At 57.4% G+C, this 51,486-nt stretch carries 80 protein-coding genes and 1 tRNA gene (1 of these 81 only partly in view); 51 read left to right on the forward strand and 30 right to left on the reverse strand.

Annotation, left to right across the window (positions count from 1 at the left end; all coding sequences use genetic code 11):
• From acnA to CPH17_RS00015, 3 genes are all read left to right on the forward strand, one after another.
• Positions 1-1,908, forward strand: a 1,908-nt coding sequence (acnA, locus tag CPH17_RS00005) for an aconitate hydratase AcnA (RefSeq protein ID WP_096297649.1), incomplete at its 5' end; no start/stop codon positions are given.
• 16 nt (positions 1,909-1,924) lie between these two features.
• A complete protein-coding gene (gene prpF / locus CPH17_RS00010) occupies positions 1,925-3,109 on the forward strand; it encodes a 2-methylaconitate cis-trans isomerase PrpF (protein WP_074395913.1) in 1,185 nt (394 codons plus the stop codon).
• A gap of 11 nt (positions 3,110-3,120) precedes the next feature.
• Positions 3,121-4,608 carry a bifunctional 2-methylcitrate dehydratase/aconitate hydratase gene (locus CPH17_RS00015; protein WP_074395914.1) on the forward strand — a complete coding sequence of 496 codons (1,488 nt, stop codon included), beginning with the start codon at positions 3,121-3,123 and terminating at the stop codon, positions 4,606-4,608.
• Positions 4,609-4,662: 54 nt separating this feature from the next.
• Here the strand turns inward: CPH17_RS00015 and CPH17_RS00020 are convergent, their stop codons facing one another.
• Positions 4,663-4,947, reverse strand: a complete 285-nt coding sequence (locus CPH17_RS00020; RefSeq protein ID WP_074395915.1) for a ComEA family DNA-binding protein — start codon at positions 4,945-4,947, stop codon at positions 4,663-4,665.
• A 200-nt stretch (positions 4,948-5,147) separates the two neighbouring features.
• Here CPH17_RS00020 and pyrF point away from each other — a divergent pair, with 200 nt between their 5' ends.
• Complete coding sequence (gene pyrF / locus CPH17_RS00025) at positions 5,148-5,855, forward strand: orotidine-5'-phosphate decarboxylase (protein WP_074395916.1); 708 nt, start codon at positions 5,148-5,150, stop codon at positions 5,853-5,855.
• 24 nt (positions 5,856-5,879) lie between these two features.
• Here pyrF and lapB read toward each other — a convergent pair whose 3' ends face one another.
• From lapB to CPH17_RS00040, 3 genes are all read right to left on the reverse strand, one after another.
• Positions 5,880-7,076 carry a lipopolysaccharide assembly protein LapB gene (lapB, locus tag CPH17_RS00030; protein WP_074395917.1) on the reverse strand — a complete coding sequence of 399 codons (1,197 nt, stop codon included), beginning with the start codon at positions 7,074-7,076 and terminating at the stop codon, positions 5,880-5,882.
• Positions 7,077-7,382, reverse strand: coding sequence for a lipopolysaccharide assembly protein LapA domain-containing protein (locus CPH17_RS00035; RefSeq protein WP_074395918.1), 306 nt, complete (start codon positions 7,380-7,382; stop codon positions 7,077-7,079).
• Positions 7,383-7,507: 125 nt separating this feature from the next.
• Positions 7,508-7,804: an integration host factor subunit beta gene (locus CPH17_RS00040; RefSeq protein ID WP_074395919.1), complete on the reverse strand. Its 297-nt coding sequence runs from the start codon at positions 7,802-7,804 to the stop codon at positions 7,508-7,510.
• A 208-nt stretch (positions 7,805-8,012) separates the two neighbouring features.
• Between CPH17_RS00040 and CPH17_RS00045 the strand changes: the two genes are divergently transcribed.
• Entirely contained in the window at positions 8,013-8,306 is a 294-nt protein-coding gene (locus CPH17_RS00045) for an FAD assembly factor SdhE (protein WP_096297652.1), read from the forward strand.
• A complete protein-coding gene (locus CPH17_RS00050; RefSeq protein WP_231898054.1) occupies positions 8,266-8,664 on the forward strand; it encodes a hypothetical protein in 399 nt (132 codons plus the stop codon). The genes CPH17_RS00045 and CPH17_RS00050 overlap by 41 nt, the downstream gene beginning before the upstream one ends.
• 24 nt (positions 8,665-8,688) lie before the next feature.
• On the opposite strand, the gene nadB is transcribed toward CPH17_RS00050, so the two are convergent.
• The 24 genes from nadB to CPH17_RS00155 all read right to left on the reverse strand — a co-directional run bounded on the left by nadB (position 8,689) and on the right by CPH17_RS00155 (position 21,702).
• Positions 8,689-10,269, reverse strand: coding sequence for an L-aspartate oxidase (gene nadB / locus CPH17_RS00055; protein WP_096297654.1), 1,581 nt, complete (start codon positions 10,267-10,269; stop codon positions 8,689-8,691).
• Between the two features lie 284 nt (positions 10,270-10,553).
• On the reverse strand, positions 10,554-10,808 hold the full coding sequence (locus tag CPH17_RS00060) for a hypothetical protein (protein ID WP_096297656.1): 255 nt from the start codon (positions 10,806-10,808) through the stop codon (positions 10,554-10,556).
• Between the two features lie 14 nt (positions 10,809-10,822).
• Positions 10,823-11,377, reverse strand: a complete 555-nt coding sequence (locus CPH17_RS00065; protein WP_157742922.1) for an HNH endonuclease — start codon at positions 11,375-11,377, stop codon at positions 10,823-10,825.
• A 245-nt stretch (positions 11,378-11,622) separates the two neighbouring features.
• On the reverse strand, positions 11,623-11,886 hold the full coding sequence (locus tag CPH17_RS00075; protein ID WP_096297662.1) for a hypothetical protein: 264 nt from the start codon (positions 11,884-11,886) through the stop codon (positions 11,623-11,625).
• Complete coding sequence (locus tag CPH17_RS20455; RefSeq protein WP_441316779.1) at positions 11,883-11,984, reverse strand: DUF7694 domain-containing protein; 102 nt, start codon at positions 11,982-11,984, stop codon at positions 11,883-11,885. Before CPH17_RS20455 ends, CPH17_RS00075 begins: the two co-directional genes overlap by 4 nt.
• Before the next feature lie 242 nt (positions 11,985-12,226).
• Positions 12,227-12,349, reverse strand: coding sequence for a hypothetical protein (locus tag CPH17_RS20340; RefSeq protein ID WP_269457716.1), 123 nt, complete (start codon positions 12,347-12,349; stop codon positions 12,227-12,229).
• Position 12,350: 1 nt separating this feature from the next.
• On the reverse strand, positions 12,351-13,292 hold the full coding sequence (locus tag CPH17_RS00085) for a hypothetical protein (protein ID WP_157742923.1): 942 nt from the start codon (positions 13,290-13,292) through the stop codon (positions 12,351-12,353).
• Complete coding sequence (locus tag CPH17_RS00090) at positions 13,289-13,498, reverse strand: hypothetical protein (protein ID WP_096297668.1); 210 nt, start codon at positions 13,496-13,498, stop codon at positions 13,289-13,291. Before CPH17_RS00090 ends, CPH17_RS00085 begins: the two co-directional genes overlap by 4 nt.
• The gene (locus CPH17_RS00095; RefSeq protein ID WP_096297670.1) at positions 13,492-13,731 is read right to left on the reverse strand and encodes a hypothetical protein; all 240 of its coding nucleotides are present in this window, start codon (positions 13,729-13,731) and stop codon (positions 13,492-13,494) included. Before CPH17_RS00095 ends, CPH17_RS00090 begins: the two co-directional genes overlap by 7 nt.
• Positions 13,728-14,978 carry a DNA cytosine methyltransferase gene (locus CPH17_RS00100; RefSeq protein ID WP_096297672.1) on the reverse strand — a complete coding sequence of 417 codons (1,251 nt, stop codon included), beginning with the start codon at positions 14,976-14,978 and terminating at the stop codon, positions 13,728-13,730. The genes CPH17_RS00095 and CPH17_RS00100 overlap by 4 nt, the downstream gene beginning before the upstream one ends.
• A 39-nt stretch (positions 14,979-15,017) precedes the next feature.
• A complete protein-coding gene (locus CPH17_RS00105; RefSeq protein WP_197703502.1) occupies positions 15,018-15,332 on the reverse strand; it encodes a hypothetical protein in 315 nt (104 codons plus the stop codon).
• A gap of 38 nt (positions 15,333-15,370) precedes the next feature.
• Positions 15,371-15,751 carry a hypothetical protein gene (locus tag CPH17_RS00110; RefSeq protein ID WP_096297676.1) on the reverse strand — a complete coding sequence of 127 codons (381 nt, stop codon included), beginning with the start codon at positions 15,749-15,751 and terminating at the stop codon, positions 15,371-15,373.
• Between the two features lie 48 nt (positions 15,752-15,799).
• A complete protein-coding gene (locus tag CPH17_RS00115) occupies positions 15,800-16,378 on the reverse strand; it encodes a 3'-5' exonuclease (protein ID WP_096297678.1) in 579 nt (192 codons plus the stop codon).
• A 50-nt stretch (positions 16,379-16,428) separates the two neighbouring features.
• Complete coding sequence (locus tag CPH17_RS00120) at positions 16,429-17,430, reverse strand: hypothetical protein (protein ID WP_096297680.1); 1,002 nt, start codon at positions 17,428-17,430, stop codon at positions 16,429-16,431.
• The gene (locus CPH17_RS00125) at positions 17,423-18,208 is read right to left on the reverse strand and encodes a Rad52/Rad22 family DNA repair protein (protein WP_096297682.1); all 786 of its coding nucleotides are present in this window, start codon (positions 18,206-18,208) and stop codon (positions 17,423-17,425) included. Before CPH17_RS00125 ends, CPH17_RS00120 begins: the two co-directional genes overlap by 8 nt.
• Positions 18,209-18,284: 76 nt before the next feature.
• Positions 18,285-18,683: a hypothetical protein gene (locus CPH17_RS00130; protein WP_096297685.1), complete on the reverse strand. Its 399-nt coding sequence runs from the start codon at positions 18,681-18,683 to the stop codon at positions 18,285-18,287.
• Positions 18,680-18,964, reverse strand: a complete 285-nt coding sequence (locus tag CPH17_RS00135) for a hypothetical protein (RefSeq protein ID WP_096297687.1) — start codon at positions 18,962-18,964, stop codon at positions 18,680-18,682. The genes CPH17_RS00130 and CPH17_RS00135 overlap by 4 nt, the downstream gene beginning before the upstream one ends.
• The gene (locus CPH17_RS00140) at positions 18,961-19,242 is read right to left on the reverse strand and encodes a hypothetical protein (protein ID WP_096297689.1); all 282 of its coding nucleotides are present in this window, start codon (positions 19,240-19,242) and stop codon (positions 18,961-18,963) included. Before CPH17_RS00140 ends, CPH17_RS00135 begins: the two co-directional genes overlap by 4 nt.
• A gap of 2 nt (positions 19,243-19,244) precedes the next feature.
• Positions 19,245-19,478, reverse strand: a complete 234-nt coding sequence (locus CPH17_RS00145) for a hypothetical protein (protein WP_096297691.1) — start codon at positions 19,476-19,478, stop codon at positions 19,245-19,247.
• Complete coding sequence (locus tag CPH17_RS19825) at positions 19,459-19,626, reverse strand: hypothetical protein (protein ID WP_157742924.1); 168 nt, start codon at positions 19,624-19,626, stop codon at positions 19,459-19,461. The genes CPH17_RS00145 and CPH17_RS19825 overlap by 20 nt, the downstream gene beginning before the upstream one ends.
• A complete protein-coding gene (locus tag CPH17_RS19830; RefSeq protein ID WP_157742925.1) occupies positions 19,623-19,775 on the reverse strand; it encodes a hypothetical protein in 153 nt (50 codons plus the stop codon). The genes CPH17_RS19825 and CPH17_RS19830 overlap by 4 nt, the downstream gene beginning before the upstream one ends.
• A 315-nt stretch (positions 19,776-20,090) precedes the next feature.
• Entirely contained in the window at positions 20,091-20,258 is a 168-nt protein-coding gene (locus CPH17_RS19835) for a hypothetical protein (RefSeq protein WP_157742926.1), read from the reverse strand.
• 22 nt (positions 20,259-20,280) lie between these two features.
• Positions 20,281-20,505, reverse strand: coding sequence for a hypothetical protein (locus CPH17_RS00150; RefSeq protein WP_096297693.1), 225 nt, complete (start codon positions 20,503-20,505; stop codon positions 20,281-20,283).
• 426 nt (positions 20,506-20,931) lie between these two features.
• The gene (locus CPH17_RS00155; RefSeq protein ID WP_172898677.1) at positions 20,932-21,702 is read right to left on the reverse strand and encodes a LexA family protein; all 771 of its coding nucleotides are present in this window, start codon (positions 21,700-21,702) and stop codon (positions 20,932-20,934) included.
• A 10-nt stretch (positions 21,703-21,712) separates the two neighbouring features.
• On the opposite strand from CPH17_RS00155, the gene CPH17_RS00160 reads away from it, so the two are divergent.
• The 18 genes from CPH17_RS00160 (at position 21,713) to CPH17_RS00245 (ending at position 30,395) form a co-directional block, all read left to right on the forward strand.
• Positions 21,713-21,922 (forward strand): transcriptional regulator, encoded by a 210-nt coding sequence (locus CPH17_RS00160; RefSeq protein ID WP_197703503.1) that lies wholly within the window; start codon positions 21,713-21,715, stop codon positions 21,920-21,922.
• A gap of 65 nt (positions 21,923-21,987) precedes the next feature.
• Positions 21,988-22,449 (forward strand): phage regulatory CII family protein, encoded by a 462-nt coding sequence (locus CPH17_RS00165; RefSeq protein WP_096297699.1) that lies wholly within the window; start codon positions 21,988-21,990, stop codon positions 22,447-22,449.
• Positions 22,450-22,516: 67 nt separating this feature from the next.
• Positions 22,517-23,485, forward strand: a complete 969-nt coding sequence (locus CPH17_RS00170; protein ID WP_096297701.1) for a hypothetical protein — start codon at positions 22,517-22,519, stop codon at positions 23,483-23,485.
• Positions 23,482-24,390: a ParB N-terminal domain-containing protein gene (locus tag CPH17_RS00175; RefSeq protein ID WP_157742927.1), complete on the forward strand. Its 909-nt coding sequence runs from the start codon at positions 23,482-23,484 to the stop codon at positions 24,388-24,390. The genes CPH17_RS00170 and CPH17_RS00175 overlap by 4 nt, the downstream gene beginning before the upstream one ends.
• 2 nt (positions 24,391-24,392) lie before the next feature.
• Positions 24,393-25,349, forward strand: a complete 957-nt coding sequence (locus tag CPH17_RS00180; RefSeq protein WP_096297705.1) for a phage replication protein — start codon at positions 24,393-24,395, stop codon at positions 25,347-25,349.
• Positions 25,349-26,089: a hypothetical protein gene (locus CPH17_RS00185; RefSeq protein WP_096297706.1), complete on the forward strand. Its 741-nt coding sequence runs from the start codon at positions 25,349-25,351 to the stop codon at positions 26,087-26,089. Before CPH17_RS00180 ends, CPH17_RS00185 begins: the two co-directional genes overlap by 1 nt.
• 97 nt (positions 26,090-26,186) lie before the next feature.
• Positions 26,187-26,483, forward strand: a complete 297-nt coding sequence (locus CPH17_RS00190; protein WP_157742928.1) for a hypothetical protein — start codon at positions 26,187-26,189, stop codon at positions 26,481-26,483.
• Positions 26,476-26,943, forward strand: a complete 468-nt coding sequence (locus CPH17_RS00195) for a recombination protein NinB (protein ID WP_096297710.1) — start codon at positions 26,476-26,478, stop codon at positions 26,941-26,943. Before CPH17_RS00190 ends, CPH17_RS00195 begins: the two co-directional genes overlap by 8 nt.
• A complete protein-coding gene (locus CPH17_RS00200) occupies positions 26,940-27,362 on the forward strand; it encodes a DUF968 domain-containing protein (protein ID WP_096297712.1) in 423 nt (140 codons plus the stop codon). The genes CPH17_RS00195 and CPH17_RS00200 overlap by 4 nt, the downstream gene beginning before the upstream one ends.
• Positions 27,359-27,562 carry a hypothetical protein gene (locus CPH17_RS00205; RefSeq protein ID WP_096297714.1) on the forward strand — a complete coding sequence of 68 codons (204 nt, stop codon included), beginning with the start codon at positions 27,359-27,361 and terminating at the stop codon, positions 27,560-27,562. Before CPH17_RS00200 ends, CPH17_RS00205 begins: the two co-directional genes overlap by 4 nt.
• A complete protein-coding gene (locus CPH17_RS00210) occupies positions 27,559-27,771 on the forward strand; it encodes a hypothetical protein (RefSeq protein ID WP_096297716.1) in 213 nt (70 codons plus the stop codon). Before CPH17_RS00205 ends, CPH17_RS00210 begins: the two co-directional genes overlap by 4 nt.
• A gap of 2 nt (positions 27,772-27,773) precedes the next feature.
• Positions 27,774-27,989, forward strand: coding sequence for a hypothetical protein (locus CPH17_RS00215; protein WP_096297718.1), 216 nt, complete (start codon positions 27,774-27,776; stop codon positions 27,987-27,989).
• Positions 27,989-28,372, forward strand: a complete 384-nt coding sequence (locus CPH17_RS00220) for a hypothetical protein (protein ID WP_096297720.1) — start codon at positions 27,989-27,991, stop codon at positions 28,370-28,372. Before CPH17_RS00215 ends, CPH17_RS00220 begins: the two co-directional genes overlap by 1 nt.
• A gap of 330 nt (positions 28,373-28,702) precedes the next feature.
• A complete protein-coding gene (locus CPH17_RS00225) occupies positions 28,703-29,002 on the forward strand; it encodes a hypothetical protein (protein WP_096297722.1) in 300 nt (99 codons plus the stop codon).
• Positions 29,003-29,022: 20 nt separating this feature from the next.
• Positions 29,023-29,637 carry a hypothetical protein gene (locus tag CPH17_RS00230; RefSeq protein ID WP_172898678.1) on the forward strand — a complete coding sequence of 205 codons (615 nt, stop codon included), beginning with the start codon at positions 29,023-29,025 and terminating at the stop codon, positions 29,635-29,637.
• A gap of 98 nt (positions 29,638-29,735) precedes the next feature.
• Positions 29,736-29,999 carry a hypothetical protein gene (locus CPH17_RS00235; protein ID WP_096297724.1) on the forward strand — a complete coding sequence of 88 codons (264 nt, stop codon included), beginning with the start codon at positions 29,736-29,738 and terminating at the stop codon, positions 29,997-29,999.
• Entirely contained in the window at positions 30,000-30,200 is a 201-nt protein-coding gene (locus tag CPH17_RS00240; protein ID WP_096297726.1) for a YdaS family helix-turn-helix protein, read from the forward strand.
• Positions 30,201-30,320: 120 nt separating this feature from the next.
• Positions 30,321-30,395 (forward strand) — tRNA-Met (locus CPH17_RS00245).
• 27 nt (positions 30,396-30,422) lie between these two features.
• On the opposite strand, the gene CPH17_RS00250 is transcribed toward CPH17_RS00245, so the two are convergent.
• A complete protein-coding gene (locus tag CPH17_RS00250) occupies positions 30,423-30,956 on the reverse strand; it encodes an NUMOD4 motif-containing HNH endonuclease (RefSeq protein ID WP_172898679.1) in 534 nt (177 codons plus the stop codon).
• Positions 30,957-30,999: 43 nt separating this feature from the next.
• Here CPH17_RS00250 and CPH17_RS00255 point away from each other — a divergent pair, with 43 nt between their 5' ends.
• The 21 genes from CPH17_RS00255 (at position 31,000) to avd (ending at position 45,616) form a co-directional block, all read left to right on the forward strand.
• A complete protein-coding gene (locus tag CPH17_RS00255) occupies positions 31,000-31,626 on the forward strand; it encodes a glycoside hydrolase family 108 protein (protein ID WP_096297730.1) in 627 nt (208 codons plus the stop codon).
• A complete protein-coding gene (locus CPH17_RS00260; RefSeq protein WP_096297732.1) occupies positions 31,626-31,946 on the forward strand; it encodes a phage holin family protein in 321 nt (106 codons plus the stop codon). The genes CPH17_RS00255 and CPH17_RS00260 overlap by 1 nt, the downstream gene beginning before the upstream one ends.
• Entirely contained in the window at positions 31,943-32,149 is a 207-nt protein-coding gene (locus tag CPH17_RS00265) for a DUF7940 domain-containing protein (protein WP_096297734.1), read from the forward strand. The genes CPH17_RS00260 and CPH17_RS00265 overlap by 4 nt, the downstream gene beginning before the upstream one ends.
• A complete protein-coding gene (locus CPH17_RS00270) occupies positions 32,142-32,414 on the forward strand; it encodes a hypothetical protein (protein ID WP_096297736.1) in 273 nt (90 codons plus the stop codon). The genes CPH17_RS00265 and CPH17_RS00270 overlap by 8 nt, the downstream gene beginning before the upstream one ends.
• Positions 32,359-32,613 (forward strand): hypothetical protein, encoded by a 255-nt coding sequence (locus CPH17_RS19840; RefSeq protein ID WP_157742929.1) that lies wholly within the window; start codon positions 32,359-32,361, stop codon positions 32,611-32,613. The genes CPH17_RS00270 and CPH17_RS19840 overlap by 56 nt, the downstream gene beginning before the upstream one ends.
• Before the next feature lie 78 nt (positions 32,614-32,691).
• A complete protein-coding gene (locus tag CPH17_RS00275) occupies positions 32,692-32,886 on the forward strand; it encodes a hypothetical protein (protein ID WP_096297738.1) in 195 nt (64 codons plus the stop codon).
• A 23-nt stretch (positions 32,887-32,909) separates the two neighbouring features.
• A complete protein-coding gene (locus tag CPH17_RS00280; protein ID WP_096297740.1) occupies positions 32,910-33,092 on the forward strand; it encodes a hypothetical protein in 183 nt (60 codons plus the stop codon).
• A 142-nt stretch (positions 33,093-33,234) separates the two neighbouring features.
• The gene (locus tag CPH17_RS00285; RefSeq protein WP_096297742.1) at positions 33,235-33,813 is read left to right on the forward strand and encodes a hypothetical protein; all 579 of its coding nucleotides are present in this window, start codon (positions 33,235-33,237) and stop codon (positions 33,811-33,813) included.
• Positions 33,794-35,401 (forward strand): terminase, encoded by a 1,608-nt coding sequence (locus CPH17_RS00290; RefSeq protein ID WP_197703504.1) that lies wholly within the window; start codon positions 33,794-33,796, stop codon positions 35,399-35,401. Before CPH17_RS00285 ends, CPH17_RS00290 begins: the two co-directional genes overlap by 20 nt.
• Before the next feature lie 23 nt (positions 35,402-35,424).
• The gene (locus tag CPH17_RS00295) at positions 35,425-35,874 is read left to right on the forward strand and encodes a hypothetical protein (RefSeq protein WP_096297744.1); all 450 of its coding nucleotides are present in this window, start codon (positions 35,425-35,427) and stop codon (positions 35,872-35,874) included.
• Positions 35,867-38,125: a portal protein gene (locus CPH17_RS00300; RefSeq protein ID WP_096297746.1), complete on the forward strand. Its 2,259-nt coding sequence runs from the start codon at positions 35,867-35,869 to the stop codon at positions 38,123-38,125. The genes CPH17_RS00295 and CPH17_RS00300 overlap by 8 nt, the downstream gene beginning before the upstream one ends.
• Positions 38,126-38,376: 251 nt before the next feature.
• A complete protein-coding gene (locus tag CPH17_RS00305; protein WP_096297748.1) occupies positions 38,377-39,336 on the forward strand; it encodes a hypothetical protein in 960 nt (319 codons plus the stop codon).
• A 51-nt stretch (positions 39,337-39,387) separates the two neighbouring features.
• A complete protein-coding gene (locus tag CPH17_RS00310) occupies positions 39,388-40,332 on the forward strand; it encodes a phage major capsid protein (RefSeq protein WP_157742930.1) in 945 nt (314 codons plus the stop codon).
• A gap of 57 nt (positions 40,333-40,389) precedes the next feature.
• Positions 40,390-40,731 carry a hypothetical protein gene (locus CPH17_RS00315; protein ID WP_096297750.1) on the forward strand — a complete coding sequence of 114 codons (342 nt, stop codon included), beginning with the start codon at positions 40,390-40,392 and terminating at the stop codon, positions 40,729-40,731.
• A 3-nt stretch (positions 40,732-40,734) separates the two neighbouring features.
• On the forward strand, positions 40,735-41,385 hold the full coding sequence (locus CPH17_RS00320; RefSeq protein WP_096297752.1) for a phage adaptor protein: 651 nt from the start codon (positions 40,735-40,737) through the stop codon (positions 41,383-41,385).
• Positions 41,375-41,929 (forward strand): hypothetical protein, encoded by a 555-nt coding sequence (locus CPH17_RS00325; protein WP_096297754.1) that lies wholly within the window; start codon positions 41,375-41,377, stop codon positions 41,927-41,929. Before CPH17_RS00320 ends, CPH17_RS00325 begins: the two co-directional genes overlap by 11 nt.
• A 32-nt stretch (positions 41,930-41,961) precedes the next feature.
• Positions 41,962-42,387: a phage tail fiber protein gene (locus tag CPH17_RS00330; RefSeq protein WP_157742931.1), complete on the forward strand. Its 426-nt coding sequence runs from the start codon at positions 41,962-41,964 to the stop codon at positions 42,385-42,387.
• Positions 42,388-42,399: 12 nt separating this feature from the next.
• Complete coding sequence (locus CPH17_RS00335) at positions 42,400-43,596, forward strand: hypothetical protein (protein WP_096297758.1); 1,197 nt, start codon at positions 42,400-42,402, stop codon at positions 43,594-43,596.
• Positions 43,596-43,892 (forward strand): phage fiber-tail adaptor protein, encoded by a 297-nt coding sequence (locus CPH17_RS00340; protein WP_096297760.1) that lies wholly within the window; start codon positions 43,596-43,598, stop codon positions 43,890-43,892. The genes CPH17_RS00335 and CPH17_RS00340 overlap by 1 nt, the downstream gene beginning before the upstream one ends.
• On the forward strand, positions 43,892-45,253 hold the full coding sequence (locus CPH17_RS00345) for a phage major tropism determinant (protein ID WP_096297762.1): 1,362 nt from the start codon (positions 43,892-43,894) through the stop codon (positions 45,251-45,253). Before CPH17_RS00340 ends, CPH17_RS00345 begins: the two co-directional genes overlap by 1 nt.
• A gap of 9 nt (positions 45,254-45,262) precedes the next feature.
• The gene (gene avd / locus CPH17_RS00350) at positions 45,263-45,616 is read left to right on the forward strand and encodes a diversity-generating retroelement protein Avd (RefSeq protein WP_096297764.1); all 354 of its coding nucleotides are present in this window, start codon (positions 45,263-45,265) and stop codon (positions 45,614-45,616) included.
• A gap of 381 nt (positions 45,617-45,997) precedes the next feature.
• Here the strand turns inward: avd and CPH17_RS19845 are convergent, their stop codons facing one another.
• A complete protein-coding gene (locus CPH17_RS19845) occupies positions 45,998-46,579 on the reverse strand; it encodes an HNH endonuclease (RefSeq protein ID WP_157742932.1) in 582 nt (193 codons plus the stop codon).
• A 71-nt stretch (positions 46,580-46,650) separates the two neighbouring features.
• Between CPH17_RS19845 and CPH17_RS00360 the strand changes: the two genes are divergently transcribed.
• The 6 genes in view from CPH17_RS00360 to CPH17_RS00385 are tightly spaced (at most 43 nt apart) and all read left to right on the forward strand, a layout consistent with a single transcriptional unit that may run on beyond the window.
• Positions 46,651-47,091, forward strand: coding sequence for a hypothetical protein (locus tag CPH17_RS00360; protein WP_096297768.1), 441 nt, complete (start codon positions 46,651-46,653; stop codon positions 47,089-47,091).
• Positions 47,088-48,755: a hypothetical protein gene (locus tag CPH17_RS00365; protein ID WP_096297771.1), complete on the forward strand. Its 1,668-nt coding sequence runs from the start codon at positions 47,088-47,090 to the stop codon at positions 48,753-48,755. The genes CPH17_RS00360 and CPH17_RS00365 overlap by 4 nt, the downstream gene beginning before the upstream one ends.
• A gap of 23 nt (positions 48,756-48,778) precedes the next feature.
• The gene (locus CPH17_RS00370) at positions 48,779-50,434 is read left to right on the forward strand and encodes a phage tail tip fiber protein (protein WP_096297773.1); all 1,656 of its coding nucleotides are present in this window, start codon (positions 48,779-48,781) and stop codon (positions 50,432-50,434) included.
• Positions 50,431-50,826 carry a hypothetical protein gene (locus CPH17_RS00375; RefSeq protein ID WP_096297775.1) on the forward strand — a complete coding sequence of 132 codons (396 nt, stop codon included), beginning with the start codon at positions 50,431-50,433 and terminating at the stop codon, positions 50,824-50,826. The genes CPH17_RS00370 and CPH17_RS00375 overlap by 4 nt, the downstream gene beginning before the upstream one ends.
• Positions 50,819-51,196, forward strand: a complete 378-nt coding sequence (locus tag CPH17_RS00380; RefSeq protein WP_096297777.1) for a hypothetical protein — start codon at positions 50,819-50,821, stop codon at positions 51,194-51,196. The genes CPH17_RS00375 and CPH17_RS00380 overlap by 8 nt, the downstream gene beginning before the upstream one ends.
• Positions 51,197-51,239: 43 nt before the next feature.
• Positions 51,240-51,486: the 5' portion of a hypothetical protein gene (locus CPH17_RS00385; RefSeq protein ID WP_096297779.1), read on the forward strand. Its footprint extends 242 nt past the window's final position; the window shows 247 of its 489 coding nt (coding positions 1-247); the start codon lies at positions 51,240-51,242; the stop codon falls past the right edge of the window.

Genomic DNA, 51,486 nt, shown 5'->3' on the forward strand with positions numbered 1-51,486 from the left:
CCGGATATCGTCGGCGTGGAACTTACCGGCAAACTACAGCCGGGCATTACCGGTACCGATATGGTGCTGGCGATTACCGAGTTTTTACGCAAGGAGCGTGTGGTCGGCGCCTACCTGGAGTTTTACGGTGAAGGTGCCGATGCGCTAACCGTGGGCGACCGCGCAACGATCTCCAACATGACGCCAGAGTACGGCGCCACGGCAGCGATGTTTTATATCGATAGCCAAACCATCGACTATCTCAAGCTCACCGGTCGCGAAGACGAGCAGGTGGCGTTGGTTGAAGCCTATGCCAAGCATACTGGCTTGTGGGCCGATAGCCTGACCACGGCCGAGTACGAGCGGGTGCTGACGTTTGATCTGTCAAGCGTAACGCGCACCCTGGCCGGGCCATCCAACCCCCACGCCCACTTACCCACTTCAGAGCTTGCCAAAAACGGTATCGCGGGGGATATGGATAAAGCCCGAGCAGAAGAGAAAGCTGGCCGGATGCCCGACGGCGCGGTGATTATCGCCGCCATCACCAGCTGCACCAATACCTCCAACCCGCGCAATATGGTGGCGGCGGGGTTGATTGCCCGTAACGCCAACAGGCTGGGTTTAACCCGCAAACCTTGGGTCAAGTCCTCGCTGGCGCCTGGCTCAAAAACCGTCAAGATGTATCTGGAAGAAGCTGGCTTGATGGGCGAGCTGGAAGACCTGGGCTTTGGCGTGGTGGCCTACGCGTGCACCACCTGCAATGGCATGTCCGGTGCGCTGGAGCCGAAGATTCAGGAAGAGATAATCGAGCGCGATTTATACGCTACGGCGGTGTTGTCGGGTAACCGCAACTTCGACGGGCGTATTCACCCCCACGCCAAGCAGGCGTTTCTGGCCTCGCCACCGCTGGTGGTGGCTTACGCCATTGCCGGTACGATCCGCTTTGATATCGAAAAGGATATTTTAGGGCACGATGCCCAGGGCAACCCGGTCACTTTGAAAGATATATGGCCTGACGACAGCGAGATCGACGCGATTGTGAAATCGTCGGTAAAACCCGAGCAGTTTCGCGATACCTATATCCCGATGTTCGACCTGCAGAAGGCGGCGCGAACCCTGGTTAGCCCACTGTATGAGTGGCGCCCCCAGAGCACCTATATTCGTCGCCCGCCCTACTGGGAAGGCAATATGGCTAAAGAGCGCGGTTTGAAGGGTATGCGCCCGCTGGCGATTCTGCCGGACAACATCACCACTGATCACCTTTCGCCTTCTAACGCGATTCAGTTGAATAGCGCGGCGGGAGAATATCTGGACAAGATGGGCCTGCCCGAGGAGGACTTTAACTCCTACGCCACCCACCGGGGCGACCATTTAACCGCCCAGCGCGCTACGTTGGCCAATCCTAAGTTGTTTAACGAAATGGTCCACGACGAGCAGGGCAAGGTGGTGCAAGGGTCGCTGGCCCGCGTTGAGCCCGAGGGTAAGGTCACGCGGATGTGGGAGGCAATCGAAACCTACATGGCCCGCAAGCAGCCGTTGATCATTATCGCCGGTGCCGACTACGGTCAAGGGTCCTCTCGTGACTGGGCGGCCAAAGGCGTTGCGCTGGCCGGGGTCGAAACCATTGTGGCCGAAGGCTTCGAGCGTATTCACCGCACCAATTTGATCGGCATGGGCGTGATGCCGCTGCAGTTCGAAGAGGGTACAACGCGGCACACATTGGCGTTGGACGGCACCGAAATTTACGATGTAGAGGGGGCGCCGCAGCCGGGGGCCAAGCTCACGCTGGTAATCCATCGCCAAAGTGGTAGTGCCGAGCGTGTGCCGGTGATTTGTCGTCTGGATACCGCCGAGGAGGTGTCGATTTACACCGCCGGCGGTGTGTTGCAGCGGTTCGCCCAGGACTTTCTTGAATCCACCGCTGCCTAGCTGGAGATAACATCAAATGCCTTATGGCCCCCAACTCAAAATCCCCGCCACCTATATGCGTGGCGGCACCAGTAAGGGTGTGTTTTTTAAACTCAGTGATTTGCCCGATGCCGCCCAGCGGCCCGGCAAAGCGCGAGATCAGCTGCTGCTGCGGGTGATTGGCAGCCCCGACCCTTACGAAAAGCAAATCGACGGCATGGGCGCGGCAACGTCCAGCACCAGTAAAACGGTGATTCTGTCGAAAAGTGAATCGTCGGAACACGACGTTGATTATTTATTTGGCCAGGTCTCCATCGATAAGCCCTTTGTGGATTGGAGCGGCAACTGCGGCAATCTTTCCGCGGCGGTGGGTCCCTTTGCGATTACCAACGGCCTCGTTGATCCTGGGCGCATCCCGGAAAACGGTGTGGTCGAGGTGCGCATCTGGCAGGTCAATATCCAGAAAACCATTGTGTCACGGGTGCCAATTAGCAACGGGGAGGTGCAGGAGACCGGTGACTTTGAGCTCGACGGCGTGACGTTCCCCGCTGCAGAAATCCCGGTGGCCTTTATGGACCCGGCCGATGGCGAAGGGGCCATCTTCCCCACCGGCAACCTGGTGGATGACCTGGATGTCCCGGGCGTGGGCGTTTTGAAAGCCACGCTGATCAACGCGGGTATTCCTACGGTGTTTATCAACGCTGCCGACATTGGTTATACCGGTACCGAGCTTCAGGATGCTATCAATGGCGACAGCAAGGCGCTTGCCATGTTTGAAACTATCCGTGCCCATGGCGCCGTGCGCATGGGGCTGATTAAGCACGTAGATGAGGCGGCCAGTCGCCAGCATACGCCGAAAGTAGCGTTTGTCGCACCGTCGGCCAGCTATACTGCTTCTAGTGGAAAAGCAGTAAGCAGCAAAGCTATCGATCTGGTAGTAAGGGCGCTTTCAATGGGCAAGCTACACCACGCGATGATGGGAACAGCGGCCGTGGCGATTGCCGCGGCAGCGTCAATTAACGGTACGTTGGTCAATGAGGCAGCGGGTGGCGGGGAGCGCGACGCGGTAACGTTTGGTCATCCTTCAGGCAGTTTGCGTGTGGGCGCGCAGGCAAGCTTGATTGAAGGGCGCTGGCAAATTGATAAAGCCGTAATGAGCCGCAGTGCGCGGGTGTTGATGGAAGGAGCCGTGCGCGTCCCGGGCGATACGCTAAACCATTAGGGGGCAATGCCATGCAGACCGCCGACGTCAACGAGCGTCCTGACTACGATGCAGAGCTTCAGACTCTGGCGGATTACGTTCTCAACTTTGGCGCGCCTTCAGAGGAAGCACTGGCAACGGCGCGCTACTGTTTGATGGATACGCTGGGCTGTGGGTTGCTGGCACTGCGTTTCCCGGAATGTACCAAGCACCTTGGCCCGCTAGTTGAGGGCACGGTGGTACCGCATGGCGCCCGCGTACCGGGTACCTCGCTGCGGCTAGATCCGGTAAAAGCAGCCTGGGATATCGGTACCATCGTGCGCTGGCTTGATTACAACGATACCTGGCTTGCTGCGGAGTGGGGGCACCCCTCTGACAATCTGGGCGCGATTCTTGCCGTTGCGGACCATCTCTCCCAAAAGCGAGTGGCCAAAGGTGCTGCGCCTCTGGTGATGGGCGACGTTCTGCATGCCATGATCATGGCCCATGAGATTCAGGGCGTTTTAGCGCTGGATAACAGTTTCAACCGCGTGGGCCTTGACCACGTGGTGCTGGTGAAAGTGGCCTCCACCGCCGTTGTCGCCAAGCTGATGGGCGCTGACCGTGAGCAGTTGCTCTCGGCACTCTCACACGCCTGGGTAGATGGCCAAAGCCTGCGCACCTATCGTCATGCGCCCAATGCAGGCTCCCGGAAGAGCTGGGCAGCGGGGGATGCCACCTCCCGCGCTGTGCGTCTGGCGGACATCGCCATGCGCGGCGAAATGGGCATTCCCAGTGCTTTGACAGCGCCTCAATGGGGGTTTTACGACGTCTCCTTTAGCCATAGCAATAAAGACCTCAGTCTCAAGCCCGAGGGCGAGCGTAAGCTCCACTTCCAGCGTGAGCTGGGCTGCTACGTGATGGAAAATATTTTATTCAAAGTGGCTTTCCCCGCTGAATTTCACGCCCAGACCGCCTGTGAAGCGGCGGTGGCGTTGCACCCTCTGGTTAAAGATCGCCTAGCATCTATCGAGCGTATTGTGATCACCACCCATGAAGCGGCTATTCGCATCATTTCCAAGACCGGGCAGCTTGCTAACCCTGCTGACCGTGATCACTGCCTGCAGTACATGGTGGCGGTGCCCTTGATGCAGGGAGAATTAACCGCTGACCACTACGAAGATGACTTTCACGCGCGACACCCGCTGATTGATCAGCTTCGCGCAAAAATGGTTGTGGAAGAAGATTCTGATTATTCAAGCGCTTATCATGATCCTGATAAACGTTCGATTGCCAATGCTGTGCAGGTGTTTTTTGATGATGGTACGGCCACCGAGAAGAGAGTAGTGGAGTATCCGCTGGGCCATCGCCGCCGCCGCGACGAAGGCATGCACCTGCTAATGGAGAAATTTCAGCGCCATCTTGCCACCCGTTTTCCCGCGCGCCGCTGTGAGGCGATTAGGCTCGCGTGCAATGACCATGCTGCACTTTCATCAATGCCGGTCGATAATTTTATGGCGCTATGGGAAATGACCCCTTAAATAGCGAACCGCCCGATACGCTAGCGCGATCAGGCGGTGTTTGCACTCGTGCGCTTAGTCCTCAACAGTAATTTGGTCGCGCATACGGTCAACGGTGGCTGGCCCAATGCCACTGACGCGGGTCAGGTCTTCGGCGTTTTCGAAGTCGCCGTTCGCTTCGCGATCCTCAATAATTGCCTCAGCGCGGCTTGGGCCGATGCCCGGCAGCTCATCAAGCAGTTCGGTATCGGCGCTATTGATATTAATCGGGGCAATGTCTTGGGCCAGGCCGTTGCTGGCAACCCCAATGCCGATGCTCAAGAGTAATGCGGCAAATAATCCTTTCAGTGATAGCTTCATTCCAAGCCCCTTATGTTGGTTATCCGTCCTGTGGTTAACGGGAAATCCCCCGCTCTTTCACCTTAACTGGATTTCTGAGCGATGCTGTCGGAGATTAGCGATTCATCATGTAAGCCTTTTGCCATGTGTGTATGGCAAAAGGCTTACATAGCGAGCCGGGGTGACTGATATAATGCGCCGAAACACTTGGGGAGCTTGGCATGGCTGTTACTGAATCACCGCTGATTATCGCACTTGATTACCCTTCGCTGGATGCGGCGCTGTGTATGGCCGATCAGTTGGATCCGTCTCGCTGCCGGCTTAAAGTTGGCAAAGAGTTATTCACCCGCAGCGGGCCGGCCGTGCTGGAAGCATTGCACGGGAGGGGCTTTGAGGTATTTCTGGACCTTAAATTCCATGATATCCCCAATACCGTGGCCAGCGCGGTCGAAGCGGCGGCGGAGCAGGGGGTGTGGATGGTCAACGTGCATGCCAGCGGTGGCCGGGCGATGATGGAGGCGGCGGCTAAACGGTTAGAGCAGCAGCGCCTTGAGACTCGCTTGATAGCCGTCACGGTGCTAACCAGCATGCAGGCCGACGATCTGACGGAGATCGGGGTATCTTCAACGCTTGGCGAACATGTAACGCGGCTGGCTCAATTAGCCCAGCAAAGTGGTTTGCATGGCGTGGTGTGTTCCGCCCAGGAATCGGCTCAGCTTGCGTCACTGTGTGGCGACGCGTTCTTGAAAGTGACCCCAGGCATCCGGCCTGCGTTCGCCGCCGCTAATGATCAGCAGCGCATTATGAGCCCCAGTGAGGCGATACAGGCAGGCAGTACGCACTTAGTGGTGGGACGCCCAGTCACCCAGGCAGAAAGCCCGATGGACGCGTTGATGGCTATCGAGAAAGAACTGGGGGTACGGCTATAAGTTACCCATTCGGTGCTGCGATCACTACTCGCCTTCTACGCCGATAATCGGTTTGATGGTGCCCCAATAGCGACAGGTAGGGCACTGCCATTGCAGGGCGTCGCTGGTAAAGCCGCAGCGTAGGCAGCGATGTCGAGGACGGTCCTTCAATAATGCTTCGGTGTGGTATTTGAGCAGCACCAGGCGCGTATCCGGCGAGTCCCTGCCCTGCAGGCGCTGGCTTTCAATATACAGATCAACCAGATAGTTGAGCCCTCGTAAACTGGGGGCGCGGCTAAGTAGTTCGCCAGTGACGCTAATGGCAGGGTCGACTCCATCCCGATGATGAACCAGCTCACCTAGCTCGATGATTAAGCTGGTGTAGGGAGCGACCTCAATCAGTTGATTTAGATGTGTTTCAAGCCCGACGACATCGTCGTTGCGCTGATAGGCGCGCTTTAACGCTGGCAGCATGGTCGGTAGATGAGCGATATCTTGGTCCAGAATACGCGTTAAGCGACTGATTGCCTGGGGATAACTGCCGTTATCCATATCGAGATCGGCGAGTATTAAGTTGGCGCGCACGCACTGTGGGTCGAGCTGTAAGGCTTTTTTCAAATGGCGTTTGGCCAACGCCCGGCTGGCATTGGCGGTCTCAATCTCAGCCAGCTCACACTGCCAATGGGCCGCCGCCCGGCGTATGTTGGGGTACTGTTTAAATAGCGGAGCGGCGGTGTCAAAGGCGCTTTGCCAGTCCTTTTCGCGCTCTAATAAATCGATCAGCAGTCGTTTAGCGGGGTAGCGCAGTTCGCTATCGTGGTCCTGGTCGAGCAGCGTTCTTAGCAGTCGCTGAGCACGGTCATGAACCCCCAGCGCCACAAAATCGCGCGCAAGCTCCAGTTGTACCTTCGCGTTGGTAGCATCGGAGAGCGCCGGGCGTGCCAGCAGATTCTGATGAATGCTGACGGCTTTGTCGGCTTCACCCCGCGAACGAAATAGCCTACCCAGGGTGATGTGGGTCTCGACGGTATCGCTATTGACGTCCAGCGCATTGATAAACGTATTGATGGCTTCGTCGGGTTGCTCGTTGAGCAGATAGTTCAGCCCGACGAAGTAGTCTCGGGAGAGGCCGCTATTGGTAGGCGTCGTTTCGGGTGAGCGCCGAGACGCTTGACGAAAGCCAAGCCCGTAGCCTATCGCAATGGCGACAAATAAAACGCCCAGCAGCGCGATATCCAGCATTTAAGCCAGTTCCTTAAACTCCTGCGTGCGCAGCTGGTCAAGTTCCTTGCGTTGTTGTTTGCTGTGACGTTCGCTGCGCGCCAACTTGGCTTTGAGGCGAATATACACCCCCATCATGGCGAGCATGCCGACCAACACACCCAAGGTTAATGTCGCCAGCAGCCAGACGGATAGCGAAATGGCAGGTAGTTCTAGCCAAATTAGATTGAGCGCAATGGTTTGCTGGTTGTTGACCGCAAACAAAATGCCCACAAGCAGTACCACCAGCAAAATAATGGCCAGAATCAGCCCTTTAATCCAACGCATGAGAGGTTCCTAGTCAGTAGCTTTCACGGTAGTACCATTGTGTACGAGTCGTTGCCCGGCGTCATCCAAAGAAGGCATGAAAACCGGTTAAAGATTCGCATACGGTATTAACGCCTTTTTGAGTGTTAATACCCTAATGCGCGGCTGGCATCGACCTGCTCGCGTAATTCTTTACCCGGTTTGAAATGAGGGACGTATTTGCCTTCAAGCTCGACGGGTTCGCCGGTTTTCGGATTGCGCCCGGTACGTGGCTCACGGTAATGAAGCGAAAAACTTCCAAAACCACGAATTTCGACTCGCCCTCCACTGGCCAGTGCGTCGGTCATATCGTCGAGAATGATGCGAACCGCTGTCTCAACTTCTTTTGCCGAAAGTTCGGGTTGGTGCATGGCAATTTGTTCGATTAATTCAGATTTTGTCATCGGTTAGCTCCCTGCGGACGTTAAAGGCCGATCAATACGACCTATCTGCCACCTGTCTCAGCATACTGCGCAATAGGGGATAAAACAATTTAGCTAAAACAAGGTACTACAATCGGTAATAGCATAGGACAAGCTAGGCGCTGGCGCGACCCTGTGGCTTAGGTATACTGGCCTCTCATTCCATTTATTCACCTAAGAGAGGCCAACGTTGAGCGATGACACATCCCCAGCCGCTATTACCCGCAAGCGGCTTTATTGGCACTCACGTCGAGGTATGTGGGAGCTGGATTTACTGTTGATCCCCTTTTTAGAACAGCGCTACGACCATTTGGATGAAAATGATCAACGTGCGTTTCATCAGTTAATTGATGAAGAAGATCAGGATTTATTTGTTTGGCTGATGCGTCGTGAATGGCCGGAAGACCCAGCGTTACATCGCGTCGTTAAGATGATCGTTGAACATGCCGAAAACACCGATAATTCTGCCTATCGTACGCTCTAAGCTTTGGTGGGCGTTGCAAAGCGGTCTACTGCTTGGACTTGCTTTGATTTGCTTGATCGTCATGGGGTGGCTGGCGGGTGCGCTAGTGGTCTTAGTCGGGGGGATATATTTGTGGCGTAGTTTTAAGCAGCTTCCTAGCGGCATGCTTTATCTATTACCCCAGGCTGAGGGGCCGCTGGGTCGATGGTTGTTACCGCAAGGTGATCTCGATGACGCATTGGTAGTGCACTGTGATTATCTAATGCCGTGGCTGATAGGCCTGCAAGTAGGTCAGCAGCGCGTGTGGCTTTGGCCAGATAGCGTGCCTCCTGAGGAGCACCGTGCGGTACGTCGGTTGTTTCATTCGCCAGGCCGTTAACGTTTATTCTCACCTCTATTAACGCTAGCGCTTGCTCAGATCATTGAGTGTTAGCCGTGAAGGCTGGCTGTTTTCAGCGTGACCAGGCCAGTCCGTTGTGTAGTGTAATCCCCTTGACTCATGGCGTTGCTGGGCCGCCAGTACCGTTAATCGAGCGAGATTAATTAGCTGCTGTAAACGCTGAGCCTCGGCGGTCATCTGCTGTTCGCTCAGTTCAGCAAGCGTGCCAGCTATCTGAGTGAGTAGGTCACTGGCAGTAGCGAGCCCCGCGGTACTTCTCACAATGGCCACATGCTGGCTCATAATGGCGCGTGTCTGCTGGCGCAGCGCACCGACCTGCGTGTCGATGATGCCATGTGCGGCGGGTAATGCGGGTAACTTGATGTCGTATTGCGCGGTGCCGGGCGCGGCACGTTGAATCGCCTGTGCGCAGCTACGCGCAAATACCAGGCACTCCAGAAGCGAGTTGCTGGCCATGCGGTTGGCACCGTGTAGCCCTGTGCAGGCCGTTTCGCCAATCGCGAATAGCCTGGGCACCCCCGTTGCTCCCGTGAGATCCGTCGCGACGCCGCCACAGCTATAGTGGGCGGCGGGCACAACTGGAATGGGTTGCTGGGTAATATCGATACCGCGCGATGCGCAGTGTGCCTGAATGGTCGGGAAATGGTGGTGAATGGCCTCGTCACCTAAATGGCGGACGTCAAGCCATACATGCGGCAGCGTCTGCGCTTGTATTTCGGCATCAATGGCGCGCGCTACCACATCGCGCGGAGCGAGCTCCGCTCTTGCGTCCAGCGCTGGCATAAAGCGCTCGCCGACCGCGTTGAGCAAGTAACCGCCTTCGCCGCGCACGGCTTCACTAATCAGGAACGCCGGGCCATCGGGGTCGTAAAGACAGGTGGGATGAAACTGCTGAAACTCTAGATTCATCAAGGTGGCACCCAATTCCGCCGCCATGATCATACCTTCGCCACTGCTGGGGGCGGGCGTGGTGGTGTGCTGGTAGAGGCCGCTAGCGCCCCCTGTTGCGAGCACCGTGTGATGGGCAGTTAGGGCATGCCACTGCTGTTGCTCGTCAAGCGCATAAGCGCCTATACATGCCCCTTGCTCATCTTGCATTAAGCCTACCACGCTAAGGTGGTGGTACTGGCTGATATTAGGGTGTGCCAAAACACGCTGTAACAGCGTATCAACCACGGCGCGCCCGGTAGCGTCGTCGGCGTGAATGATACGCCGTGCGTTGTGACCGCCTTCGCGTGTTAGATGGAAAGGGTAACGTGCATTCGCCGTATGGTCGGGGGTGAAGGGCACGCCGCTACCAATCAGCCAGGCAATAGCCTCAGGGCCGTGTTCGACGGTAAAGCGGACTGCTTGCTCATCGCATAAGCCGTCACCGGCAATTAGGGTGTCGTTGACGTGGTCATCCACATGATCGTCGGGCGAAAGAACGGCGGCAATCCCACCTTGTGCCCAGCGGCTAGCGCCTTTGTCGTCCTGAGCCGGACGAATCAGTGCCACGCTGTGCGTGTCGGCGACCGTTAAAGCAAGAGTTAAACCGGCAACGCCGCCACCGATGATCAAAATATCCGAGGTGGGCGTTGTCATGGGGTGCTCCTTAGCAGGCGTAACCTAAACATCTAATCAACGTGATGAGCGGTGGCTGATCACTAATTGGGTAACGGCAGGCATGATAGCGCGGTGTCGGGCAGATGGCGATGAACAGAGGCTGAATTATCCAAGGATGCTAATAATGGCTAGGATATAATCAATATTGGAGGGGTACTGCAGGAAGTGGTGCCCGGAGCCAGCACCCAACTTTTAAAGCAAAACAGTGGCTTGCCCCATCAATTCCACTGCTGGATACATGTCAGGATACACGGCGCTGCCTATTAAGCGTTTTTGCCTGAGTAGCGATCCATCAGGATGGCGCTGTAATCGTAAACGTCTGACAGGCGAAACAGTACACTGCAAGAGCGATCAGCGCCAGTCTTGAAACCCTGCGGGCATTCAGGGTCAGACTTACGCATGCGGTCGAACTCGGTAGGGCTTCGCCCGAGGATGCGCGCTGCCTCTTTGCGGGTGATTTGAACAAAGCGGGGATCAACCCAGCTTTCAGGAACGGTGTGTGTCTTTTCGGCTTGCATTGCTTTCTCCTTGATCAGGCAGCCGCTTTGCGGGGCAAGTGTTTCCAGCTTTTGCCGCGGCGTATGCAGCTTATGGTGGAGTGAGTAACACTGAACTTGGCAGCAATCGCTTTATTGGTCAGGCCTTGGTCGATCAGCTCAAGAACTTCTATGGCATCCGCTTCAGAAAGCACAGACCTTGGATTTCGAGAACCCAGAGAGCCAGCACTTCGATGACGTCCCTTTTTCATCATGTCTTGCGTGTTATCTTCATTGCTCCCAAGCCATAAGTGTTCTGGATTCACGCATCCCGTGTTGTCGCATGAATGGCAAGCGATCTTGCCGTGAGGTATTGGGCCTTTATAGATCGTGTATGAAACGCGGTGAGCGAGCTCGTCACGGCTGCCCACCTTCATCCTTCCATAGCCGTCTTTGTTTCTTCCTGCCTGCCATTCCCAACAGCCAGTAGCTTGGTCAACCTCGATGCGGTTTAAAAACCGCATACGATCATCAGCTGATAAATACATAAATCCTCCAGGCACAAAAAAGCCGCCCTGGTGGCGGCGGTTATCGCGTGTATTCGCGCTCAAGTATTCGGCGCGCACCTGGTGGCCAGGCGCGGCGCATTATTTGGTAGGCGCTACGTGGGCTCATTTCAGAATCCTAAAAATAATTGCGAAAGGGATTATAGAAATCACGCTGGCGAACATAAACCGCCAGAAGCCATGCCACTGAATCGGGTTTGGTTCGGCGAATGTGTAGGCGAAAAATAGATATGCTATGGCCCAAAATAGGACGATAGATACCGCTAGCCCTGATGCATGCTTGTAGCGCTTCATACATCCTCCGGCTTAGGTGCTGCGGCTAACGCATCCTCCCAGGCTTCGCAGGCTTTAAGGTTGCGTGCCTTTGCTATTGAATTTTCTATTTCTTGAGTTGCCAGCTTAGGCACCGCTTGCCAGCCCTCAGGGCATGCGGCTTGCCAGCCGCGCCACGCGTTAGCGGTTTCGCTGAAATAGTACCCGCCATGGCTGCTATGCTTTGTCAGCACGTATCCTTCGTCTTTTGCCCACGCCTCAAACCGTTCTCGCTGGCTCATGGCTTTCTCCACATAAAGGCTGGCTGCTCGGGCAATACCCAAAGATGCCGCATGTTGCTGACGTTAACGATATTGGCGTCGTCCGGGTAAACCTCAATGCTGTGCTAGTCATGATTCACCTCCGCTTTTTCGCATAAGCATGGCTTTATTGACTCTGACCAAGTGCCACCAAATCGCGGCTCAACCGTACATCCGTCGTAAAGCCACTTGCCTAGCAGCTTGCCTGCGTCCTTGTTTTCCATTCCCGCTAGGCTCAAAGCTCCAGTGAATTGACCGCATTGACACTTAGCTACAAAACCGCTTGGCTTTCGCTTCATACATACCTCGCATAAAAAAACCGCTAATCGCGGCCATAGTCTTTAAACAGTCGTGTCGATAATCGCCAGCGAGGCGTATCAGGTGGCGGCTTGCGCCTTACCAGGGCGGCGATGCGCTTGGCGTTGGGTAGGTCGGTTAGCTGCATATCACGCACCCCGTTCGGCTTTTCGGCGATACAGCGGGCAAATCAGCTGTAGCCGTGGATTATTCCGCTCAAATCCACGATCCACCTCATCTTGTTCGATAAAGCCTATGCGACCAGTTTCTTCGTGCTGATACATCCATGCTTCGGGCTCTTGATTCAAAAGGGCCAGACTAGTGGCAGGCGTTTCCTCAAGAGCGCTCACCATTTCCATATGAGCTTTTGAGCCATGGCCAATAGTGTTGAGATGGCTGCCGTACAGGTATTCGCTGCAGTAATTTAAAGCAGCTCGCAGCCGCTCCACATGCGCCGCCAGCGCATCCCGCTCGTCCTGCATCTTCTCTCGCAGATTGATCTGCAGCTCTTCGGCTGCGCGGTAGTCGTCGCGGTCGCTAAATATGGCTTTTAGATTTTCTGCTGAAATCAGGATAGGGCAAACCAGGCTTTCAAGATGATCCTCTCCATTACCCATCCAGTGCCATGCTTCCGATGTGCTGCCATGGTTTAGAGCGCGTAGCTTGGATAGCTGTTCATCACGCTGCCTTTCCGCTGCTCGGCACTGCTGAATCAGCCCGGTGTTTCTATAAGCTAATGTGTCGCGCTCTTGCTCAAGCTGGGCGATGCGCTCCGTTAGCTGCGCATTGGCTTCACGCTCGCTTTCCAGGGCTTCGGGGCTGCACTCGGCATACATGCGTTTGGCTTGTTCCAAATAGGAACCTGCAACTGCTTTTGCCGCGTTCATGCCAATTTTGGCGGAACTCGCTTGCCGCTTAATGATGTCGTCGTGAACATCCTTGCGCACGTACTCCACGGCCTCGCTGGGGTCCATATCAAAGCCTGGTGCGGGATCGTCGCACCAGACATAGCCAAGCTGGCCTTCGCTGCTATCGGGTATCAGGTAGATGCGCTCAGTCGCCAGATGCTTAATATCGTTGATGTCCATCACGCCGCCCTCATGGTTGCCAACTGCCGGGCCTGCTCGGCCAGCTCTTTGCGCAGGTCGGTGTTTTCAGCCGTGAGCGCGTCGTTTTCTGCCAGCACGGCGCGCTTTTCAGATTCAAGGTCGTCATTGCGGCAAATGAGCGGGTCGAGCAGTTCATCCGCCGCGGCTTCGGCACTGCCTGGCGTGCCGTGGTGTACGGGTATCAGCATGGTGTGTCTCCGGTAATGATGTAGCGCTTGGGGTCGGGGCCGACGATGGGCAAATCAGGCTCAAGATGCCGTTTAATCCACGCCATCTCGGCGTCGTAACTGGCATCGTGGAGCACCGGCTTGCCTGCTGGATTTCGGATGGTGCGTACCTTCGGCCCGCCTGTGCGGCGTTGTTGTCGCTCTATGGTGTAGCCGTGCTTGGCCCATAAGGCGTTGGGGATGTTGGGGTTCATATCTCTAACCAGCTTTCGATAAAGGCTTGCGCGGCTTCTGCGTTGATGGCGTTGCCGTATCCTTTGAGTCGCGTAACGCGATTGCGGCTTGCATCCGCGAGCGTAGTGTTTCGTCGTCCAAGGATTCGTTTAATATCTGATTCACTGAAACCCAGGCCTGATAGCCGGGGCTGCATTCGTCCCACTCGCTCGGCAGCGACATTAGCCAACGGGAATGTGCCGGGTTCAACTGGCCGCCACTTTCCATCTCGGCAGAACAGCCAGTCAACATCTCGCCAGTAGCCGTTAGTCGGGCCGGCCCCGCTATTGCCGCTGCTTGTGCCAAGTCTTTCGGGCTGCCTTTGCGAGCCATCTCCGACAGGCTTCCGGCTAGCGTCCGTACATTTTTCTCCCCGTCGGCCGACCTGGCCGTTGGCCAGCCCGCTAGGGGTGTTGTCTCCGGAAGCGCCATCCCGTTCTTCCGTGGCGATACTAGACCACCCTTGATCGCATCCGACGTCAGGGGCGTCGGCAACCCAGCGAACGTCGCTAGGTGGTTCAGACTGACCGAGACTTTTCTGCCGTCCGGGGTTTTCCCTGTCGCGCTCAGCCCCTCGAACGACTGAGATCCCTGACTGTTGCCTACCGTCGGAGTCGGCCATCCCGCGAACGTCGCTATGTAGGTCAGGGGCTTGCCCCGACTGTGCGCGTCCCGCTTGGCGTTGAATTCCGGTGTCGCTGACTCGCTCCGATAGTCCCGTGCTGCTGTCGTCGGCCACCCAGAACGCTCGATCACGGAGCATCGGCGCACCGACGCTCGCAGACGGAAACGGGACACACCCGAAGGCGTAACCCAGGGCTTCCAGGTCAGCTTGTGCAAGGTCGAACCACGGTTCTGTAGCCTTGCTTGCAACTTGCTCTCCAAGGATGCTTGCAGGGCGGCACTGCTTGATGAGCCAATAGAACGCGGGCCAGAGATGTCGTTCGTCAGCAAACCCTCCGCTTTTGCCTGCCGCGCTGAAAGGCTGGCAGGGGCAACTGCCGGTCCATATAGGAAGGTCATCTGGCCATCCTGCTCGACGTAGGGCGTAGGACCAGACGCCGACACCGGCGAAGAAATGGCATTGCGTGTAGTGAGCGAGGTCATCGGGGGTAACATCCTCTATTGAGCGTTCGTCTACGTCGCCAGGCGCGATGTGGCCAGCGGCAATCAGGATGCGTAGCCACTGTGCGGCCTGGGGGTCAATTTCGTTGTAGTAAGCGGCCACGCTTCCCTCCAAAAAGAACCCCGCACAGTGGCGGGGTGGTTAGTCATGCTTGAGGTGCTGCTCGTCGTCATAGCGACAAAAGTCCAGAAAGCTATCGAAGCAATCACCTATGTCGAGGTAGCGCCGATAACGCTTCTGGCTGCGGGTCATCTTCCGAACGCTTCCCATACCCTGGTAATCAACTCGCCACGTCGGATGACAGGGCAAGACGCTTCCAGGCTTGTCGGCGTCGAATAGCACGCCGATGTAGTGCCCGCGATCCTCGGCAATCACTCCGGCCTTGCCGTTAATAACAACCCGACGGCCGACCTCTGCTGGCACGCCATAGTGCTGCTGCACATATTCGCAATTCATCACCACCTCCCATACAGTAAAAAGCCCCATGCGGGGCGTTAGGCTCTACGTTGCTCGGCGGCCAACTGCCGTCCGATTGTGTAATGCGGCCACGATTGCCACACGTCAGGCGGGATAAACCGCTTGAGCGTGGCGCCGTCTATGCCGATGTCGGCCGCCAAGTCGCAGCGGGCCAGGGCCCTCGACTGATACCAGTCGATGACCTCGCTCAGCGGCTTTCCTTGCTGCTTTAGGAACGCTTCAACGGCCACCCTGGGGTCACTGCGCGCGCTGCGAATGCCCAGCTTGCTGGCCATCCTGTGGACGCTGCCCTTGGTGCGCCCCAGCATGTCGCCGATGCACTGGGCGGACAGGCCGCGCTCATAGCCATGGCGCAGCGTGGCGACTTCTATCGTTGTCCATTCGCGGTTGCTGGCCATGGGGCCTCCAAAATAAAAGGCCCCTTAGGGCCTCGCTGTGAGTGAGGGTTAAGCGGCTTTCGCCTCGTGGTCGAGTAAGTGCCAGTACACCTCCATGCAGGCGCGGGCGTCGGCCATGGCGCTATGCGCGTCTTCCAGCGTCTTGCCCGTCAGGCGTTCATAGAGTTCGCCCAGGGCGTGGCCGTCCTTGCCGCCAAATTGCTTGCGGGCGTTTATGAGCGTGCAGTAATAACGCTCGCGGTCTTTCCATTCTTCTTCGGGGATGGCGTCAGGCGCGAAGCGCTTCATCGCAATACGGATGATGCGATTGTCGAACGTGGTGTTGTGTGCGACGCGAAGCGTGCACCGATCATGCAGCGCCAGGAAAGTGGAAAGCGCTTGTTGTTCGGGAACGCCTACCGCCAGCGCTTTTTCGGTGGTGATACCGTGAATCTCGGCCACTTCGTCGGGAATCGCCCAGCCGTCAGGCTTGATGATTAGGTCCATCGTGGCGATTTCTTGACGGGTATTGGCATCGGCCAGAATGGCGGCGATCTGCACCAAGTGTGGCTGGTGTTCGCTGTCGCTCGGGGATTTCCAGTCGGGCAGGCCGGTGGTTTCGGTATCAAAAAAAAGAACGGGGGTCATATGATGCTCCAAAGAAAAGGGGCCTTTCGGCCCCAGGGTGTTGGGTGGGTTTAAGCGGCTAGCTGCTGCATCGCGTCGTCATAACCTGACCAGTTATCGACGCCCGCGGCTTCGAGGGCGATCAGCTTGGCCTTAGCTTCGAGCAAGCGGTCGTACTCTTTGCGGCTGATCGTGACTTCTTCCGGCGTCTTCACTTGGCTGCCGCGCTGGAAGTTGTCGGCAGCGGTGCTTAGGCGGCTGGTGTCCAGCGGCTTGTGCTCGGCGGCTGCGGGTAGCGGTTCGGGCTCTGGCTTCGGTTCCGGTTTGCGCTTCTCGGCTTCCTCGGCTTGGCGTTTGGCCTCGCCTTCACAAGCCTCGCGCTTTTGCTTTTCGACTTCCTGCTCAGCTTTAAACCGGCGCAGCTCTTCCAGTTCTTTCTGCTCGGCTTCTCGCTTCTCGCTTTCTTCGCGCAACCGGCGGCGCTCGGCTTCAACCTCGGCTTGCTCGGCAGCGAGGCGTTCGCGTTCCAGCGCTTGGCCGTGTTGTTCGCTGATGTGTTTGAGCACGCTGGCCTTGGCGTCTTCGGCTTCTGCCGTGACGTCAAAGAACCCGTCGGTATCAATCTGCGTGGCGGCGTCGTGAAGCTCGGCGAGGCTGGTGGAATCCAGCCCTTGAGCTGTGTCCATAAAGCTCAGGATTTCGGACTGGATGCGCTCACGCAGCTTGGCGATGCGCGCTTCCTTTTCGCGCTCAGCGCGTTCGTCTTCGGTTTTCTTGGCTTCTTTCAGCGGCTGCTCAATAGCTTCGATACGCTCGATAATCTCTTTTCCGTAGTCATTGACCTGCTTGATGAAGTCGCGGTGTGGCTCGGTGATTTCCAGGCGGAGCTTGTCGGCTTTGGTTCGGGTGCTGGTCAGCTCCTGAATCCCTTTCTTGCACAGCGTGTAACCTTCTTTATTGGTTACGTCAGGCACAGTGCCGTACTTCTCTCGCAAGTCTGCAATGCCTTGCTCTACGGCGTTGAGCTTTACCAGTTCGCCTTTATAGGCGGTTTTGAGGGCTTCGTTAGTCATGGGCGGGTTCCTCTTTCGGCTGCTTGGCTTGTTTCTCGGCGTAGACGCGGGCGATGCCTTCTTCGCACGCCTTGCTGATCATTTCGCGACCCTCGGCTGGTTCGACTCGGGCCATGCTGGCTTTGTCAGCCACGCGGTTAAGCACGCTGTCAGCGGCCATCTTGATGCTTTTCGGGTGGTCGATTTTGTCGCGAATGGTGTCGCACTCGCGCTTGAGCCAGTCGGCATACTCTTGGCGGCACTTCTCAATCTCGGCGTCTTGATCCTCTGCCACGGCGATTCGGGTCGCTGCGTTCTGCGCCTCGGTGTAGTCTTGGTTGTCGAACTTGCCGTAGTAGACGTCTGCCGAGAAGCCGAGAAGGGAAAGGCACTTCTTGACCGCGTCGGTGACCGACTTCTTCGGCGCTTCGCCGTCGGTCTTCCAGTAGCCTTGATTGGTGCGATATACGGCACGAGTGTGGCCAAACTGCGTGACCTCGCCTGTCTGGTCTTGCCACTTGTACCAAAGCACCAAGCGGACGGTGTGCGTCGTCTCATGGCCTAGCAGGCTGCCGCTTTTGGCGTCGTGAATGGGCGCGCCCTGGTCGTAGCGCTCGTCTTCAATGCGATACCCCCAGCCGATGCCCATAGGACCAAACACCTTGGTCGCGGTCTCAATGACGTGCATCGCGTCGAGGCTGGTGATTTGCTGGCCATCGACTTTTGCGGGCTTGATCGCGGTCGTCGGCGTCTTGTCGACCTGTTGCCATAGCGACAGGTGGTGGTTTTCTTCGCTCATGGTGTATGCTTCCTGTGATTTGCTTCGTAGTCGTTGTGAATCTGGCCCCTGACGTGTTGCTGCACGAAAGGGGCTTTTAGTTGGTAGGTGGTGCCATAATTCCCAGCCGGACAGCTGCGCTTCGCAGCTTGGGATAACACTCTTCTGGGTATCCCCAAGGGCAACGGGGCTCGAAGTAACGATGGTTCATCTTGTCGTCGCGCTTAATGTGGTCGCGGAAAAGCTCAACCAGACTCTTTAGCGTTCCGCCGTTAGTGAATCTTTTCCAGCGCCCTGAGTAGTGCGTGTAGATGCGCTTTTTGCTGTAGGCGTCTACGAAGTAGACGTGTCCATGCTTGTCTAGATACATCCATGCGCAGCGCTCAAGCCCTTCGTCGGGTGTGTAGTTGAAAAACCGACGCCCCATGCTCGCAATGATGGTTATGAATTCATTGACGTTGGCCAGCCGCTTTAATTGTTCGTCGCGATTATTCATGCGGCTCTCCTTTCGGCTTCATCTTCCTCGATTTCCGCCTGGTCATTCTCGGCCACGTCGCGCGCCCATTCCGATAAAACGCGCTGGCCGGTGACCGGCTTGATGTAGGCCTCGACCATATCGGCCACGGTGGTCGTCGGCGTCAGCGCTTCTATCTCGCTGGTGAGGTCGCCGACTTTATCCAGATAGTCGGCAAATAAAGCGACTTCCATGGACTGCCCGTCGCGCACCGCCTCGACAATGGCGTCAGCGCGCTGCTGTATTTTGCGTTCGCGGTTCATGCTGCCTCCCGTAACTGTTTGCGGCGCTCGCATAGCCAGGTGGCTAGGTCATCGCGCAGCGCTTCGAGTGTTTTTTCGTGCTTGCCACTTGAGTCGCCTTCAAAGATTTCGTGATAGGTCGGCTCGCTGTGCGCGTAGTCACTGATCAGCACCATGACCTTGATGGTTGATTCGTAAAACGGGGTGGCGGGCACGTGATTGACGTTGACGCTGATAAGCCGGTCGGCATCGCGCTGGATGGCGTCGGCCAGGCCGTGTATCTGTGCAATGATTTCCATAATTACCTCGCTGGCTTCATTCCAGGGCACTGCTCGGCGGCAATACCTCGGTGATCTTTGTTGCCACGGCGCTGCTCGATGGGCACGCCCATGGCCTTGTCTGCGTGGTAGTCGACGACTCGCTCGCAGTAGCGCATCAGTTTCCGTTCTTCCTCGGCGTAGTCGTCGCTACTGGCCATGGCGAACGCGGCAAACAGCACCGCAATGGCCAGGGCGCTAAGCGTTTTCCTGTTCATGTCGCGTTACCTTCTTGATTAACTGGGGTGGGTAGCCCAGCCGCTTGGCTTCCTGCTTTGCCAAACGCAGGCCATGAAAAAGGCCGCGATCATTGCGTGGAACGATGCGGCCTTCGTGGTATTCACGGAGTAGGTAGCGGTGCATCATTCCCAAAACTCCCTGGTCTGCCGCTCCAGCGCCTTCTGCTCGTTACGCCGCTCAATCTCTCGGCGCCGACAGTAGAGCGATGCGGCGCGCTTGTCGTTGCGGGTATTCAGCTCTTGCTTGCTCAATCCTCGGGTAGGTAGTGATTGCATAAAGCCTCCTGGTGTTAGGCGCGCCGCCTCGGCAACTCTCGCAGTGCCAACGGCTTGAGTTAGCGGGATGAAGCGGCGCGGGCATGGCGACTCGGTAAGAGGCCATGCCAATAAAAAGCCCGCGTGTGCGGGCAAAGGCATATCCGTATGCAAGGAGTCGATGCCATGGCAAGCATCGGTGGAGCGCCCTGTGAAGATGTCGATGTCCGCAGTTGGTTGAATGCAGGCACTGAACCAAGGCGCTCCCCGGTGGACAGATATTCTCAGCCTCTGCCGGGGCATTGGGCCGCGTTTACCCAGCGGAACGGGTGGTGCTCAGTAATACGTCAGCTCTTGATCAACAACATCAACCGGGTCGTCGCCGTACTCGACAGCAGTGGAGTCATACAAAGACTCTGCGTATCCCATTGTATTTGGGTCATCTTCAAAACCGCGCTCTATTAGCCGATTCATCGCTTTATCAATCCACTCTTGCTTATCCATACCCACCTCCTGTTGTCGTGCGCTACGAAACCGCCTTGGCGATATCCTTCATGATCTTTTGGCGTGCTTTCTCGGCCACGCCTGCGGGTATGTAGCTGGCGATGTAAAGGCCGGTTACCGCGTCACAATGGCGCTGCAAGCGCTCCAATTCCTTCTCGTTAATAACGCCGCCTTGCTGTTCGATCTGCTCTTTCAGCGGTGGCGATAAAGCGCCCATCGCTATCTGCAATTGCTGTCGTTCGCTCATAACGCTCTCCTGTGTGATTCGTGAAGGAAGCGGGCGGTTATTCTCGGCCTCTGGCCTACCTTATTCGCCGCTATCCGGTGAACGCCGGAGATGCTAGGCACTCCGCTCCCTTCCGAATGCCCACTGTCGCCAATGGGCAAACACCGATATTTCGACAGCCTCGGTTGGGCGTACTCCCATCGCGATCTCGTGAGATGCAATCCCCTACGTCGGGATGGGTTGGCATGTTGTTAAAGAACTCCACGTTGCCCGGTGGTGCGGGTCTTGCTGCGTTGCTATGGATTTAATGTAAGCCATACTTACCTTCATCGTCAACAAAAAAGTAAGAGAAACTTTCATAAATTAAGTAAGCCATTGTTTCTCAGGGCACAAAAAAGCCCGCTCAATGGCGGGCTGTGTTAGTGCTGCTTATTTTCGGAGGGGTTATTACTTTCGGAGCGTCATCTGGGCCATGACGACGCCAACAATCCGGCAATCTTCCGAGAAGTCCATGTATTGCTCGCGCCAGTCCTTGTTTAAAACCTTGAGCATTGGCCCTACGCCTGGCTCGACAATGTAGCGCTTGAAAGTGGCCTCAGCTCCCCCATGCCGTTCGCACTGAACAACAACGTCATCACCGGATATGGGCTCGACATCAGGGTCAACAAAGATCAATGCGCCTGGCGGGTATACCTCTATCATGGATTCGCCTCGCACCCGCAGGCCGAAAGCGCGCGGCCCGCACGTAGGCGGCGCCGGGTAGTATTCAAGGTCGTCTTCCTCTACTGCGCAGAAAGGCTCAGTCCACGCCCCAGCCCGAACCCAGCTAATAACGGGAACCTGGCCGCGCATCTTGGGCGCCTCTTCAAACTCATCGGTATTGACGCCAGCGCCCGTAAAAAAATAAATGAGCTGCTTGCCTGTGGCAGTGGCGACGTTGCGCAAATTCTCGGCTGACGGGCTGGTGCGCCCCTTCTCCCACTGCGCAACGGCGGGCCTGGATAAGCCGAGCTTCGTGGCTAACTCCTGCTGGGTAAGCCCCGCCTCTTTTCTGGCACGCACGATCCGTTGACCGACTCTCTCGTCTTCGTTCATCCCTTCACCAATAGGCAGATAGTCGCCTCTTAGTTTGAAAGGGCTGCTTACATCAGGCAACGGAAGAATGGCTTGCCCAATAGGGTAAGTATGGCTTACACTCTGATGAATTACGTTAAGCATGGATTTCCTTATGACCCCGGAACAAGCAATGCAAGAGGCGCTTCGCCTCGCTGGCGGCCCGGTTGCTCTTTCCCGCTCCATCGGTGGGATCAGCTCCCAAGCTATCTCTCAGTGGAAGGTTGTTCCTGCGGCCCGCGTTATGGCTGTCGTGAAAGCCACCAAGGGGAAAATCAAGGCCGACCAGCTACGGCCTGACGTTTTCGGCGCTGTTGCCGCCTAACCACACCATCAGTTTAGCGCCCTATCTCCCTGATATAGAGGCCACCGATTAAGCGAGTTTAACCCATGGATGCATACACAGCAGGTTTGAGAGAAGCGGCATTCGAGTACGGCATCAAGAAGCTGGCGTACCAGCTCGATATGTCCGAGTCGCGGCTTTACAAGAAGCTCGACCCCGACAGTGGCGTCAGCCTGACCCTGGCCGACTTCTTCCGCATCAACCGCACGCTGAAAGATACACGCTGCATTGATCGCGCAATGGAAGACCTGGACATGGTGGCCACCCCGCTGCCGTCTGGTGCCAGCGAGTTCCAGGGCGAGATTCGAGAATTGCTGCTCGATCAGCAAGAGCAAGCCGCCCGATTCATGGCCGTGGTGCGAGAAGCGCAGCGCGATGGCGAGATTGACGCAAGCGAAATGGAGGAGATCAAGCGACAGCGGCATGAGCTGGCCGTATTTGGCAACACGGTAATGAGCCGCATCGAGGCGATGCACAAAACGGGGGCTGCCTTGAAGGCAGTCAAGTAACGAAAAAGCCCGGCGCGCTGGGGAGCGAGAACCGGGCTTTAAACATCACTGCAACAAGGAAAACCTAATGACCATTGTAAACAGCAAAGACCTTTTCGACAAGCAAAGCGGCGAAAGCGATCTCACGAAGATCGTTTACTCAATGATTGCTCGCTCAGATAACGGGATTGTGACATTAGCGCCGGGTATCGCCTGGCGCATCCTTGACGAGCTTAATTTTGAAGGTCAGCGGAAGGTCAAGAAGGCGCGCTTTGAAGCAAGGCTCAACGCCATTCGGTCCGGCACGTGGGACGCGCAAATGTCCACCATCCTTATCGCCGTTCTGCCTAATGGCGCCATGGTGCTGATTGACGGGCAGCATCGCTTGTATGCGATTTACACCCATGACGCGCCCGTGCCAACCGGTATCAAGCTGGTAAATGCGCGCGATGACGAACACCTCAAGCGTCTGTACGCCCTTTGTGACATGAAGGACTCAAGCCGTACAGAGTCAGAATTGCTATCGGCATCCGGCCTGGCCGAAATCATCGGGATCAAGTTTAAGACGGCTGAGGTGCTGCTTAAAGCGGTCGCCATTATTGAAAACCGCATGGAACCAGAGCTGCGCGGTAGCGGAAAGGAGCCATTACGCCAGTTCGATTTTCGAAGCGAAAAGGCCGCTTATTGGGAGCGCGAGGCTCGTGAGTTCGATGAAGTATTGGCGATTGCTGACGCCCCCCTGCGCGCAAAACTGCGCCGAGCGGGAACGATGGCCGTCGCCCTTTACACGCTCAAGCACTCCCGTGAAAAGGCGCTGCGCTTCTGGAAAGGCATGGCCGAAAACGATGGCCTTCGCAAGCACGACCCGCGCTCTCGCCTTTTGACCGACTTGCTTACCCGTAGCATCGCACATGGCTCTACACGTCAATCAGTGCAGCAACCAGCGGTTGCTTGGAATGCGTTTTTTGAAGGGCGCGACCTAAAGATCATCAAGTGCATCGAGGGGAGCGACATTGTCATCCAGGGCACCCCGATGCGCAAAGGAGGTGCCAAGTGAGAGAAGTTGCATCCGTGCCGCTACGGAGAGTCAACCTCTCCGAGAGCCGCCCCACCATCCCCGATACGGTCAACGCTTTGTCCCGCTCCCTTGAGGAGCTGGGGCTGATCCAGCCTATCACCGTTCGCAAGGCTCCCGTCTATGACGGGGGCATCTACGTCGATGGGTATATGGTCGTGGCTGGCAATCACCGCGTTGCCGCCGCCCGCGCCCTGGGCTGGGAAGAAATCGAAGCATTCGTCTTGCCAGGTGAGGACCGCTGGGACGAAGAGATGCGCGAGATCGACGAGAACCTGATTCGTGCCGAGCTGACCGCCTCACAGCGTGCCGCCGCCATCAAGCGTAGGAAGGCGCTATGGGAGCAGCGGCATCCTGGTAACAGGGCAGAACAGGTCGAAAATCAGGTGGAACAACTTGTTCCACCTGAAACTGGCTATAAAAAACCGCCCCCCCAAAGTAAGCAATTTGCTGCCGACACTGCCGAGCGCACCGGCCAGAGCAAGCAAGACATCAACCGCCACGTTTCCCGCGCCGATGCCCTGGGCGATGACCTCGACGCCATTACCGGCACCTCGCTCGATAAAGGCGTGGAGCTGGATGCCCTCAAGTCCATGCCAAAAGAGGAGCGTGCCCCGCTGATCGAGCGCGCCAAGTCAGGCGAGCAGGTATCCGCCCGCAAGCCCAAACCCGCCAAGAAAACCAGCACCGCCTTTGCCGACATGATCCTTGAGAAGCTGGAAATCATCCAGCGCCACCTCGATAGCCGTGACATGGATATGGCCGACTTCGAGCGGCAGTTTTTTGAGGAGCATGACGGCGGTAGCGAGGCGCTTCAAAAGCGCGTCCAGGACAACATCGAGCTGATGAAAAGCATCGGCATGATCGCCTCGACGTTGGAGGGTTAGCCATGCAATTTACCGTCACTGTCAATCAAGCTAAAGCGCACGAATGGGGGCTCAATGCCGCCCTTTCCATGCTGTTTGCTTTCGTCTATGAAGTGCCGTCCTGGGCCAAGCCTTTGACCACTGACAAGGGTGTTTTCTACGCCCTTTCGAAGCAGAAGATTGTAGACGAACTGCCCATTCTGACCGACAAGCCGGATACCGCCTATCGGCAGCTAAAGATGCTGGCTGACAAGGGCGTCATCGAGTTATCCAGCACGACGGCAATCACGCTGGTCAGGCTGACCGACAAAGGCAAGTCGTGGAACAAGAAAGTAGATGGGTCGGAAAAATATCCGAGCAAGCCCGAAGAGGGTCGGAATCAAATCCGAGCAGGGTCGGAAAAATATCCGAGCAGGGTCGGAAAAATATCCGAGCCAGGGTCGGAAAATTCTCCGACAAATCAGGGTACCAGTAATCAGGGTACCAGTCAGGAAACCAGTAATCAGGTTGCGGCAGGGGCTTCGCCCGCTGCGCAGCCGATCAGCGGGGAGCTTGACGATAGCGATGACGATCAACCTCGCGTTGCCATTCCTGCCGACATGCCTGGGCCGAAAAACCAAAAGGCCCGCACGTTCAAACCCTGGGCCAACTATGCAGTGACTTACCGCCAGCGCTACAGCGTGTGGCCTGTCTGGAACGCCCGCATCGCAGCGCAGCTATCGCAGCTTGTTGACCGGGTTGGCAAGGAGCTTGCTCCCGCTGTAGCGGCGTACTACCTGCGCATGAATAACCAGTATTACGTCACCAAGGGGCACCCGGTTGGCCTGATGCTTCAGGACTGCGAAACCATTGCCACGCAGATGCAGACCGGCAGCCAGATGACCCAAACCCGCGCCCGCCAGATGGATTCGACGCAATCCAACCTGAGCAACGTTGACGAAGCCAAGCGCCTGCTGGCCTCCGGCTGGGGAGACGACTGATGTTGACCAAGATCGATGCTGAAGAACTACTCGAACAGCTTTACGCCACCGCCGAAGTGCTGGGCAGCGAGATCAAGCCAGCCGCCGCCTCGTTGATGATCCGTGATCTACGCCAGTACGAGCGTGGGGAAGTCGAGCAGGCCTTGGCGCGCTGCCGTTCGGAGATATCCGGTCGCCTCACCCTGGCGGCGATTCTTGAGCGCATTCCAAGCGCTGATGCTTTCCTGTCGCCAAACGAAGCATGGGCGCTTGCGCTTAGTGGCGAAGACGACATGGATACCATCGTCTGGACAGAGGAAGTGGCAACCGCCATGGGAGCTGCCCGACCGGTGCTGGATATTGGCGACAAGGTAGGCGCCAGGATGGCGTTTATAGGCGCCTATGAGCGCGAGGTTTCCAAGGCAAAAGCGGAAGGCCGCACGCCCAAGTGGCAGGTATCACTCGGCTACAGCCCTGAGCGTCGCCAGGATGCCATCAGCGAAGCCATCAAGAAAGGCCGAATGGAAGCCCCCCAGGTAGAGCATTTGCTGCCGTCGCCGCATGGCTTCAAAGAGCCTGATGCAGAAACCCCACCGGAGGAAAAGGCCCGCGTCCAGGCGAATATCCAGCACCTCCGTTCGCTACTGGACGACGACACCGACGCGAAAGCAGAAGCCGAGGCAGAGCGCCGCCGCAAAGAGGATGCGCGGCGCCAGGAGCTTATCAAGCAGGCGGAAGACCGCAAGCGAGGTGCGGCATGACGTGGCAGCTTTTCGCAGGCATCGGTATCGGCATCGTCGTTACGCTCGTTGCGCAAGCGGTGCTGTTCTATTGGGCGAGCAAGGGGGATAGCGGGCGATGAATCCATCACACACCCCTTGGGAGCCCTGGGAAATGCAGTTCGTCGCCGAGACGTACCCAGATCCTGAATGGGATATCCACCAGATCGCCGAAAAGCTCGAGCGCGACCATCGCCATATCTACAGCATGGCGCACCGCCTGGGCGTGAAACGTGAGCACACCAAGCTGGATGCCGGCCGCATTGTCGAGCTGCGCGGCGAAGGGCTATCACTCGAGGCCGTTGCTGCGGTGATGGGATGCAGTAAGGGCGGCGTGCAGCGCGTGCTGAAAGACGCGGGAGGTCAGCATGGGTAAAGGCCTAGTTATCCCGATTGCGAGTGAGCAGCAGCGAGAATACGCCATGGCTCGAGCCAATGCAGCGGTGGCGAAAGGCGTGCAGCAGGGAGCGGTAGAAATAGAAGTTCGCTATGCCGCCCGGGAGTTGAGTCAAAACGCCAAGTTCCACGCCATGATCGCCGACATTCACTACCAGTGCTTCAGGGGCTATTCGGCGGATGGTGTTAAAGCCGTCCTAGTCAATCAGTTCGCGCTTGAAATGGAAGAGCAGGGCGAGCCATTGGCAAAGCCAGGCGAGAAAGTCTGGGACTGGAAAAGCAAGCAAGCGGTATACGTCCGCCCCAGCACGACTAAGTTCCGCAAGGCTGAGGCAGCGGCGTTCATCGAGTTCCTGTACGCCACTGGCGTCGAGCTGGGCGTCAACTGGAGTGAGCCCGCGCTCGCAGTCTACGAGAGTTACAAGGAGGCGGCAGCATGAAGCGCACCCCACTGGCGCGAAAGTCGCCGCTCAAGACGAAGACGCCCATGGCCCGCAAGCCTATAAAGCGAAAAGCCACGCGCAAGCAGAGCACCGACAAGCGCTGGCGTAGCGAGCAATACCTGGCGTTCGTGCGCTCGCTGCCGTGCTGCATGTGTATGGAGAAGCCATGCGATGCGCATCACGTCATCGGCCTCGGTTGGGGACTATCAGGGATGGGGTTAACCGCGCCCGACTCATTCGCTATGCCGTTGTGCCGCGAGCATCACGCATGGATGCACCAAAAGCCAGATACCCATGGATACCAGCCGATATGGCTGAGGCGCACGCTGCATGCAGGCCTGAAGCAATTCACCGGCGACACCGCCGATCAGTTACGCAAAGCACTGGCGTTTATTGAAAGCAAGGAGGCCGCATGAACCTCTCAGTTCAGTTATTCCGTGCTGGCGTGCCTGATAACGACCCGATACGAGTGGCGATTGAGCGCGTGCATGTAGCCAATGAGCAGACGCATCTATCGCCAGAGGAGCAAGGGCATTTGATTGGCAGGGCGGCTCTTGCACTAGACCGCGAGATAGCCCGAGTCAACAAACAATACGGCATCGAGGTATCACTGTGATCACGATTAGCAGCAAGGCCGGCCAGCGCATGGCACGCGCCGCTAGCCGCATGGAGCGCATGGGCGGGGAAATAAAGGCGGGCGAAAAGCCGGGCGAAAAGCCGGGCGAGGTGTACATGCAAATGATCCTAGATGAATGGGATGCCGCTACTGGGGTAGTGGCTGATGAGCTGATCGCAGGCCGTCACCACGAAGCGGAGGGCGATTGACCATGGGCCCAGCAATCGCAGTTTGGATTTTTGGCGCACTAACGGTGCTCTATTTCTATCACGACGATGGTCACGATATGTACCGGCCATGCCTGGGTATATACATCCGCAAGCCGTTTCGCTGGCTTTTTCGTGACTGGTTTTTTATCGCCGTCGCGTGGCCGCTGGTCGCTGTCTGGCCGTTAATTAAGCATATCAAGCGCAATTGGAGCCACTGATGTTCTTATTCGTGCCATACCTGGGGCCATCCACCAATGCGATCTATGCCGGGCTGCATTGGGCAAAGCGCAAAAAGGCTAAAGACGATGCAGTGATCGCGGTTAAGGCTGCTATCCAGCAAGTCGATATCCCCACGCCGATAACGGGCCGCGTTGATCTGGTATTTACCCCGCAACTCGGCAAAGGCGCTCGCAAACGCGACACCAGCAATAACAGCATGACGGCAAAGCTGATCGAGGACGCCTTGGTGAAAGCAGGTTTTCTGCATGACGACACCGATGAGTACGTGCGCAACGTGACCAATACGCCCGCCCTGATTGATCGCAAGGCGCATACCGGCGTTTGGGTAGAGATCATTCCGGTTAGCGAGGTGGCAGCGTGAGCGAAAAAGAGCGAGTACTGAATACCCGCGTAAAGCGGCGGTGCTGCCCAGGCTGTGGGTGCCTAATGGATCAGATACAGATAGAGCGCGCCCGTTATTCATTTCCGTGCCCAGGGTGCGGCCAATACACCATCGACCAATTCCAGATTGTCGAGTGGGAGCAAAAAGGCGTGGGAGGTGATAGCGCGTGAAGGCAACGCTAAAAAAAGTAATGGCTTTAGCCCTGATGGCTAGCATCTTCGCGCTTATCGCGGTTATTAGCGTCTCAATATGGACTGAATGCCGCGAAGCTGGCCACAGCGGTCTGTATTGCGTACGCATGGTGTGGCGATGATCGAGCGCCCCACCGCATGGCCAGACGGAAGCCCAATGGGCGGCGAGAACGGCTACCCGCCAGAGTGGCACGAATGGGCGCGGGAGTGCGAAATCAAGTACGTCGCTCGGCAAATGCTCAAGGTACCACAAGCTCAGCGTAGAGCCGTGCACGCTCAGTGGGTAAAGCGGTTTCCGCACGCAACACCGGAGCGGGTAAAAAGCGTTTGGAATGAAGTGGTTGAAGAAGAACGCGCAACGCGGCAGCGCAACAAAACGCAACAGAAGCGGCATAACGCAACGAAAACGCAACAGTAGCGCAACAGTAGGGGATAGTGATGCGATATGACTCAGCACGCAGCATGATTTTTCAGGCGTATCACGAACAGCGCGGCAGCGTCATGGCGTATGCCCAGGAGATAGCCCGCATGGGCGCTCAGGTGCAGACCACGCAACGCAACAACAACGACTGGCGGATATGCAACGGGCTGGAAGCAGGGCAGGTCATCAGCGCCGTTGAGCGTCAGCCGCAACACCTAGCAGCGCTGGCCCGTTACTGCTTTGGCCCATTTACGCGAGATGAACTAGCAAATGACCGCGAATGGATCCACACCGCGTTGATGCACGTCGGCATGCAGATGCGATTACCAGGGCAGGGGCAGAGCGACTACCCGCCAGCTGAGGCAGCGCGGCAGCTGCAATGGATCGTGTCGGCGGCTATCTACCACCACGCTGAGACCACGTACCCGTACAATCGGCCAGGGCTGCATAATCCGCGCAGGATTGCGGCATGGATTGAGCAGGAGCATGGGGAAGAGGTGGACGTTGGTCGCTGGACACGCAGCGGGCGTGCATGTTGGGGCGGCGTGTGGGAACGACTACTCGATGTGCTGGATAGATGGGAGTGCGAAGCGCTGGCACCGGTGGCGGCGTTGATAACTAAAGCGGCTTAGACAAATGGATAATAAAAATAATCCTTGCAAGGGGAAATAATTTCCCCTAAAGTTTGGTGATCGAAGAAACAAACACCAAACGCAACGGAGTAAATACCATGAAAATTTCACGCGAACAGGCAATCAAAGAAACAAGCGCTGAGTTAGTCTCTCAAGTAGAAGCAGCTGAGCTTGATTTTACAAATCGTGTTACAGGTAACGGACATACAGAGTTTTCAGCATCCGTATATTTTGATAGTGATGGAATTGAGGCGAAACTCGAAATGCTGGTTATGGTTCCCGACGAAGAATCCGATGTGGAAGACCTAGGAGAAATTGATTGGGAAAAATACATCGCTGAAGCTGAATTCGAGATTATCTAAATGATCGACGCCCTCACCCACCACGACCCGGCCAGCGCGCCGGATCTTATCGAACAAGCCATTGCCGTGGCAGGCTCACAAAAAGAGCTTGCCGAACGGCTTGGCGTGACACCTCGCACGCTTCGTCAGCTGGTTCGCATTGAGCGCGATATGTCGTACACGATGCAGGTAGCGTTAGAACAGATCATAAAGAGCCCATAACTTGCACAGTGGGCACCGCTGAGCCATAATATCCCCACTATCCCATTTTGCGCCCTGGCTTTGAGCCGGGGCGTTTTCATTTGAGGCCCTGCCAGTATCTGGCGGGGCTTTCGTGTCTATAGCGGGCGAGACAGACGGCAAGTCGCCGGGCTCATAACCCGGAGGTAAGTGGTTCGACTCCACTGCCCGCTACCAATTTCCCCCGCCGTGAGGCGCCGGAGCCTAACCTCTCTTGCGGGTCTTACCTTGCAAAATGAACCTTGCGTGAGTTTCTGACATATCAAACAGCTCTGCTATTTCTGTGCTGTTTAGTCCAAAGCGGGCAGCCACGTTTTTAACAGCTTTAATGGTGTGCTCACTGAACTTACTTAGATTGCAATTAATTCCATGCTGGGAATTTAGCGAGGTGTCGCGGGCATGGTCATTATTTCGCTTATAACTTGCCCACTCCAGATTAGAGGCCCTGTTATCAAGCTTGTCGCCATTTATGTGGTTAACGGTCTCTTTGTATTCAGTGGGAGGTAAGAAGGCTTCTGCAATTATCCTGTGAAGAACGCGCTTGTCTTTGCTGTCGAGACCAATAACAACATACCCATGGGCTTTGCTGTACGCCCCTTTAAGTATCCTGCCTTTTACTCGGCCTTTCCGTCCGTCTTTGTAAAAGGTCTCCCTGTCTAAGCTTCTGGCTCTGCCAAGGCTTGAGACTTCGTAGCGGCCCTCGTAGCCCTCAATTGATTTCCAGATTTCTTCGCTCACAAGCGCCTCATTTGTGTGTTTGGGGTGTTTGGAGTGATTATACATGAAGCCTTCACTTAAACAACGCTTGGTGAGCGCGGTAATTGACAGGGAAGGTGGTTACATTTCGCACCCCTCAGACCGTGGCGGCCCCACCAATTACGGCATTACCCGCGCTGTCGCCCGTGAGAATGGCTACAACGGCGATATGCGTGAACTGCCCAAGTCGTTGGCCGTCCGCATCTACGAGGCCCGCTACTGGACCAGCATTCGGCTCGACCGCATCGCGCCGATCAGCGAAGCCATGGCGGAATACCTGTTTGATTTTGGCGTTCACTCTGGACCAGGACGCGCCGCAAAGGAATTACAGCGCGCGCTCAACGTGCTGAACAATCGCGGCAAGCTGTTTGCTGACATCAAAGAAGACGGTGCCGTCGGCCCATCCACACTCAACGCACTCGACGCCTACCGAAAGCATCGCGGCGGCGCTGGCGTGCATGTGTTGGCCGAGTCGATCAATGGCATGCGCATCGCGTTCTGCCGGGGACTCGCTGAGCGAGACGAGCGCCAAGAGGATTTTGCTTACGGCTGGTTTAAACGCGTCGTGCATCTGCGCCAAGAGGTCGAGAGCGACGACGGCGAGCGAAAGGCGGTGACGCTCTACAACGAGATTAAGACAGGGGGCGCGTAATGCCATGGCGAAATTCAAGCTGGATTCAAGAAGCGCTGCTGGCGGCTACGCTAGCGGGAGCAGTACTAATGGGCTTCATTGCTAAAGTCGCATCAGAGATCAAAACCGGCGAACGCGATAAGTTTTTAACCAAGCGGCTGCTGCTTGACGTACCCGCGCTGGTCGTCATGTGCGTGATTGCTGCTGGTCTGAATGTCTGGTTGGAACTGGATGGCTGGCCGTCAACGGGTGTCGCGGTGATATGCGGTTGGGTAGGCCCACGCAGCATCGACATTATATTGATGGCAGCCGCTGACCGCGTGCGGGGTGCGAAGAAATGAAGCTGATACCGAACTCTCGCCAAGCGTCAAAAATGTGGAGCATTCGGCTAGCAGCGCTTGCTGCTGCACTGGCCGCTGCCGAAACCACGTTGCCCCTCTGGTCAGACATCATCCCCGATGGTGCGTTTGCCGCATTGTCATCGGGTATCGCTGTCGCGGCAGCCGTGGCTCGCGTCATCAAACAGGCGAATATCGATGAGTAGTCTATGGGCGAAGTTCACAGGCGCGTTGGTCATGGTCATCGGCCTGCTCGGCGCTGCCCTGCTGTTCGTTGGCGGCCAGCGTGACCGAGCAAAAGAGGCCGCAGGCCGTGCCAAGGCAGAAGCCAAGAGCAAGAATGCGGTACTCGAAGCTGAGCGCAGCATCGATAAAGCCCGCGCTCAATCCCGCGAACAGTCCAGTGAGGTGCAGCGTGAAGCCGATCAGCGTCCTAAAGGGCAGCGTCCTAGCGGCAATCTTCGCCGTTAGCGGTTGTGAGACTACCGAATACATCAACGTCACACCAGAATGCACGCCACCACCTCAACCGGTACCGCCCGAGATCGACCAGGGTGAGCTATGGGATGCGTTAGGCGATGAGCGTTACCGCCAACTGGAGCGTTACATCAATGGCGTATGGGCGTTTTCCGATGAGCAAGGCGCGATGCTTGATTCGTTATGTGAGTAGACGACTTGAAGCGTGGCTTAGGCTGCGCTGGATAATCGCAGTGACTCTCTTATCTGGATATTGGCACTGGAGGCGATAATGGGCTCGGTTACCAAGTTTCGCGGCGCAAGAAGCCTCACGCCAGCAAGCGAGGAAGCAGCACACCAGTTCGAGCGCGACGTTCTAGCTGCTATCGAAGCAGCTGAGGATGTCGGGCTTTGCTGGGGAATGATCATCGCCACATTGCACCAGTCAGCTTACTGGATGCACCAACGCGTTCAGGATGAAGAATAGGCGGCATTGGACAGGAGGCTGATATGAGCACTACCCAAAAACTGAAAGAGACTGTGCAGCAGCTAACACCAGCGCCCGCGCCCTGGAAGACTCAACGATCAGGCGAGCACGTGGCGTTTGATGTTGCCATCGGTAAAGACGAAACCGCTTCTGTCACGATGACTAAAGAGGCGTACGACGCGCTTATGTCCCAAGACTGGGGCTAATTCTCGCTGTGAAGCGATGCGGCCACGCTGTGAAGCGTCGCCTTTGGCCATGCCGTGAGGCACTGCCACCAACCGCCGGCACGTCGTGAGACGCCCGGCCCTTATTCATGGAGGCGCTGCCAGCGATGGCGGCGTTTTTTATATGGCTAAACGAAACGACTGGGAGCTGATCGAGCGGGAATATCGCACCGGTCGTTTCTCGCTCACTCAGCTTGAGAAGCGCCACGGCGTTCACCGCTCCAACATTTCGCGCCGAGCCAAAAAGCATAACTGGGAACAGGATCTAACCGACCGCGTGCGTGAGCGCACGCAGCAGAAGATCACCAAGGCATCGCTGTCCCCGGAAGCCCAGGCCGCGTTTGATAATGACGATGACCAGATTGTTGAGTACGCGGCGAATGAGAATGCTGCCGTTGTCAAGGGGCACCGCAAGTCGCTGGAGCGGTGGCGGAACATTGCCGAGCAATTTGCCGAGCGTCTGGAGAGCCAGCTGGCGGAAGGCAAGATCAATGTCGAGATGGCCAACGGCACTGTGGCTGAGATCGACATCCCGCTGGAATACGTCGGCAAGTGCATGGGTCATGGCACGCAGGCGCTGGACCGCATGATCAAGCTTGAGCGCCAGAACTACGGACTGGATGCCAATGACAAAGACGACGGCATCAAGACATTTGAAGAGCTGATGGCAGAGGTCGCGCCCGATGATATTGGGGCCGAGTGATCGGGCGCGCCAGGTCAAGCGCGCCGAGGCCTATTTGCGCGCGCATGCCAAGGGCAGGCTGACCGACAAAGCCGACCTAAAGGCAGCGCTCAGCCTCAAGTGGTTTCGCCTTAATTCGCTGTACAAGATCAAGGATAAGTCTGGAAAGAAAGTCCGGTTTACGCCTAACGACGCACAGCGTGAGCGCTACCTGAACGGCCACTGCCTGGATTTGATTCTGAAAGCCCGACAGCTGGGCTTCACCACGTTTGAGATGGTCGACGCCCTGGACGATTGTCTGTTCAAGGACAACTTTGCCGCGGGCTGCATCTGTCACAAGCTGGAAGACGCGCAGGACATATTCAGAAACAAGATCACCTTCGCCTACGAGAACATCGACGACGCCTGGCACGAACTGCTGAAGATGATGGGCACCAAGATCCCCCGGCCTGTCAGTGATAAATCAGGCTCTGGTGCTTACGTTTTTGACAACGGCAGTTCGATCAAGGTCTCCACCTCTTACCGTGGCGGTACGCTGCAACGCTTGCATGTGTCTGAGTTCGGCAAGATATGCCGCCAGTTCCCGCACAAGGCCAAAGAGATCGTTACCGGCGCCTTTGAAGCGGTGGGTATCGGCAATCAGATAACGCTTGAAAGTACCGCCGAAGGGCGTGAAGGCTACTTCTTTGACTATTCGCAGACAGCGCAGCAGCTTAAAGAGATGGGCCGCACGCTGACGGAGATGGATTTTCAGTTTCACTTCTTCCCCTGGTGGCAAGAGCCGACCTACACCATGTCACCCAAGGGCGTGGTGGTGCCGCAACGGCTACGTGAGTATTTCGAGCAGCTTGAGCACAAGCACAGCATCAAAACCACGGCGGGTCAGCAGGCGTGGTACGCCAAGAAAGCCGAGAGGCTGCAGGATGACATGCAACGCGAGTACCCCAGCACACCGGAAGAGGCGTTCAGTCAGTCGGTCGAGGGTGCATACTTCGCTACTCAGATGCAGTTCCTGCGTAAGCACAAGCGGCTTACCAGCCAGGTGCAGGTCAATCCTAGTCTGCCGGTCTATACCGGCTGGGATTTGGGCATGAACGACACCATGGCGATTTGGTTTGCTCAGGTCGTTGGGCGTGAAGTGCATCTGGTGGACTATCTGGAAGGCGAGGGCGAAGGCATCGAGTACTACGCCGACCTGCTCAATAAGAAGGGATACCGCTACGGCGGCCACTTTGGCCCGCACGATCTTGCCGTTCGTGAGCTGGGTACCGGTAAGAGCCGTTCAGACGTCGCTAAGGGCTTTGGTATCAACTTTGAAACGGTGCCGCGCATTAGTAACCACGCCGAAGGCGTTCAGGCCACGCGCCAGTTCCTGCCGATGTGCTGGATCAATGAAGAGGATTGCCACCAGGGCGTGCTTTGCCTCGACAACTACCGGAAGGAATGGGACGACAAGCGCGGCGTTTACAAGCCGACGCCTCGACACGATTGGGCATCACACGGTGCCAAGGCGCTGGAAACCCTCGCTCGCTCATCACTATTTGCTAGGGCTCAGCTACCCGGCACGCCATCCACTGGCAAGCGCGGTAGCTGGGCAGCTCACACTTAACCATCGCCGGGAGGCAGACGGTCATGATTCATTCCGCACCGGATAGCGCGCAACAGCAGAGGGCAAACACGGCAGTGCTACGCCTGGCTGGCTTGCAGAGCCGCGATATTGAAAAGCTCGCCCGCGATTCGGCGATGGGTATTGCGCAAGAGCTGATGAAACACCAGATCCCCATTCCGTCTAAAAAGATTCGCCCTGATGTTGGCAACGTTCAGATCGACATGATCATCATCGAGGAGAAGGTATCGACGCCCGAGCCAGGCATGCGACTGCAGTTTGATGTGGAAGGCGGCATGGGCGTGACCTTCACCATTAAGCTGCTGGAGTTCTTACAGGATCCTAAGGGTTACGTTACTGATCTGTTTACCCAGCTTGGCCCGATGCGCCGCAACATTCAGCGGATGCGCACCCACAAGCGTGCTGCTGACGCCGCCATCTATCGCGCACTGACGCAAGGTGCCGCTAATGGCTAATTTGGGACTGCTGCAATACAAGTCCGCCTCAGAAATGCACGTTGAGCAGGCAGCGGAAGCCCAGCAAATGGCGGCAGAGGAAGAGCGTCGTCGCCAGTTGGTAGAGTCGTCGCTGGGCGCGCATATTCGCCGTTCATGGGAGTCTGCCAAAACCGCCAAGCAGGAGGTCGAATACCGGCTGCTTGATTGCCTACGTCGCCGTAAGGGCGAGTATTCCCCCGACAAGCTATCGGCGATTCGCAAGGAAGGCGGTGCCGAGATTTACATGATGCTGACGGCCACCAAGTGCCGCGCCGCGGGCTCATGGATCCGCGACATCATGATGCCCGCCAATGAGCGCCCTTGGGGCCTGCGTCCTACACCTGTTGCCGACGTGCCCGATGAATACATCATGCCAGTGCTTCAACAACTCCAGCAGCAGGCGATGCAGGCACGACAGCAAGGCCAGCCGGTTGATATGGCTGCCTTGGTAGAGCAAGCCCGCGAGCAAGTGCGGCAATTGGCGCAAGAGAAGGCCGAAGAAGCCGCTGAGCGTCATGAAGTGGTGATAGCCGATCAGCTGTCGGAAGGCGGCTGGAACGATGCGTTCGAGCAGTTTGTTGATGATTTCGTTACCTACCCGACGTCCTTCGTTCGCGCCCCTATTCTTCGTCGTGTGCCCACGCTGGAGTGGCTAGAAGGATGGCAGCCGGTCAAGACTACTACGGTACGCCCTGAGTTTGAGCGCGTATCGCCGTTTGATATGTACCCCAGTCCAGACGCCACCAACATTGATGACGGCGCTTTTATCATTGAGCGGGCGCGCTTTACCCGTATGCAGCTTAACCAGCTGATTGGCGTGCCATCGTTCAACGAAGAATCTATTCGTCGGGTGCTTGAGCAGTATGGGCAAGGCGGCTTGCGCGATTGGCTATGGACAGATGGAGAGCGTGCCGAGCTAGAAGGGCGCGGCCATGAATGGCTTACCCACGGTGAAACCATTGATGGACTGATCTACTCCGGCGGCGCCCAAGGCGTCACGCTGCTGCAATGGGGTGTGAGCCCTGACGATATTGAAGACCCGCTAGCTGAATACGAGATTGAAGCCATTCTGATTGGCCAGCACGTTATCCGAGTGCGGATTAACCGCGATCCGCTGGAGCGTCGGCCGTATCACAAGGCGAGCTATCAACCGGTGCCGGGTAGTTTCTGGGGCCAAGCCATCCCGGAGCTGATGGCCGACATTCAGGACGTGTGTAACGCCACGGCACGCAGCCTGGTGAACAATCTCGCTATTTCGTCAGGCCCGCAAGTCGAGGTCTACGAAGAGCGACTTCAGCCCAACGAGGACCCGACCAACATCTACCCCTGGAAAATCTGGCGCACCAAAGACGGCAACGTTACCGGCAACAATGCGGCGGTTCGCTTTTTCCAGCCAAGCAGTAATGCCGCCGAGCTGCTGAGTGTTTACGATCAGTTTGAAAAGCGCGCCGACGATGCAACGAATATCCCCCGCTACACCTATGGCAATGAGCGCGTGGGCGGTGCGGGCGACACAGCTAGCGGGCTGTCGATGCTCATGGAGTCAGCTAACAAGGGCATTAAAGACGCCATTCGCCACATTGACCGCGGTGTGATGCGTCGCGTCATTGAGGCCCTATGGCTCTACAACATGCAGTACAGCGACGACCCCAGCATCAAGGGTGACGTCAACGTCGTGGCGCGCGGCAGCTCGGCGATGCTGATGCGCGAGCAGACCAGCATGCTACGCCAGCAGTTCCTGCAGATGACGCAGAACGAGACGGACATGGGCATCTTGGGCATGGAAGGCCGCCGCAAGCTGCTGGATAGCGTGGCCGAGAAGCTGGATATGCCGGGCCTGATCCCCACGCAAGAGCAAATGGAACAGAACCTGGCGCAGCGGCAGCAGGCGGAACAGCAGCAGCAGGCCGCCGAGCAGGAGCGCGAGCAGGCCAAGGCGCAGGCAGAGGTCGCGGTCAAGAACGCCCAAGCGCAGAAGTACGGCGCCGATGCGTCTGAAACCCAGGCCGAAACCCAAATCGCCCAGCAGAAAGCACCGCTCGATGCGCAGCACCTTCTTGCCGAGATCGCCAAACTGATTGCCGAAACCCAGGGAAAGCAGAATGAACGAGCAACAATGGAAAGCCCTGTCGCGAATCCACAACAGTCAGGACGGCCAATGCCTGCTGGCAATGCTCAAGTCCCAGCGCGAGGACTGTCGCAACAAGCTGGAGCAATGCCGCGATTCTGACGAGATCGCGCGCACCCAGGGCGATGCAGCAAGACTGGCAGACCTCATTGAAAAGCTTGAAACCGCGCGCGAGGTCGTTGATACGCGCTTCAAATAGCCGGGCAGTGCCCGGCCTCACAAACAAGCCGCTTCCTGTGAGGCGGTTTTTTTGTGGGCAACGCTCGGCACTGCAGGTCGAACCCGTTACCCGGATCGTGAACCCCGGCATCTGCCGGCTCACAGAAACGCCGTGAGGCGTCATAGGAGTTGAAATGTCATTACCCCAGTCCGTTCAGGCACAAGCTGACGCTGCCGCCAAGCACTTTGATCGCACGCCAGAGAACCCCGAGGTTGAAGCAGATCCAACCCCGGCTCCTGGCGGCGAACAAAACCCGCAAGACGACACAACGCAGGCTGATGCGGCCAAACCCGACACGACGCAACCCGCTGAGCCACCAAAGGACGAGCCCAAGACCGAAGGCCAGGACGTGCTCTATTGGCAGCACCGCTTTCAGGTATTGCAGGGCAAGTACAACCGGGAAGTTCCAGCGCTGCGCCAAGAGAGCGAACAGCTAAAGCAGCAGGTCGAGGAAAAAGAACGTCGCATCAAGGAGCTTGAGCAACAAGCGCCTACCGCTGATGCCAGCGGCATTACTGATGAGCAGCTCGCCCACTTCAAGAAAGAGTACGGCGAAGACCTGGTGACGTTCATTGAGCGCATGACCCAGCAGAAAACGGCGGCACCGGAAACAGGCAACACCAAAGAGCTGCAAGAGCGGCTGGACCGTCTCGAAGCGGAAAAGCGCGAAGACGCAGAAGCACGCTTTTGGACAAACCTGGAAAAAGCGGTGCCCACGTTCCGGCAGGTCAACAGCGAAGCCGCGTTCCTGCAATTCCTTAGCCAGTTCGACCCTCAGTCGGGCAAGCAGTACCAGCAAATGCTGAGTGACGCGCAGCAGTCCCTGGACGCCAAAGGGGTGGCTGACGTTTTCAATCTCTATCTGAATCAGGCAGCGCCAAAACCGCAAAAGCGAGAGGTCCCCGATGAGCAGGTGGAGCCTCGCACCACGAAAGCAACGCAAACGCCGCAGTCTCAAGGCGGAAAGTTGTGGACCGGTGCCGAGATTTCACAGTTCTACCGCGACAAGACCGCTGGTCGCTATGCGGCGGATGAGGCGCAGCGCCTGGAAGCCGACATTTTTGCCGCCCAACGTGAAGGCCGGGTTCGTTAACCCGGCCGGCGGTTCCGATTCCTCGCCGTGAGGCGATAAGAGGGTATTCCAATGGCAGGTCCAACTCGTGACTCCGGTCACCCCGACTACTCCAGCACGTCCAGCCCCGGGTTTATCCCGCAGGTCTGGTCGGGAAAGATGGTCGAAAAACTCTACCAGCGAACCTGTTTCGCTGAAATTTCCAACACGGATTATGAAGGGGAAATCAAAAGCCAGGGCGACACGGTGATGATCCGCACCACGCCGTCCATCACCATCCGCGACTACGAGCTAGGCAGCGGTCTCAACTACGAGAAGCCGACCAGCGACAAAGTCGAGCTCCAGATCGACAAGGCGAAATACTTTGCCTTTGAAGTGAACGACGTCGACGAGTACCAGGCGGACATCAAGTTGATGGACAACTGGTCGGATGACGCCGGTCAGCAAATGAAGATCGAGATCGACAAGGTGATTCTTGGCGACGTGTTCTCCGATGCGGCGGCCGAAAACGCAGGCACCGAAGCGGGCCGTGAGTCCGGCAGCTACAACATGGGCGAGGCCGGTGACCCGGTGGCCATTTCCAAGACCAACATCCTCGATGTGGTCGTGGATTGCGGCTCGGTGCTTGACGAGCAGAACGTGCCCGACGACGCGCGCTGGATCGTGCTGCCCGCGTGGATGAACGGCATGCTCAAGAAGTCTGACCTGCGTGACGCGAGCGCGATGGGTGATAACACCTCTGTGTTCCGGAACGGCAAGGTCGGCATGCTCGACCGTTTCGACGTGTACATCAGCAACAACATGTCGAAGGTCACCGACGACACCACTACGCGGCAAGCGACCAACGTGATCTTTGGCCACAAGAAGGCGCTGACCTTCGCCAGCCAAATGACCAAGATGGAGAACCTGCCCAACCCGCAGGACTTCGGTCAGCTGGTGCGCGGCCTCAACGTCTTTGGCTATGAGGTCATCGACCCCAACGCCATGGGCCACCTGTACGCAGAGCGCGAAGCCTAAGCGCCCAATACCGCCACCCCGCAGGGTGGCGTTTCACTTACCGTGAGGTAACACGCAATGACGAAATCACTGATTGAGCAGATTGAAGAGGCGGTGACCAAGGATGACCTGGAGCTGCTGGCGGCTCAGCTGAACGTTGAGATCAACAAGCGCCAAGGCGTTGAAACCATCCGCGCCGAGATGCTTGAGACCGCCGAGAAATTGGCCGAGCAGGGCGTCACCCATCCTGAAGGCGAAGGTGGCCAGGGTGGAGATGGTGGCGGCAGCTCAGCGCCTGACGACGAACCTGCGCCCAAGAAAGCGGCGTACAAAGGCCGAATGCTTCAGCACACCAAAAACGGGCGCAAATTCCCATGGACGGCGGCGCTGGCCAAAAGCCGCTACATGAAAGAGGTGTAAGCCATGGCGCAGACGGTCGGCGCGGTAATTGATCGCGCAAAGCGAATCCTGCAGGAGCGCGGTGACGGCATACGCTGGACGGTGGAAGAGTTGGTGGGATGGCTGAACGAGGCGTACATCATCGTCGCCACCCAGCGCCCTGACGCCCACAGCATAACAGCCGACATTAGCCTCCAGGCAGGCGCGCGACAACAAATACCCGACGACGGGCTGCGCCTAATGGACATTTTGGCTAACGAGAAAGGCCGGGCTATTCGCGCCACGGACCGGCGCATGCTGGACACCACGCTGCCAAACTGGGCGGGGGAGAAAGCAAGCCTTGATACCGAGTTTTTTGTTTTCGATGAGCGCACCCCTCGCGACTTCTGGGTATATCCGCCGGCACCAGAGGGCGCCCAGGTATCGGCCGTCTACGTAGAGCAGCCATCGCCGCATGCGGTGGGCGACATGGCAAGCCCGCTGAGCGTCAGCGATCGATACGCACCGGCGTTGCTTGACCTGGTGCTGTATCGCGCCTTTTCCAAGGATGCCGAATCCCAAGCCAACCTTGGCCGGGCGCAAATGCACTACAAGTCCGCCATGGAAGGTGTTGGCATAAAGACGCAGAGCGATACCGCGATGTCGCCAAACGGAGGCGGTCAAGATGCTGGATGATCTCATCGACAACGTGGCACTGGACGTGCCGGACGCGCCGCGGGCAACGATCCGGTCGGCACTGGCGAGGGCATCAAGAGAGTTTTGCACCGAAGCCGATGCCTGGGTAACCGAAGAAGGCCCCGTTATTTACGGAGCCGCTACGGATTACCCGCTGATGGTAGCGCCTGCCGGTGAGGCATTACGCATTGTGTCGCTCACCATGGATGGGCAGACCGTCACCCAGGGCGAGCGATTTGAGCAGGTGTCACCGACCGAGATCGTGTTTCATCGAACCCCTAGTGAAAACGTGATCAGCGGTAGGCTCGCCTGCCGGCCAAAGCGTGGCGACATGCCGCCCAACGAGGTGTTGTCACGCTGGGGAGAGCCCATCGGCGATGGCGCTCGCTGGCGGCTGCTGCTTATGCCCCAAGTGTGGCGAGACCCTGAACTGGCCACCTACTACGAACGACGCTTCTTGGCGGGCATTACCGACGCCAAGCAGCAATCCCGACTCGGCTACGCCCGAGGTGGCGCGCGCGTCAACATGCGGCGCTTTATCTAAACCCACTCCCCACTTGCCGAGAGGTAACTCCCATGGGAGCAATGTCGAACTATCTGGAACAGCGCATGATCAATGCCACGCTACGGGGTGACAACTTCACCGCCCCGGCGGTGGCGGATCTGTATCTTGCCCTTTTCACCTCAGACCCGACGGACGAAAACACCACGGCCAACGAAGTTGGTGAAACGTGGTACAGCCGGAAGCAAACCGGCAACTGGTCGAGCCCGAGCGTTGACGGCGAAGGACGGACGCGCACTGATAACTCATCCAGCATTACCTTTGATGCGGTACAGGATGATGATTCTGCCCACACCATCACGATCACCCATATCGGCATCTACGATTCCGACAGCGCGGGCAACCTGCTCTACCACGAAGCGCTGACCACCCCGAAGACGCTTGAAGTCGGTGACGTTATCTCATTTGCCGCCGGCGCGCTTATTCTGCGTCTCGACTAAAGGGGCTAAGCCATGTTTAACGGCTCCCGGTTTAATGGGTCGGCGTACAACGCTGGCGGCGGTGGCGTGCGCGTACTGCTGGCGTCCGCCGTGCTGGCGGTGTCGTCGGCCGGAAGCGCGGAGCCGTTACGCACGCAGTATGGCAACGCTGACGCGCCCGTCGCGTCGGTTATCTCAGAGCCGCGCGCGGTAGCCGAGCGCGCTGGCGAGTCGCGGGTATATCCCGAGGCTATTTTTGATGTATCTAGGCCTTGGGACCTGGCGACTGCCGGCATGCTGGCCGCGACATGCCTTGAGCCAGAGCACCTGGTTATTCGCGCCGGGCTGGCGTCGCTAGACGGCGATGCGTCGCTCAGCGTGGCGTCGATCCGCTACGCATTCTTTTCCAGCCTTTTGGCCACGGCGGAATTTGACGCTGTCGCGCCGACCGCTATGCGCCCAGGCGTTTCCCAGATAGACGGCGAGACAAATGTAGCAGCGAATGCAACCCGTGCGCAGCCGGGCGAAAGTGCGCTACAAGCAACGGTGCTTGCGACTGTTGATGGCCAAACTTTGGCAGGTGGCGTTGCTGCACTCGACGTCACTATCAGCCTGTTTGCCGAGCCTCACATAAACGGCGAACAGCCTGGCTGGTCAGCCCTTGAGACAGGCGCGAGCCTGACGATCAACGGCGACCGGCTGGCTGGCAGCGTGGCTGACGGCCAGATAGGCGCAACCTTTGAAGCGTCAGCACTCCCAGGGCGGGGCGCGCTTGTTGACGAAGCGCTGGTAACGGCTGAGCTAACGGCAGTTTGGTGGGCGTTTAACTATGAATCGTCAACGCTGACGGTAAGCGCGGCGATAGAAGCGAACCCAACAAAAACGGCTGCCGCCGCATCTCAGCTGGATGCTGAGACAACTGGTCAAGCCATTTGGTCACTGATCGTCGAACCGAGAAAAAGCGTGGTGATGAGTGATGCCACGCTGAGTGCCACACCGTGGCGCATTCGTCACGCATCCGCCTACGCCGATGTGAATAGCACGGCGCGCGCCAAGCCTTACCGCATTTATTTGCTGTCCGTCGATTTGACTGCACTGGGCTCCGCAATGAATGTCCGCCACAGCATCAACCTGACGAACCCGGCGCCTCTTGATCGCCAAATGGCCGTGCCTCGCGAGGCGCGCGCCATGATGGCGCCAGCCGAAAACCGAATAATGGTGGTCTTCTAATGGCTATTTTAGGCACGTTCACAATGCAGCCCGCCGACGAGTGGGACTACGACATTGACTACAGCGACTGGCTTCCTGAGTCGGACGGGCTATCAGAAAGCACGCCGCCCGAAGTAGTCATTTCGCCGGAAGGCCTAACCGCCGAGTCCATCACCCGTGATTACGACAATAAGCGGGTCAAGATTTGGCTACTCGGCGGCGAGGATGGGCAGCGCTATAAGGTCGAGGTGACGACGCGAAGCCGCGAAGGGCGTGTCCGCCAAGATGAATTTTACATAATCGTGAGAGACTTCTAATGGCTGAGATTTACGCCAACAACGTGAGCGGAAAGCTTGCCGAACCGGTTACCGCGTCTGATACAAGTCTGCCGCTGCACTCTGGCCACAACTTCCCTGATCCTGGCAGCAACTGGTACCGAGCCACGCTTTATCGCTGGGAGTTTACCGACAAGGGCGTCAGCGAGTTCGATCACGAGGTCGTGAAGGTAACGGCGCTAAGTGGAGATGTGCTGACCGTCGAGCGCGCACTGGAAGGCACAGCGCTTTCGTATGACCCGGATACGCATATCGAGCTTCGCATGACGGCTGGAAGCGCCAAATCAGCCCTTAAACGCGAAAACCACACCGGCACACAACCCCTATCTACAATCAGCGATGCGGGCACCGCCGCCGCCCAGGACGTCGAGGCATTCGACCCAGCAGGCACGGCCGTAGCGGTAATGCCCACCGCCTTCCAAAAATCAGACGGGAGTCAACCCGCCTGGACAGCCCCCACCAGCACCACGCTAGAAGTCGCCTCTGACATATCACTAGTCGTCGGCTCAACCATCGTCACTATCGCCGCCGGCACATCGGTCACGCTGCCAACGCTCAGCAACGGCACTGACTACACGATCTACGCAAAAGCGGACGGCACGCTCGAAGCCGTCGATGCAGATGACGCTGCCCCGGCGGATTCCCGCAAAGTCGGCGGTTTTCACGTTTTCGATGGTGGCGATGGGATCGCCGAGCGCTCGCTTTGGGATCTCAACTGGAAGCCGTCAGCGCCCAGTCCTCGCGCCCGCGCTTACGACCCTAAGTGCGGGCGCTGGGCTGACATGTATATGATGGACACGGAATACGGCATCAAAGGCTACTCGCGCTGCAATGCCACAATTGCCGACGATAACGACCGACCCATTATCCCGGCCGTTTATGGCGGTAATGGCAGCGATACATATGACTCCATGTCCTGGTGGGTAGCAGTTGACGTGCTGAGCAGCGCAGGTATGCGCCCACCGTTTTACATAGAGTTTACCTCCATTGCCTACGGCGTCGTCGAGCGCCAGGCAGTGGGCACTGACCCAGTCACTACACAGCATCAAGCCGGCCACCGCAGCGACATCGGATGCGAGCAGATCACTGGCGTGATGTACCAGTGGGGTGCCGACATCAACGGCACATCAGCAACGGGCAGCGCCGGATGGGAGGACTGGGCCGAAGGTCGCGGTGACGTCTACACGCACAGCATCCGCTCCCCGCTATTCGGCGCGAACTGGAACGACGGCTCTGACTCGGGCTCTCGGGTCTCGACCTGGGCCTATCAGCCGGACCTCTCCCGCAGCAGCTTCGGCGCCCGCGGCGTCTGTGACCACGTGAACCTGCAAGCGGAGCGATAGCGTAGCGTTATGAAAGAGGCTCCCAAGCGGGTGCAGCCACTGGCCATCGTTGAGCGCTACGACCAGGCCGTGGCGTATTTGTACCCGATTATCCAAAACATACCCCGGCGGCATGGCCGGTACCGCGACAAGCTGCTGGATGCGCTGTTTGCGGTGCCGGGCCTGATCTACACCGCTGCGAAATCCAACCAGGTGAGTCGCATCTATCACGCCGATGCCGCGCTTGCCGAGTTGCGCTGGCTGCTGCGCTTTGCCGCCGCACCCGCGCAAAAACTGATTACCACACATCAACATGAAACGGCCTCAATTCATCTCGCTGAGGTCGGCAAAATGGTCGGCGCTTGGATTAACGCCAAGCGCTGAGCAGGGTGGTGCACGGATACTCCCCGCTATTCGGCGCGAACTGGAACAACGGCTCTAACTCGGGCTCTCGGGCCTCGACCTGGAACAATCAGCCGGACCTCTCCCGCAGCAGCTTCAGCGCCCGCGGCGTCTGTGACGATAATTTTACCCACCGCTGGGACAGCAACCGCTACCCAGGGCGGCCCTTGTGGTCAGCCGTGCACCGACCTCCTTCGGGGAATACATTTCAAGGTCCGCGAAACAGGGCGTAGTGAAACATCGAGACCTGCGCGCGGCATTATTCAATCATCGGCAGGACGCCGATTAAGGGACTAAATTGGCGGCAAAGCGGTATCGCAATTTAATCGAAAAGATTGCAGACCCGGAAAATCTACGCAACGCCTACGAAACGTGTTTCCAAGTAATGCCGCGAGCAATACTAGAAACAGTGCCTTTATGAACGACGGGGTAGTCACGGGCAATAAATCTCAGCGCTTCGCCAGCAGCGTAGCGTTTCCGTATATCGCGAACATCGTCATCAGTAAGGGCTGCGCGACCGTTTTTAGCGCCTTCCGCATAGTTGCCAGTATGCATAAATGCATCTTCAACATTCTCTTTCACCGTGCCGTATTTAAGATTGCTAAGTTCGTTGTGAAGAGAGTTGCCATCAAGGTGCCTGGCTACTTGGGAGCGCGGGCGAACGCCTACCCAGCACTCAAGCATGAAGCGATGAACTGACACCAGCTTGGTTTTTCCGTCTTGGGTGATTCGGCACTTCCGGTAAGGCGGGGTGTGTTTTGGCTGAACGGTGAGCTGGGATACTTCTTCCCAGAAATCGGCTCGTGGCTTAGGGCCGGACCTAGGATAACCAGGAGGGCGAATAGCAGGGCGTGTAAACACATTTCCATTTCTCGAAGTAGCGTAAAAGCTGAATTCGGGGTGGGTCATCACTTCCACATCAGCACCATTAACCTGAATTATCATAGCTCATAGGCCTTTTTGGTGTATGAGATTACAAGTATATCACCATGACTACGTATAACCCAGGAGGCACCATGTTCAGCAAAGACAAAACCGCAGGCCGCGTCGTCTGTTTAGAGGATTACGGACGCGTAAAGAAAGGCGCGATCGTGCCTGCTTCGAACGAGCTATACGCCGATGTTGAAGACTGGCTGGCCGAGGGCAATGAACTGGCCGAGTTCGACGGCTACCCCGAAATCCCGATGAGCGAGGAACAGCTGCAGGAGTGGCGTGAGAGCGCGGTGGTCACGCGCCGACAGGGTAAGCAGCAACTGTTAGCTGATGGTCTACTAGTCAATGTCCAGCCGACTATCGACGCTATCAGCGACGAAACGCAGCGCGGCATGGTGCAAATCTTTTGGGATGATGCTACCGAGTTTGAGCGCAAAAGCCCTGAGCTGAATCAGCTCGGCGCAGACCTGGGGCTAAGTGACGAGCAGATAGATGAGCTTTTTAGGAATGCGAGTCAGCGATGAAAATCCAACACAGCGCCTTTCGTGGTGAGCTACCGATTGTCGACCCGCGGTTGCTGCCAGAGAACAATGCCCAGCGTGCGCGCAATCTTAATCTTAAGCGCGGCACGCTGAGATCGGAAAAGGCACCGCTTCCCGTGGCAGCGCTTCCGGGCGTGACCAATCCCGGCAACCTCTATCACTATGACGCAGGAGGTGATGGCGCCGGATTCTGGTTTTCGTGGGGCGATGAAGACGACATTGATGTCGTGCGCTCACCCATCGCCAGCGATGACTATGCGCGGGTTTACTGGACAGGACAGGGAGCGCCAAAGATGTCGTCCCTCGACATGGCGACGAGCGGCAGCGGGCCATACCCCTCAAACTGGTATCAACTGGGCGTACCTGCGCCCAGCGAAGCGCCAAGCGTCAGCACTCCTGACGACCGCGTGCCGCCCGAGCCCGTCACCAACGCGCAGGGCGATGTGGTTGAGGAAGTGGTGTTCCCGCCCCGTACGGCACTTGAAACCGTGTATGTCGTCACCTGCGTGACGCGCTTTGGCGAAGAAGGGCCGCCAAGCAACCCTTCCGGCTTCATCACGCGCTGGGACAGTGGCGATGATATTCCCGATGGCGGGTCCGTTGAGATCGCGCTACCCAGCATCCCGAGCGGCAACACGGATCTGATTGCCAAGCGCATCTACCGCGCCGAAAGCGGCGGCCAATACCAACTGGTGGCTGAAGTCGACGCCTCAGCCTCCGACTACACCGACAGCGTTAATTCGGCAGCGCTCGGGCGCGTGCTGCCAAGCCTTGAATGGGATATGCCGTCCGCCAAGCTTTCCGGACTGACGCAAATGCCGAATGGCGTGCTGGCCGGCTTCTTTGATAGCACGCTGGCATTCTGCGAGGCCTATCGCCCGCACGCGTGGCCAGTGGGTTACCAGCTTGCCTTCGACGACCCCGTCGTAGGCATTGCGGCGATAAGCAGCGGTCTGGTGGTGGTAACGTCGGGCCAGCCCTGGCTAGTGACAGGTTCGTCCCCGGCCGCCATGTCGCAGATGCGCCTCGACGTCAACCAGCCCTGCGTCGCCAAGCGCTCAGTGGTCGATATGGGCGGCTTTGCCGTCTATGCCTCACCTGATGGGCTGGTGGCGGCAGGCGGCGACGGCGCGCGGGTGATAAGCCGTGAGATATTTACCCGCGAACAATGGCAGGCCCTCAAGCCTGAGACCATCCATGCGTACCGATACGATGGCCGCTATCTTGCGTTTTACGGCGGCGGATGCTTCGCGCTGACGCCGGGCGAAGGCGTCGAGTTTTACGACCTCGATGCAAGCGGCGGCTATTACGACGTGACGCGCGACACGCTTTACTTGATCCAGGGTGGCGATGTTGCCGCCTGGGGGAAGGGCGAGGCGCTTACCTTTACCTGGCGCTCCCGGCGCCACGAAGTCCCGCCCGGCTCGGCGGGCTTTAGCTGCGCCAAGGTGATCGCCACGCGCTATCCGGTGACGCTGCGCATTATCGCCGACGGCGAGACTATGGTTGATACCGACGTGGACGACGCGCAAATGTTCCGGCTGCCGCCTGGCTTCACGCTGTCGCGAGACTGGGAGATCGAGCTATCCGGCAGCCACGATATTCAGTCCGTGCAAGTCGCCACCTCGCCGACTGAGCTTATTTAACAACGCCTAGCCGTGAGGCTCGCATGACGAATCGACGCAAGTCACTACCGCCGATTGACCCCAAGACAGACCCCAAGCTTCGACCCTTCCTGGAAGCCCTGAAAGAAATTACGGAAACCGGTGACGGCGTTCGCGGCGACCCACTGGATAGAAAGCTGACGCAACGCGACCTGATTGATGCCGGCATTGCCAGGTTGCGCAACGGAAGTCAGAGTGAAATCGGCCCCAACGACCAGCCTATTGATAACGAGCCGCCGGAACCAGTACGCATACCGCCCAGACCGACTGGCTTTAATGCCGCCGGCAGCTTTGGCTACATCGTGCTGTCCTGGAACATTCCCCGCGAACTGTATTTGAATCACGCGTTCACCAATATCTACCGCAGCGAGGCCGACAACTTCGCCAATGCCGAGATGATAGGCCGCGACGCGGGCATGATGTACACCGACCATGTGCGAGAGGTCGATGAAGAGGATGTTGGGTTTTACTACTGGATAACGTTCACTAGCACAGAGGGCGCAGAAGGCCCGCCCAACAGCACCGACGGCACCTATGCCGAGGTTATCCCTGATATTGGCTTCCTGCTGGATCGCCTTTCGAGTGATATTGATGACAGCAAGCTGGCGAAGTCTTTACTCGAGCGCATGCCCGGCTATCAGGAAACTGTCTCGGACGACGGCGATATCTATAGCTTAACCCTCAACCAGGAAGGCTACATTTCAGGCATTGGCGCCTATAACGATGGCAAGACCAGTGACTTTGCCGTGATTGCCGACAGGTTCTGGATAGCCAGGCCCGGCAGCCAAGACAAGCGCAAGCCGTTCATTGTTCAAAACGACAAGGTTTATATCGACACCGCGCTTATTCGCGACGCCTCAATACAGCAAGGCCAGCTAGGTCCCATCTCAATCGGCAAGATTACGGACGGGGACGGCTCGCCGGTCACGACCGTGGCAGGCAAGCTAAAAGGCGAACTGATCGATGCGGAAAACCTGCGCGTCGCCGAAGCCGCCAAGTTTTACGGCAACGTGTTCTCAAACAACTTCAGGGCCGGACAGTCTGGCTGGGCCATTTATCAAAGTGGTGACTTTGAGCTGAACCAGGGCCGTATCAGGTCATCCGTTCAGGTCGGCAACAGCACGATGGGTAACGTGGTAAGCAGTGTTGATAGCTGGCGTCGCCCTGGCTCCACCCTGATAGACGGCAACAAGATATTTACCGGCGATGCGTATGTAGACACGCTGCAGATAAAGGGGCAGGCCGTCACCTTTCCGGCGAGCTCTTATGTCGCTGCCCAACGGTCAATAGGTTCAAGCTGGACAACCATCCGGCAGGTCAGCGCGTTTGTTACCGGCGAGTCGGTGCAAGTGACAGGCGGGTTCTCTTTCCGTACCGCGATTAGCGAGTCTGATCACTACATCGCTGCCTACGCGAGGCTGGTGGAAGGCGGTAGCGTGCTGTGGGAAGGCCTGATCGGCAATACGTTCGTCACCTTTGATCGCGACGGGTTTAACTTCTACGTCTACACCTTCAGCCCGGTGGGTTCGGCAACCCCGGTGGCCATCACAAAACCAGCAAGAGGTACCCGCACCTTTAGTCTGCAAGTTAGAAGAACCGGTAGCGGCGGCACTCTCTACGTCTCAAACAGGTTTATCGGCATCGTGGAGCTCAGACGATGACAGCGACATATGTGATTTACAAGACGGATACCGGCGAAATAACGTCGGTCTATCACGGACCGGAAGGGACGGCGGACATCCAGTGCGAAGCCGGCGAGTCGTTTTTAGAGGCATCGGAAGCCGTCTGTGACCGCACATTCTTTGTGGATGTCAGTAGTGGCGCACCTCATGTCGTGCCAAAGATGCCGCGCAACACCGCGTTTTCGCTGTCAGGCATGACGGTGCTGTTCCCGGCCCTACCCAAGAGCACGATCATTAAAGTGGGGGAGTCGGAGGTGACGGCAGACGGCGTTGATGATGCCGTCGAGTTTGAAGTGCCCGGCACACACTCGATTGAGTTGAGCGGTTCAATTAAACACCTTGATGAGACGATCGAGGTGTACATTGACTAAATTAAGCGTTACCCAGTTTTCAGGCCGCGACGACGCTGAGCGTTATTATTTGGCGCAAGCTGACTCGCTGGCAGAAAAGGCGCGCAGCCAGTTCTTAACCCCCGGATCAGGCCAGGCCGCCACCTATGAAGCCAAGTATCAAGAGGCGCTTTCAGGCGGTGGACCTTTCCTTGAGGCTGAGGCGGAAGCGCTGGGCGTTAGCGTCGAGACGGTCGCCGCCTCCGTCATTGCCGCGCGTGAAAAGTGCCGCGGTAAAGAAGTGGTCATCGAAAAGGCGCGCGCCGGCGCCAAACAGCGGGTACGCCGCGCGTCTACGGCCGCCGACATGCACCGCATCGTGAAAGCGTTTAGCGAAGAACTCAGCGCTTAACCCTGCTACACTAATGCCTAAATTGGCCCACCGTGAGGTGCCCATGCCACGCCCAAATGAAGCTGCGTTCCTGCGCAGCGTACTGCAGAACAACGAAGCCGCCGCGCAATACTGTGAGGCACTGTTTCGTATATCGCAAACCCTGGACGACCTGATCGACAAAGACCACGCCGTAACCGACACGGCCGTGATTCAGGCGTTCTGGGAAGCGTTGATCGAACTCCCCGCCAACCCGTTCTATCGCCAGCACGAGCCTTATTTACGCCCCCTGATGGCCTCGGCGCTTCAAG

The organism is Halomonas sp. hl-4 (assembly GCF_900215475.1).
Lineage (GTDB): Bacteria > Pseudomonadota > Gammaproteobacteria > Pseudomonadales > Halomonadaceae > Vreelandella.

Bases quoted from the DNA above. Each gene is read 5' to 3' on its own strand.
- prpF (WP_074395913.1), top strand. From the start codon at position 1,925: ATGCCTTATGGCCCCCAACTCAAAATCCCCGCCACCTATATGCGTGGC.
- CPH17_RS00015 (WP_074395914.1), top strand. From the start codon at position 3,121: ATGCAGACCGCCGACGTCAACGAGCGTCCTGACTACGATGCAGAGCTT.
- CPH17_RS00020 (WP_074395915.1), bottom strand. From the start codon at position 4,947: ATGAAGCTATCACTGAAAGGATTATTTGCCGCATTACTCTTGAGCATC.
- pyrF (WP_074395916.1), top strand. From the start codon at position 5,148: ATGGCTGTTACTGAATCACCGCTGATTATCGCACTTGATTACCCTTCG.
- lapB (WP_074395917.1), bottom strand. From the start codon at position 7,076: ATGCTGGATATCGCGCTGCTGGGCGTTTTATTTGTCGCCATTGCGATA.
- CPH17_RS00035 (WP_074395918.1), bottom strand. From the start codon at position 7,382: ATGCGTTGGATTAAAGGGCTGATTCTGGCCATTATTTTGCTGGTGGTA.
- CPH17_RS00040 (WP_074395919.1), bottom strand. From the start codon at position 7,804: ATGACAAAATCTGAATTAATCGAACAAATTGCCATGCACCAACCCGAA.
- CPH17_RS00050 (WP_231898054.1), top strand. From the start codon at position 8,266: ATGCCGAAAACACCGATAATTCTGCCTATCGTACGCTCTAAGCTTTGG.
- nadB (WP_096297654.1), bottom strand. From the start codon at position 10,269: ATGACAACGCCCACCTCGGATATTTTGATCATCGGTGGCGGCGTTGCC.
- CPH17_RS00060 (WP_096297656.1), bottom strand. From the start codon at position 10,808: ATGCAAGCCGAAAAGACACACACCGTTCCTGAAAGCTGGGTTGATCCC.
- CPH17_RS00075 (WP_096297662.1), bottom strand. From the start codon at position 11,886: ATGAGCCAGCGAGAACGGTTTGAGGCGTGGGCAAAAGACGAAGGATAC.
- CPH17_RS20340 (WP_269457716.1), bottom strand. From the start codon at position 12,349: ATGCAGCTAACCGACCTACCCAACGCCAAGCGCATCGCCGCCCTGGTA.
- CPH17_RS00090 (WP_096297668.1), bottom strand. From the start codon at position 13,498: ATGCTGATACCCGTACACCACGGCACGCCAGGCAGTGCCGAAGCCGCG.
- CPH17_RS00095 (WP_096297670.1), bottom strand. From the start codon at position 13,731: ATGAACCCCAACATCCCCAACGCCTTATGGGCCAAGCACGGCTACACC.
- CPH17_RS00105 (WP_197703502.1), bottom strand. From the start codon at position 15,332: ATGAATTGCGAATATGTGCAGCAGCACTATGGCGTGCCAGCAGAGGTC.
- CPH17_RS00110 (WP_096297676.1), bottom strand. From the start codon at position 15,751: ATGGCCAGCAACCGCGAATGGACAACGATAGAAGTCGCCACGCTGCGC.
- CPH17_RS00115 (WP_096297678.1), bottom strand. From the start codon at position 16,378: ATGACCCCCGTTCTTTTTTTTGATACCGAAACCACCGGCCTGCCCGAC.
- CPH17_RS00120 (WP_096297680.1), bottom strand. From the start codon at position 17,430: ATGACTAACGAAGCCCTCAAAACCGCCTATAAAGGCGAACTGGTAAAG.
- CPH17_RS00125 (WP_096297682.1), bottom strand. From the start codon at position 18,208: ATGAGCGAAGAAAACCACCACCTGTCGCTATGGCAACAGGTCGACAAG.
- CPH17_RS00130 (WP_096297685.1), bottom strand. From the start codon at position 18,683: ATGAATAATCGCGACGAACAATTAAAGCGGCTGGCCAACGTCAATGAA.
- CPH17_RS00135 (WP_096297687.1), bottom strand. From the start codon at position 18,964: ATGAACCGCGAACGCAAAATACAGCAGCGCGCTGACGCCATTGTCGAG.
- CPH17_RS00140 (WP_096297689.1), bottom strand. From the start codon at position 19,242: ATGGAAATCATTGCACAGATACACGGCCTGGCCGACGCCATCCAGCGC.
- CPH17_RS00145 (WP_096297691.1), bottom strand. From the start codon at position 19,478: ATGAACAGGAAAACGCTTAGCGCCCTGGCCATTGCGGTGCTGTTTGCC.
- CPH17_RS19825 (WP_157742924.1), bottom strand. From the start codon at position 19,626: ATGATGCACCGCTACCTACTCCGTGAATACCACGAAGGCCGCATCGTT.
- CPH17_RS19830 (WP_157742925.1), bottom strand. From the start codon at position 19,775: ATGCAATCACTACCTACCCGAGGATTGAGCAAGCAAGAGCTGAATACC.
- CPH17_RS19835 (WP_157742926.1), bottom strand. From the start codon at position 20,258: ATGGATAAGCAAGAGTGGATTGATAAAGCGATGAATCGGCTAATAGAG.
- CPH17_RS00150 (WP_096297693.1), bottom strand. From the start codon at position 20,505: ATGAGCGAACGACAGCAATTGCAGATAGCGATGGGCGCTTTATCGCCA.
- CPH17_RS00155 (WP_172898677.1), bottom strand. From the start codon at position 21,702: ATGCTTAACGTAATTCATCAGAGTGTAAGCCATACTTACCCTATTGGG.
- CPH17_RS00160 (WP_197703503.1), top strand. From the start codon at position 21,713: ATGACCCCGGAACAAGCAATGCAAGAGGCGCTTCGCCTCGCTGGCGGC.
- CPH17_RS00165 (WP_096297699.1), top strand. From the start codon at position 21,988: ATGGATGCATACACAGCAGGTTTGAGAGAAGCGGCATTCGAGTACGGC.
- CPH17_RS00170 (WP_096297701.1), top strand. From the start codon at position 22,517: ATGACCATTGTAAACAGCAAAGACCTTTTCGACAAGCAAAGCGGCGAA.
- CPH17_RS00180 (WP_096297705.1), top strand. From the start codon at position 24,393: ATGCAATTTACCGTCACTGTCAATCAAGCTAAAGCGCACGAATGGGGG.
- CPH17_RS00185 (WP_096297706.1), top strand. From the start codon at position 25,349: ATGTTGACCAAGATCGATGCTGAAGAACTACTCGAACAGCTTTACGCC.
- CPH17_RS00190 (WP_157742928.1), top strand. From the start codon at position 26,187: ATGAATCCATCACACACCCCTTGGGAGCCCTGGGAAATGCAGTTCGTC.
- CPH17_RS00195 (WP_096297710.1), top strand. From the start codon at position 26,476: ATGGGTAAAGGCCTAGTTATCCCGATTGCGAGTGAGCAGCAGCGAGAA.
- CPH17_RS00200 (WP_096297712.1), top strand. From the start codon at position 26,940: ATGAAGCGCACCCCACTGGCGCGAAAGTCGCCGCTCAAGACGAAGACG.
- CPH17_RS00205 (WP_096297714.1), top strand. From the start codon at position 27,359: ATGAACCTCTCAGTTCAGTTATTCCGTGCTGGCGTGCCTGATAACGAC.
- CPH17_RS00215 (WP_096297718.1), top strand. From the start codon at position 27,774: ATGGGCCCAGCAATCGCAGTTTGGATTTTTGGCGCACTAACGGTGCTC.
- CPH17_RS00220 (WP_096297720.1), top strand. From the start codon at position 27,989: ATGTTCTTATTCGTGCCATACCTGGGGCCATCCACCAATGCGATCTAT.
- CPH17_RS00225 (WP_096297722.1), top strand. From the start codon at position 28,703: ATGATCGAGCGCCCCACCGCATGGCCAGACGGAAGCCCAATGGGCGGC.
- CPH17_RS00230 (WP_172898678.1), top strand. From the start codon at position 29,023: ATGCGATATGACTCAGCACGCAGCATGATTTTTCAGGCGTATCACGAA.
- CPH17_RS00235 (WP_096297724.1), top strand. From the start codon at position 29,736: ATGAAAATTTCACGCGAACAGGCAATCAAAGAAACAAGCGCTGAGTTA.
- CPH17_RS00240 (WP_096297726.1), top strand. From the start codon at position 30,000: ATGATCGACGCCCTCACCCACCACGACCCGGCCAGCGCGCCGGATCTT.
- CPH17_RS00255 (WP_096297730.1), top strand. From the start codon at position 31,000: ATGAAGCCTTCACTTAAACAACGCTTGGTGAGCGCGGTAATTGACAGG.
- CPH17_RS00260 (WP_096297732.1), top strand. From the start codon at position 31,626: ATGCCATGGCGAAATTCAAGCTGGATTCAAGAAGCGCTGCTGGCGGCT.
- CPH17_RS00265 (WP_096297734.1), top strand. From the start codon at position 31,943: ATGAAGCTGATACCGAACTCTCGCCAAGCGTCAAAAATGTGGAGCATT.
- CPH17_RS00270 (WP_096297736.1), top strand. From the start codon at position 32,142: ATGAGTAGTCTATGGGCGAAGTTCACAGGCGCGTTGGTCATGGTCATC.
- CPH17_RS00275 (WP_096297738.1), top strand. From the start codon at position 32,692: ATGGGCTCGGTTACCAAGTTTCGCGGCGCAAGAAGCCTCACGCCAGCA.
- CPH17_RS00280 (WP_096297740.1), top strand. From the start codon at position 32,910: ATGAGCACTACCCAAAAACTGAAAGAGACTGTGCAGCAGCTAACACCA.
- CPH17_RS00285 (WP_096297742.1), top strand. From the start codon at position 33,235: ATGGCTAAACGAAACGACTGGGAGCTGATCGAGCGGGAATATCGCACC.
- CPH17_RS00290 (WP_197703504.1), top strand. From the start codon at position 33,794: ATGATATTGGGGCCGAGTGATCGGGCGCGCCAGGTCAAGCGCGCCGAG.
- CPH17_RS00295 (WP_096297744.1), top strand. From the start codon at position 35,425: ATGATTCATTCCGCACCGGATAGCGCGCAACAGCAGAGGGCAAACACG.
- CPH17_RS00300 (WP_096297746.1), top strand. From the start codon at position 35,867: ATGGCTAATTTGGGACTGCTGCAATACAAGTCCGCCTCAGAAATGCAC.
- CPH17_RS00305 (WP_096297748.1), top strand. From the start codon at position 38,377: ATGTCATTACCCCAGTCCGTTCAGGCACAAGCTGACGCTGCCGCCAAG.
- CPH17_RS00310 (WP_157742930.1), top strand. From the start codon at position 39,388: ATGGCAGGTCCAACTCGTGACTCCGGTCACCCCGACTACTCCAGCACG.
- CPH17_RS00315 (WP_096297750.1), top strand. From the start codon at position 40,390: ATGACGAAATCACTGATTGAGCAGATTGAAGAGGCGGTGACCAAGGAT.
- CPH17_RS00320 (WP_096297752.1), top strand. From the start codon at position 40,735: ATGGCGCAGACGGTCGGCGCGGTAATTGATCGCGCAAAGCGAATCCTG.
- CPH17_RS00325 (WP_096297754.1), top strand. From the start codon at position 41,375: ATGCTGGATGATCTCATCGACAACGTGGCACTGGACGTGCCGGACGCG.
- CPH17_RS00330 (WP_157742931.1), top strand. From the start codon at position 41,962: ATGGGAGCAATGTCGAACTATCTGGAACAGCGCATGATCAATGCCACG.
- CPH17_RS00335 (WP_096297758.1), top strand. From the start codon at position 42,400: ATGTTTAACGGCTCCCGGTTTAATGGGTCGGCGTACAACGCTGGCGGC.
- CPH17_RS00340 (WP_096297760.1), top strand. From the start codon at position 43,596: ATGGCTATTTTAGGCACGTTCACAATGCAGCCCGCCGACGAGTGGGAC.
- CPH17_RS00345 (WP_096297762.1), top strand. From the start codon at position 43,892: ATGGCTGAGATTTACGCCAACAACGTGAGCGGAAAGCTTGCCGAACCG.
- avd (WP_096297764.1), top strand. From the start codon at position 45,263: ATGAAAGAGGCTCCCAAGCGGGTGCAGCCACTGGCCATCGTTGAGCGC.
- CPH17_RS19845 (WP_157742932.1), bottom strand. From the start codon at position 46,579: ATGATAATTCAGGTTAATGGTGCTGATGTGGAAGTGATGACCCACCCC.
- CPH17_RS00360 (WP_096297768.1), top strand. From the start codon at position 46,651: ATGTTCAGCAAAGACAAAACCGCAGGCCGCGTCGTCTGTTTAGAGGAT.
- CPH17_RS00365 (WP_096297771.1), top strand. From the start codon at position 47,088: ATGAAAATCCAACACAGCGCCTTTCGTGGTGAGCTACCGATTGTCGAC.
- CPH17_RS00370 (WP_096297773.1), top strand. From the start codon at position 48,779: ATGACGAATCGACGCAAGTCACTACCGCCGATTGACCCCAAGACAGAC.
- CPH17_RS00375 (WP_096297775.1), top strand. From the start codon at position 50,431: ATGACAGCGACATATGTGATTTACAAGACGGATACCGGCGAAATAACG.